Origin of the sequence: Vibrio sp. T13N (genome assembly GCF_032970445.1) — a bacterium.
GTDB classification, from domain to species: domain Bacteria; phylum Pseudomonadota; class Gammaproteobacteria; order Enterobacterales; family Vibrionaceae; genus Vibrio; species Vibrio diabolicus.
On record NZ_JAWJYE010000014.1, the window covers coordinates 1 to 57671 of the forward strand.

At 45.4% G+C, this 57671-nt stretch carries 55 protein-coding genes and 1 tRNA gene (1 of these 56 running past the window's edge); 28 read left to right on the forward strand and 28 right to left on the reverse strand.

The annotated features are described in order from the left end of the window. Window positions 1-447: 447 nt before the first annotated feature. From R2S67_RS18955 to R2S67_RS18985, 7 genes are all read right to left on the reverse strand, one after another. Window positions 448-1701 (reverse strand): HD-GYP domain-containing protein, encoded by a 1254-nt coding sequence (locus R2S67_RS18955; protein ID WP_012841389.1) that lies wholly within the window; start codon window positions 1699-1701, stop codon window positions 448-450. A 128-nt stretch (window positions 1702-1829) separates the two neighbouring features. Next, window positions 1830-2828 (reverse strand): LacI family DNA-binding transcriptional regulator, encoded by a 999-nt coding sequence (locus R2S67_RS18960; protein ID WP_046873620.1) that lies wholly within the window; start codon window positions 2826-2828, stop codon window positions 1830-1832. A 105-nt stretch (window positions 2829-2933) separates the two neighbouring features. Further along, the gene (chbG, locus tag R2S67_RS18965; protein WP_134648085.1) at window positions 2934-3689 is read right to left on the reverse strand and encodes a chitin disaccharide deacetylase; all 756 of its coding nucleotides are present in this window, start codon (window positions 3687-3689) and stop codon (window positions 2934-2936) included. Window positions 3690-3707: 18 nt separating this feature from the next. Then, on the reverse strand, window positions 3708-5030 hold the full coding sequence (locus tag R2S67_RS18970) for a 6-phospho-beta-glucosidase (RefSeq protein ID WP_005397437.1): 1323 nt from the start codon (window positions 5028-5030) through the stop codon (window positions 3708-3710). Window positions 5031-5040: 10 nt separating this feature from the next. Then, window positions 5041-5352 carry a PTS lactose/cellobiose transporter subunit IIA gene (locus R2S67_RS18975; RefSeq protein WP_031780628.1) on the reverse strand — a complete coding sequence of 104 codons (312 nt, stop codon included), beginning with the start codon at window positions 5350-5352 and terminating at the stop codon, window positions 5041-5043. Window positions 5353-5403: 51 nt separating this feature from the next. Continuing rightward, complete coding sequence (locus R2S67_RS18980) at window positions 5404-6738, reverse strand: PTS sugar transporter subunit IIC (RefSeq protein ID WP_005397441.1); 1335 nt, start codon at window positions 6736-6738, stop codon at window positions 5404-5406. A gap of 89 nt (window positions 6739-6827) precedes the next feature. Beyond that, complete coding sequence (locus R2S67_RS18985) at window positions 6828-7133, reverse strand: PTS sugar transporter subunit IIB (RefSeq protein WP_025767645.1); 306 nt, start codon at window positions 7131-7133, stop codon at window positions 6828-6830. A 247-nt stretch (window positions 7134-7380) separates the two neighbouring features. Between R2S67_RS18985 and R2S67_RS18990 the strand changes: the two genes are divergently transcribed. Continuing rightward, window positions 7381-8664 carry a carbohydrate-binding protein gene (locus tag R2S67_RS18990; protein WP_317346660.1) on the forward strand — a complete coding sequence of 428 codons (1284 nt, stop codon included), beginning with the start codon at window positions 7381-7383 and terminating at the stop codon, window positions 8662-8664. Window positions 8665-8863: 199 nt separating this feature from the next. Here the strand turns inward: R2S67_RS18990 and R2S67_RS18995 are convergent. Together R2S67_RS18995 and R2S67_RS19000 are read right to left on the reverse strand one after the other, a co-directional pair. Then, a tRNA-Leu gene (locus tag R2S67_RS18995) sits at window positions 8864-8948 on the reverse strand. Between the two features lie 190 nt (window positions 8949-9138). After that, a complete protein-coding gene (locus R2S67_RS19000) occupies window positions 9139-9804 on the reverse strand; it encodes an SDR family NAD(P)-dependent oxidoreductase (protein WP_301661318.1) in 666 nt (221 codons plus the stop codon). A gap of 226 nt (window positions 9805-10030) precedes the next feature. On the opposite strand from R2S67_RS19000, the gene R2S67_RS19005 reads away from it, so the two are divergent. Both R2S67_RS19005 and R2S67_RS19010 read left to right on the forward strand, forming a co-directional pair. Beyond that, window positions 10031-11299 carry a DUF2254 domain-containing protein gene (locus R2S67_RS19005; RefSeq protein WP_317346661.1) on the forward strand — a complete coding sequence of 423 codons (1269 nt, stop codon included), beginning with the start codon at window positions 10031-10033 and terminating at the stop codon, window positions 11297-11299. A 184-nt stretch (window positions 11300-11483) separates the two neighbouring features. Next, window positions 11484-11963, forward strand: a complete 480-nt coding sequence (locus tag R2S67_RS19010) for an RDD family protein (RefSeq protein WP_005397453.1) — start codon at window positions 11484-11486, stop codon at window positions 11961-11963. Window positions 11964-12050: 87 nt separating this feature from the next. Here the strand turns inward: R2S67_RS19010 and lptG are convergent, their stop codons facing one another. Then, on the reverse strand, window positions 12051-13121 hold the full coding sequence (lptG, locus tag R2S67_RS19015; RefSeq protein WP_046873614.1) for an LPS export ABC transporter permease LptG: 1071 nt from the start codon (window positions 13119-13121) through the stop codon (window positions 12051-12053). A 3-nt stretch (window positions 13122-13124) separates the two neighbouring features. Continuing rightward, entirely contained in the window at window positions 13125-14225 is a 1101-nt protein-coding gene (lptF, locus tag R2S67_RS19020; RefSeq protein WP_006742363.1) for an LPS export ABC transporter permease LptF, read from the reverse strand. Window positions 14226-14425: 200 nt separating this feature from the next. Between lptF and pepA the strand changes: the two genes are divergently transcribed. The 5 genes from pepA (at window position 14426) to R2S67_RS19045 (ending at window position 21082) form a co-directional block, all read left to right on the forward strand. Then, window positions 14426-15934 (forward strand): leucyl aminopeptidase, encoded by a 1509-nt coding sequence (gene pepA / locus R2S67_RS19025; RefSeq protein ID WP_005397459.1) that lies wholly within the window; start codon window positions 14426-14428, stop codon window positions 15932-15934. Window positions 15935-16049: 115 nt separating this feature from the next. After that, on the forward strand, window positions 16050-16499 hold the full coding sequence (locus tag R2S67_RS19030; RefSeq protein ID WP_046873623.1) for a DNA polymerase III subunit chi: 450 nt from the start codon (window positions 16050-16052) through the stop codon (window positions 16497-16499). A gap of 96 nt (window positions 16500-16595) precedes the next feature. Beyond that, entirely contained in the window at window positions 16596-19454 is a 2859-nt protein-coding gene (locus R2S67_RS19035) for a valine--tRNA ligase (protein ID WP_317346662.1), read from the forward strand. A gap of 202 nt (window positions 19455-19656) precedes the next feature. Next, the gene (locus tag R2S67_RS19040; protein WP_005397464.1) at window positions 19657-20061 is read left to right on the forward strand and encodes a DUF2061 domain-containing protein; all 405 of its coding nucleotides are present in this window, start codon (window positions 19657-19659) and stop codon (window positions 20059-20061) included. Window positions 20062-20176: 115 nt separating this feature from the next. Further along, window positions 20177-21082, forward strand: a complete 906-nt coding sequence (locus R2S67_RS19045) for a bifunctional helix-turn-helix transcriptional regulator/GNAT family N-acetyltransferase (RefSeq protein ID WP_080936680.1) — start codon at window positions 20177-20179, stop codon at window positions 21080-21082. Window positions 21083-21101: 19 nt separating this feature from the next. Here the strand turns inward: R2S67_RS19045 and R2S67_RS19050 are convergent, their stop codons facing one another. Both R2S67_RS19050 and rraB read right to left on the reverse strand, forming a co-directional pair. Next, a complete protein-coding gene (locus tag R2S67_RS19050) occupies window positions 21102-21902 on the reverse strand; it encodes a glycosyl hydrolase 2 galactose-binding domain-containing protein (protein WP_006742360.1) in 801 nt (266 codons plus the stop codon). A 166-nt stretch (window positions 21903-22068) separates the two neighbouring features. Beyond that, window positions 22069-22482 carry a ribonuclease E inhibitor RraB gene (gene rraB, locus R2S67_RS19055; RefSeq protein WP_213912444.1) on the reverse strand — a complete coding sequence of 138 codons (414 nt, stop codon included), beginning with the start codon at window positions 22480-22482 and terminating at the stop codon, window positions 22069-22071. A 583-nt stretch (window positions 22483-23065) separates the two neighbouring features. Here rraB and arcA point away from each other — a divergent pair. The 6 genes from arcA (at window position 23066) to R2S67_RS19085 (ending at window position 27656) form a co-directional block, all read left to right on the forward strand. Next, entirely contained in the window at window positions 23066-24286 is a 1221-nt protein-coding gene (gene arcA / locus R2S67_RS19060) for an arginine deiminase (RefSeq protein ID WP_301568554.1), read from the forward strand. Window positions 24287-24442: 156 nt separating this feature from the next. Then, the gene (locus tag R2S67_RS19065) at window positions 24443-25447 is read left to right on the forward strand and encodes an ornithine carbamoyltransferase (RefSeq protein ID WP_012841385.1); all 1005 of its coding nucleotides are present in this window, start codon (window positions 24443-24445) and stop codon (window positions 25445-25447) included. Window positions 25448-25546: 99 nt separating this feature from the next. Beyond that, window positions 25547-25642 carry a hypothetical protein gene (locus R2S67_RS19070; protein ID WP_031780631.1) on the forward strand — a complete coding sequence of 32 codons (96 nt, stop codon included), beginning with the start codon at window positions 25547-25549 and terminating at the stop codon, window positions 25640-25642. Between the two features lie 87 nt (window positions 25643-25729). Continuing rightward, the gene (gene pyrB, locus R2S67_RS19075) at window positions 25730-26659 is read left to right on the forward strand and encodes an aspartate carbamoyltransferase (RefSeq protein WP_317346686.1); all 930 of its coding nucleotides are present in this window, start codon (window positions 25730-25732) and stop codon (window positions 26657-26659) included. 15 nt (window positions 26660-26674) lie between these two features. Then, window positions 26675-27136: an aspartate carbamoyltransferase regulatory subunit gene (gene pyrI, locus R2S67_RS19080; RefSeq protein ID WP_005381086.1), complete on the forward strand. Its 462-nt coding sequence runs from the start codon at window positions 26675-26677 to the stop codon at window positions 27134-27136. A 130-nt stretch (window positions 27137-27266) separates the two neighbouring features. Beyond that, the gene (locus tag R2S67_RS19085; RefSeq protein ID WP_005381087.1) at window positions 27267-27656 is read left to right on the forward strand and encodes a RidA family protein; all 390 of its coding nucleotides are present in this window, start codon (window positions 27267-27269) and stop codon (window positions 27654-27656) included. An 85-nt stretch (window positions 27657-27741) separates the two neighbouring features. On the opposite strand, the gene R2S67_RS19090 is transcribed toward R2S67_RS19085, so the two are convergent. From R2S67_RS19090 to mlaF, 8 genes are all read right to left on the reverse strand, one after another. Beyond that, on the reverse strand, window positions 27742-28467 hold the full coding sequence (locus R2S67_RS19090) for a 1-acylglycerol-3-phosphate O-acyltransferase (RefSeq protein WP_005381088.1): 726 nt from the start codon (window positions 28465-28467) through the stop codon (window positions 27742-27744). A gap of 146 nt (window positions 28468-28613) precedes the next feature. Beyond that, window positions 28614-29879: a UDP-N-acetylglucosamine 1-carboxyvinyltransferase gene (murA, locus tag R2S67_RS19095; RefSeq protein ID WP_046873610.1), complete on the reverse strand. Its 1266-nt coding sequence runs from the start codon at window positions 29877-29879 to the stop codon at window positions 28614-28616. Between the two features lie 9 nt (window positions 29880-29888). After that, on the reverse strand, window positions 29889-30143 hold the full coding sequence (gene ibaG / locus R2S67_RS19100) for a BolA family iron metabolism protein IbaG (RefSeq protein WP_005396230.1): 255 nt from the start codon (window positions 30141-30143) through the stop codon (window positions 29889-29891). A gap of 3 nt (window positions 30144-30146) precedes the next feature. After that, window positions 30147-30467 (reverse strand): lipid asymmetry maintenance protein MlaB, encoded by a 321-nt coding sequence (locus tag R2S67_RS19105; RefSeq protein ID WP_005396231.1) that lies wholly within the window; start codon window positions 30465-30467, stop codon window positions 30147-30149. Further along, entirely contained in the window at window positions 30467-31105 is a 639-nt protein-coding gene (mlaC, locus tag R2S67_RS19110; protein WP_046873609.1) for a phospholipid-binding protein MlaC, read from the reverse strand. Before mlaC ends, R2S67_RS19105 begins: the two co-directional genes overlap by 1 nt. Window positions 31106-31107: 2 nt before the next feature. Beyond that, window positions 31108-31596 carry an outer membrane lipid asymmetry maintenance protein MlaD gene (gene mlaD, locus R2S67_RS19115; RefSeq protein WP_012841383.1) on the reverse strand — a complete coding sequence of 163 codons (489 nt, stop codon included), beginning with the start codon at window positions 31594-31596 and terminating at the stop codon, window positions 31108-31110. A gap of 2 nt (window positions 31597-31598) precedes the next feature. Further along, entirely contained in the window at window positions 31599-32390 is a 792-nt protein-coding gene (gene mlaE, locus R2S67_RS19120) for a lipid asymmetry maintenance ABC transporter permease subunit MlaE (protein WP_005396234.1), read from the reverse strand. Then, a complete protein-coding gene (mlaF, locus tag R2S67_RS19125) occupies window positions 32380-33183 on the reverse strand; it encodes a phospholipid ABC transporter ATP-binding protein MlaF (protein ID WP_005396235.1) in 804 nt (267 codons plus the stop codon). Before mlaF ends, mlaE begins: the two co-directional genes overlap by 11 nt. A gap of 374 nt (window positions 33184-33557) precedes the next feature. Between mlaF and R2S67_RS19130 the strand changes: the two genes are divergently transcribed. The 11 genes from R2S67_RS19130 (at window position 33558) to mgtE (ending at window position 42320) form a co-directional block, all read left to right on the forward strand. Then, complete coding sequence (locus R2S67_RS19130; RefSeq protein WP_005396236.1) at window positions 33558-34523, forward strand: calcium/sodium antiporter; 966 nt, start codon at window positions 33558-33560, stop codon at window positions 34521-34523. Between the two features lie 29 nt (window positions 34524-34552). Then, a complete protein-coding gene (gene kdsD / locus R2S67_RS19135) occupies window positions 34553-35524 on the forward strand; it encodes an arabinose-5-phosphate isomerase KdsD (RefSeq protein ID WP_047009142.1) in 972 nt (323 codons plus the stop codon). 86 nt (window positions 35525-35610) lie between these two features. Then, window positions 35611-36174, forward strand: coding sequence for an LPS export ABC transporter periplasmic protein LptC (lptC, locus tag R2S67_RS19140; protein WP_005396238.1), 564 nt, complete (start codon window positions 35611-35613; stop codon window positions 36172-36174). Next, complete coding sequence (gene lptA / locus R2S67_RS19145; protein ID WP_005396239.1) at window positions 36155-36649, forward strand: lipopolysaccharide transport periplasmic protein LptA; 495 nt, start codon at window positions 36155-36157, stop codon at window positions 36647-36649. The genes lptC and lptA overlap by 20 nt, the downstream gene beginning before the upstream one ends. Before the next feature lies 1 nt (window position 36650). Then, on the forward strand, window positions 36651-37376 hold the full coding sequence (lptB, locus tag R2S67_RS19150; protein WP_005396240.1) for an LPS export ABC transporter ATP-binding protein: 726 nt from the start codon (window positions 36651-36653) through the stop codon (window positions 37374-37376). A gap of 50 nt (window positions 37377-37426) precedes the next feature. Next, window positions 37427-38896, forward strand: a complete 1470-nt coding sequence (locus R2S67_RS19155) for an RNA polymerase factor sigma-54 (RefSeq protein ID WP_005396241.1) — start codon at window positions 37427-37429, stop codon at window positions 38894-38896. 24 nt (window positions 38897-38920) lie between these two features. Continuing rightward, a complete protein-coding gene (gene hpf / locus R2S67_RS19160) occupies window positions 38921-39208 on the forward strand; it encodes a ribosome hibernation promoting factor (protein WP_005381114.1) in 288 nt (95 codons plus the stop codon). Window positions 39209-39210: 2 nt separating this feature from the next. After that, window positions 39211-39657, forward strand: a complete 447-nt coding sequence (gene ptsN, locus R2S67_RS19165) for a PTS IIA-like nitrogen regulatory protein PtsN (RefSeq protein WP_237312666.1) — start codon at window positions 39211-39213, stop codon at window positions 39655-39657. Window positions 39658-39671: 14 nt separating this feature from the next. Next, window positions 39672-40535, forward strand: a complete 864-nt coding sequence (gene rapZ, locus R2S67_RS19170; RefSeq protein WP_109170274.1) for an RNase adapter RapZ — start codon at window positions 39672-39674, stop codon at window positions 40533-40535. A gap of 2 nt (window positions 40536-40537) precedes the next feature. Further along, entirely contained in the window at window positions 40538-40813 is a 276-nt protein-coding gene (locus R2S67_RS19175) for an HPr family phosphocarrier protein (RefSeq protein WP_005396244.1), read from the forward strand. A gap of 148 nt (window positions 40814-40961) precedes the next feature. After that, a complete protein-coding gene (gene mgtE, locus R2S67_RS19180; protein ID WP_005396251.1) occupies window positions 40962-42320 on the forward strand; it encodes a magnesium transporter in 1359 nt (452 codons plus the stop codon). A 61-nt stretch (window positions 42321-42381) separates the two neighbouring features. On the opposite strand, the gene pmbA is transcribed toward mgtE, so the two are convergent. Continuing rightward, the gene (gene pmbA / locus R2S67_RS19185; RefSeq protein ID WP_005396252.1) at window positions 42382-43725 is read right to left on the reverse strand and encodes a metalloprotease PmbA; all 1344 of its coding nucleotides are present in this window, start codon (window positions 43723-43725) and stop codon (window positions 42382-42384) included. 110 nt (window positions 43726-43835) lie between these two features. Between pmbA and yjgA the strand changes: the two genes are divergently transcribed. Further along, a complete protein-coding gene (gene yjgA / locus R2S67_RS19190; RefSeq protein ID WP_005396253.1) occupies window positions 43836-44363 on the forward strand; it encodes a ribosome biogenesis factor YjgA in 528 nt (175 codons plus the stop codon). A gap of 87 nt (window positions 44364-44450) precedes the next feature. Here the strand turns inward: yjgA and R2S67_RS19195 are convergent, their stop codons facing one another. Further along, entirely contained in the window at window positions 44451-45413 is a 963-nt protein-coding gene (locus R2S67_RS19195) for a D-2-hydroxyacid dehydrogenase (protein WP_317346663.1), read from the reverse strand. 103 nt (window positions 45414-45516) lie between these two features. Continuing rightward, window positions 45517-46269, reverse strand: a complete 753-nt coding sequence (locus tag R2S67_RS19200) for a pseudouridine synthase (RefSeq protein WP_317346664.1) — start codon at window positions 46267-46269, stop codon at window positions 45517-45519. Window positions 46270-46611: 342 nt separating this feature from the next. On the opposite strand from R2S67_RS19200, the gene R2S67_RS19205 reads away from it, so the two are divergent. Further along, entirely contained in the window at window positions 46612-47877 is a 1266-nt protein-coding gene (locus R2S67_RS19205) for a divalent metal cation transporter (protein ID WP_317346665.1), read from the forward strand. Between the two features lie 108 nt (window positions 47878-47985). Here the strand turns inward: R2S67_RS19205 and rapA are convergent, their stop codons facing one another. Further along, complete coding sequence (gene rapA, locus R2S67_RS19210; RefSeq protein WP_317346666.1) at window positions 47986-50895, reverse strand: RNA polymerase-associated protein RapA; 2910 nt, start codon at window positions 50893-50895, stop codon at window positions 47986-47988. 560 nt (window positions 50896-51455) lie between these two features. On the opposite strand from rapA, the gene R2S67_RS19215 reads away from it, so the two are divergent. Next, window positions 51456-52832, forward strand: coding sequence for a PhoH family protein (locus tag R2S67_RS19215; protein ID WP_006742346.1), 1377 nt, complete (start codon window positions 51456-51458; stop codon window positions 52830-52832). A 68-nt stretch (window positions 52833-52900) separates the two neighbouring features. Here R2S67_RS19215 and tldD read toward each other — a convergent pair whose 3' ends face one another. The 3 genes in view from tldD to R2S67_RS19230 are tightly spaced (at most 33 nt apart) and all read right to left on the reverse strand, a layout consistent with a single transcriptional unit that may run on beyond the window. Then, window positions 52901-54346 (reverse strand): metalloprotease TldD, encoded by a 1446-nt coding sequence (gene tldD / locus R2S67_RS19220; protein ID WP_047009150.1) that lies wholly within the window; start codon window positions 54344-54346, stop codon window positions 52901-52903. A gap of 11 nt (window positions 54347-54357) precedes the next feature. Next, window positions 54358-55179 carry a carbon-nitrogen hydrolase family protein gene (locus R2S67_RS19225; protein ID WP_167426223.1) on the reverse strand — a complete coding sequence of 274 codons (822 nt, stop codon included), beginning with the start codon at window positions 55177-55179 and terminating at the stop codon, window positions 54358-54360. Window positions 55180-55212: 33 nt separating this feature from the next. Continuing rightward, window positions 55213-57671: the 3' portion of a YhdP family protein gene (locus R2S67_RS19230; RefSeq protein WP_317346667.1), read on the reverse strand. 1423 nt of this gene lie beyond the right edge of the window; 2459 of the gene's 3882 nt are visible here — the last part of the coding sequence; the start codon falls outside the window, past its right edge; the stop codon is at window positions 55213-55215.

Genomic DNA, 57671 nt, shown 5'->3' on the forward strand with positions numbered 1-57671 from the left:
AGTAATGTTTGAATTGACTGTGCTGAATCCGAAGATTCAATGGTCACTTCGTTTCATTGAAACCTAATTTGAAACCGAAGTTTCTAATTGGATTATCATCAACGAGTGCCCACACAGATTGATAGGTCTATATTGTTAAAGAGCTTGCTTTACGAGAAGTTTTTCTCTCAAAGCGGAGGTGCATTCTAGCGATTTGGTTGTTAGTGTCAAACACTTTTTTCAACTAATTTTTCGTAGAACCTTTTTACCTCTTCGACATTGCTGAAGCCTTGTGGCGTCTGCCGTGTCGATGGATGCGCATTATAGGGAGAAGATTTTTTTTGGCAATACTAAAAGTACATTTTTTCTAAAAAAACATGCCAAGCGGATACTTTCCATCCAACCTAAAAATTACCCCGAAACAACACTCAAGATTTCTACAGCTTACCCACAAAAATCTGTGGATAACTACTCATCACTATCGAAGAAGTAAGAAATGCGTGAACGCGGATTAAGATACTCTTTGATTTTCTCCGGCAATTTAGACGGATGAATCGCGTTAACTATCTTTATATCCTTTGATGCAAGATCAATGATTGGCGCCTGCGTCCTTGGCACTGATGGGTCGTAAACCAATACATTTGGGAATAATAGATGCGATGCATTCACTGAGATAACCAAGCCCACCATATTATTGGAAAGCTGAACCACAGTGCCTGGAGGAAACACGCCCATAAACTTAATCAGGATATTCAGGTTTTCTTCTTTATATAGGTGTTTACAGTTCTTATATAAATGAGAGAGTGCGGTATAAGGAATTTTTTGCTCTGAGACTATAGGTGTATGACACAAGTTATCAAATGCGTTAGCTACAGCAATAATTTGAGCAAACTCGTTGATCTCATCTCCTTTCAGACCTTTGGGATAGCCAGACCCATCTCTTAGTTCATGGTGCTGTGCAATCACAACTCTTGCAACTTCGGGAAAACCTTCTATTTGGCTCGCAAGGTCTACTCCATATTTGGTGTGCAACTTTAAGTAGTTAGTTTCTGGTTCCGTCAGCGGTGCTTGCTTTCTTAATATTGCGGTAGGAATTTTTATTTTCCCGATATCGTGGAATAGCGCTGAGAATGAAAGCTCTTTCAACTGCGCAGCTGAGTACCCCTTAGCACGGCCAATCATCATGGCGATAACAGCAACGTTCAACGAATGGAAATAAATATCTTCAAACTCATTTTTACCGTTCATCAGGTGTAGAGTGACATTATCATCACACATTAACTTCTCGACGATATCTTCAATAAGAAGCTTCGCTTCATCAACGGCAGCTGTTGGACGATTACGAATTTTCGTCATGACCGAGCGCATACGCGCAAGAGAGCGCTCAAACTCTTTTTCGCACTGGATAACGCGTCGACGATACGCACTTAACTTTTCTATGCGGTTTTGTTTTTCTTGCCAAAGTTTTTGAGTTTCATGATCTAGCGACGCTTCATTCGTTACTCTATCAGCTTGTATCTGGTCGACTGGAAGTGGTGCGGCATCACTTTGCTCTGGATTAAAGTAAACGAACTTTACACCGAGGTGACGGATCATCTCGACTTGTTCTTGATCTTTAATCTTAAAACTATTTAGTAGAAAAGGGTGATCGTTCCACTTTAGCGGAAGACGGATATGTAATCCGGGTTGAATACGATCGACCGTAAGTTTAATGGCTGCCACTTATTCACTACTGATTTACGTTGCCTAAGAGAGTTAGAATACTAGTAAATTTTGTGAATAAATTCATCAGTAAGTATCAAAACATCAGATGGTCATTTCTAATGACTCATTTAATGAGCAAAAGCAAGCTACTTTAAGGTTCGATCTGCTTTGCGTATTTTAAGCTGAGCCTCGAACGTTGGCTTATCTATTATTTCTTGATCTTTGACTAATCCCATTAATGTTTGTACCGCTACACGGGCCATATCACTGATAGGAAAGTGCACTGCCGACACTGTAGGATAAAGGCTTTCACAAAGGTCGACACTGTCAAAGCTAGTTAAAGAGATTTGCTCCGGTACTGAAATATTGTGCTCGTGTAAGTACTGCATTGCACCGACCGTCATTTCCTCACTGCAAGAAAAGACTGCAGTAACTTCAGGGTGTCGTTGTAAAATTGCAGCCATTGCATCATAACCACTTTGCCGACCATAATTCCCTTCTTCACACCAGCTTTCGTCAATATCGATACCTGCGTCCTTCATCGCATCAACGTACCCAAGCTTTCTTAATAAACTATTATGACGTTGGGATGGACCGGTAATACAGGCGATTTTTCTATGACCACCAGCTAAAAGATGCTCGACGGCAATACGGCTTGCATGATGATGATTAAAAGTAACGCAACGCTCTTCTATTCCTTCAACATAGCGATCCAGAAGAACGAAAGGCGTTGGCTGTTTTGCTAATTCACGTAAATCATCATCTGACAAATAACGACTATGGAGGACATAGCCATCACAACGCAGATCATTAAAACGCTGAATGGCTTCCTTTTCACCTTCTGCAGAATGATGTCCTTGAGCGGTAATCAGAAACTTTTTATGAATATCCAGCTCAGTCTGAACCTGCTCCATCATCTCGCCAAAGAAGCCCCCCGTATAGTAAGTCACCAATAAGCCAACCATATTACTGGATGAGGTTGCGAGTGAACGAGCAATCGCACTCGGGCGATAATTCAGTTGCGCCATAGCTTGCTCTACTTTTTTTCGAGTTTCTTCGCGAAACTTCCCCTCCCCATTAATGATTCGAGAAACGGTAGAGCGATTTACACCGGCGAGTTCGGCGACATCTTTAATCCTTGCCATAATGCTATTGGGTCCAACTGCAATTGTTATTAAATATCCGTTTGTGTAGAACGGCTGCCAGCAATTCGTAAGGTGCTCATAGGGGGCGAAGCTGGCAGCCTTTAATCATACACCGACCATTTGATTGGTAGAAACGAGCTCAGAGTAATCCGTGACAGCTATACCATGTTGAGCTAACTGTTCTTTTAAAATGGGAGAGGTAAGAACTTGTAACTCTAGCTCTCGCTGAAGCGCATAACCACTCTTTAAAATCAGCGCTTGATCGGCCTCTGCCGGGTGGCACATCACCTCAACCAAATCATAGTCTGTCTTTAGACTCAATAAATGCGCCATCAAACCATCTAAACTTACTTTTTGATCGTAAAACTCGTCAGTAAAGACATACCTTGTTGTCATCGATTCTTGACACAAGCCAGTGCCCCGCAGTGGCACTCGGTATTCACTCGCTACCTCTTTAATAACGGGCAAAATTTGAGGGTGAGTATGCGCGTGATGATGGCTATCTAAGTGGCTTAGCTCTAACCCAAGCGATAAAAAATGTTCCACCTGAGCTTTTGCTTCGTCATAAATGACCTGAGTTTCGAAGTCCTGCTTACCCCACAGTTCGTCGTATTTGATAAAATGCGCTCGACCGTTGGTCAAATTAGGGTGCCCAGTTAGAGGCACTCCCGCTGTAAACCTAAGATGAACGCCAATTCTCAAGTCTGGATTATGGCGAGCCAACTCTAAAGCATGTTTCTCAGCATCCATACCGACCATCATGGTGGTTGAATGAACAACACCTTGCTGATGAGCTTTTACGATGCCGTTATTTACACCTCTCGTTAAACCAAAATCATCAGCATTAAAAATGACTTTCATTGGCGCCCTTCCTTAGTACTACAACGTCGTTAGTTTAAATTGAGGTAAATACGGAGCGTTCACCGCTAAGATATCATCCAGAATTGACTTGGCACGACCAATGTCTGGCACCAATGGGTTGTTGGTTAATGCCATGAGCGCTTTGTCATAATTACCTTCAACAGCAGCGTCTATTGTCAACTGTTCATATGCTTTGACTTGATAGAGTAATCCTTTGATATTGTTTGACAGCTCACCAACCGCAAGAGGTTTCGCGCCCCAACTACCAATCACCGCGCTACACTCAATCACAGCATCGTCGGGGAGGCCGTTAATCGCTCCGTTATTTAAGACGTTAACAACATGAATACTATTACGATTGTTATAAATTGAATCAACCAAGTTTAGTGATGCATCTGAATAATAAGCCCCACCCCGTTCTTCTAACTCTTTCGGCTTATGATCGAGATTAGGATCTTGATAGAGCTTGAATAGCGCATTTTCTGTTTCCATTACCTGCTCAGCACGAGTGCCCTTTTCACCCGCGCTTTGTTTCTCTTCAGCGAGCATAGCATCGGTTTGATAGAAATAACGATGGTAAGGACATGGTATCGCCCCCAGCGCTTTTAAAAATGCTGGATCCCACGGTTCTTCCCAGATGTTCTTCATGCTGAAGTTAGCACCATCACCGACTTTCTCTAATACCGTTTGAGTAATATCTTCTCCATTGAGCCATGCTTTGTGCACCCAAACGAGATGGTTTAATCCGGCAAACTCCAGTTGTAGCTCTTTTGGCTCGCACTCCATCATTTCTGCGATCATCATTTCCATCGAAACCGGCACATTACATAAACCAATACTCTTTACTTTGGTGTACTTACTGACAGCTTCAGAGACCAAACCCGCAGGGTTGGTGAAATTGAGCATCCATGCATTAGGTGCCAACTCTTCAATATCTTTACATATATCAAGAATAACCGGGATGGTTCGCAGTGCTTTAGCAAAACCACCAGGGCCTGTTGTTTCTTGGCCAATGACGTCGTATTTAATTGGAATTCGCTCGTCATTAGCACGAGCAGCAAGGCCACCCACACGGAACTGCGTCATCACAAAGTCCGCATCTTTTATCGCAGCACGACGATCAAAGTCTGCTTTTATCTCAATCTTTGCACCTGCTTTGTCAACCATTCGCTGCGCTAGACCTTTGATAATCTCAAGCTTCTCAGCTCCTGACTCAATGTCCACAAAATGAATCTTCTTAACGGGTAAATATTCTAAGCGCTTAATAACCCCTTCAACCAGTTCAGGGGTATAGCTACTACCACCGCCAATAATGGCAAGTTTGATCGCCTCTCTAGACATTTTTCTCCCCTTATTTGTTCGAGATTTTTTTGTTCAGTGCAACGATTTCTACAGCCATTTCTTGAGCCAAAATCGTGGTCATTAAGTGATCTTGAGCATGTACCATCACTAACGTCATCGGGACTTTCCCTTCCCCCTGATCTTCCTCAATCAACTGAGTCTGAATTAAGTGGGCTTTGTTAATGCACTCTCTTGCTTGAGAGAGCTTCTCCTCAGCCGCATCAAAATCTTGTTCTCTAGATAAACGTAACGCCTCGTAGCTCAAACTTCTGGCTTCGCCAGCATTACAGATGATCTCCATCACAACCAATTCTTGTTCCATCATTTTCTCTCCGAAAATCGGGCCGCGGTAATTGCGGCCCATTAAGCACCGTTAAGCAGTAACACCTTCACCTGAAGGTTGCGCCTCATCCTTAGTTTCTTTCGTCGTTGGTAGTTCTTGCTCCAACATTTGCTTCTCAAACATTTTGAAGAATGGGAAGTAGATAATTAGATCAAGAATCAATAAACCAATGACGAGCAATACTGGAGCAAAGGTCCAACCGCTACCCCACGAAGCACCTATCAGTGCTGGTGTTGTCCAAGGCGTTGTAGCGACCCCCATACCCACAAAGCCGACATGCACTGCAAAGTACGCTATCGTAGCGTTGATGACTGGAGCGAAGACGAACGGGATAAACAAGGTCGGGTTCATCACAACTGGGCTACCGAAGATCACAGGCTCATTGATTTGGAAGAAGCCAGGCACCGCACTCATTCGACCAATACTCTTAAGGTGAACAGAACGGCTAAATGACATCAGCATAACAAGAGCAAGTGTTGCACCAGAGCCACCGATAAAGATGTAAAAATCCCAGAAAGGCTGAGTAAATACGTTTGGAATCGGTTCACCTGCAACAAAGGCTTCGATGTTGGCACCAATGTTGGTCAAGAAAATTGGAGAAAGCAGCCCCACAACAATTGCAGCACCATGTATACCCGCAAACCAAAGTAGTTGGCAAAGCAATAGAGCGCCAATAATGGCAGGCAATGAGTTAGACGCACTAATTAAAGGCTTAAAGACTGCCATGACCGCATCTGGAATCAGCATGTCGTACTGGGTTTGCACGAAAAGGCTAAGTGGGTATAAGGTAATGAATATCGCTAAGACTGGTAACAGCACTTCAAATGATCGTGCAATCGCCGGTGGAACTTGCTCTGGCATGCGAATCGTAATGTTGTGCTTTTTCATAAAACGGTAGAGCTCTACCGAGAAGAATGCACACATCACTGCGGTGAAGATCCCGGTTCCTCCCATGTGTGACATAGACAGCGCGCCATCTTTAGCTGGGGCCGCGATGAGTAAAAAAGACATCAGCGACAATACAGCACTCGTGATCCCATCCATCTTGTAAGCCTTAGCTAAGCTATAAGCAACGCCGAGCGAAACAAAAATGGTCATGATCCCCATCGACATGTTGTAGGGCATCATTATGGTATCAAAATGTGTGGTGGCGAAATCGAGCCAAATTCGACCAAAAGTAAAGGTCGTGTCTTCGGCAAATGGTGGGAATGCAAAAATCAAAATGAAACTACCGACAATAATAAACGGCATTGCAACTATAAAACCGTCTCTCATTGCTCGAACATGGGGCTGATTCCCCACTTTTGCTGCTATAGGGGCTATATGCTTTTCGACTGCGCCTATAATTGCGTCATAAAGCTTCATAGAATCCATCCTTATTTTAGGCAAAAGAATCCCGCATCAAATATTTATATTTGATGTACAGTTATCTTTTTTTAATTTAAAACTATGGTTTAGTTAATTAATTCTAATGCTTGCTCTAGTACTTCTTCTCCCTTCATCATTCCATAATGCTGAGGAGAAATCGCATCAATGTTTTTACCATGCTCTTGCGCCGTTTTTCTTAGCTCTTCTAGCTGAAAACGTACTTGAGGCCCGAGAAGACAAACATCGTACTCTTTAATTGCATCTTCAAATGCATTCACTGACATCGCATCAATTTTGCACTCAATTCCTTTATTTTCAGCAGCTTGCTCCATTTTTTTAACAAGCATACTGGTTGACATCCCTGCGCTACAGCATAAAAGGATCTTTTTCATAGCCTTACTCCCGTTGTGTAAATTTCAACCTGCAAAAACTGTAGCAAAAATAACCAAGACAAAAAAGCGCAACCGGTTGCATTATTCGTGAACACAATCCCAATTTAGAAAATACGACCTGTTTTTTAGTAATTATTTAGGTCTAGGATAAAAGTCAGGAAATAAATTAAGACACCACATTAGGTTTCAAATTATCAATATATTACTACTGACAACGTCGTTATTAATTTCTAAAAAGGAATAGAGAATGAAATTTAATAAATTGGCTATTGCAACGCTTGTAAGTGCTGCACTATCACAATACTCATTTGCTCAAACCGACTCTAAAGGCACCATTTATCTAACGTTTGATGATGGACCAATCAATGCTTCTATTGACGTTATTCAAGTACTTAACCAAGAAGATATCAAAGCGACGTTTTACTTTAATGCTTGGCACTTAGACGGAATTGGTGATGAGAATGAAGACCGTTCGCTAGAAGCCTTAAAGTTCGCATTAGACACTGGTCATATTGTCGCGAACCATAGTTACGATCATATGGTTCATAACTGCGTTGATGAGTTTGGACCTAATAGCGCAGCAGAATGTAATGCTACCGGCGACCACCAGCTTAACTCGTACCAAGATCCTGTTTACGATGCCTCAATGTTTACAGAAAACTTATCTGTTTTAGAAAAGTATCTGCCTAACATTACAAGCTACCCAAATTATAAGGCGACAGAGTTTGCAAGACTGCCCTACACCAACGGCTGGCGCGTGACTAAAGACTTCAAAGCCGATGGGTTGTGTGCAACGTCTGATGACTTTAAACCTTGGGAACCAGGCTACGTTTGTAATATCAACGACCCATCAAACAGTGTGAAAGCCTCAATTGCGGTACAAAACATTCTGGCTAATAAAGGCTATCAAACACATGGTTGGGATGTGGATTGGGCACCTGAAAACTGGGGGATAGCAATGCCAGCCAACAGTCTAACAGAGGCAGAACCTTTCCTAGGTTACGTAGATGCAGCATTGAACAACTGTGCTCCTACCACCATCAACCCTATCAATTCAAAAGCACAAGAGTTTCCATGTGGTACACCACTCCACGCAGACAAGGTCATTATTCTAACGCATGAGTTTTTGTTTGAAGACGGTAAGCGAGGAATGGGCGCAACCAAGAATTTACCTAAATTAGCGGAATTTATCCGACTAGCAAAACAAGCTGGCTATGTATTCGATACGATGGATAACTACACACCAAACTGGCAAGTTGGTCATAGCTACAACGCTGGCGACTACGTCCTACATTTAGGCACCGTTTACCAAGCAGTGACCAGCCATAACGCACAGCAGGACTGGGCACCTTCCCCAACCTCTAGCCTTTGGACCAATGCTGATCCGGCAACAAATTGGGAAGTGAATGTTTCATATAAAGAGGGAGATGTTGTGACGTACTCTGGCAAACGTTATCTCGTCAACGTGCCACACGTATCTCAAGCCGATTGGACACCTTACTCACAGAACACCTTGTTCACAGCTCTATAAGCTGTTCCCTACTATTATCATGTAGTAGCTTGCGCGAGGTAATCCCTCGCGCTTTTTTATTTTTAGAAAAGTAAAAATGGAAAGCAGTAAAGAGTGGACTGACTGGGCCTGGCATTCCTGACGCCACGCTGGATTTGAATTCACAAACCCTATGTACAACAAAGCCCCGACTTACGTCGAGGCTTTATCATATGAATTATGGTACCGGTGGGCGGACTTGAACCGCCACGCCCGAGGGCAACGGATTTTGAATCCGTCGTGTATACCAATTTCACCACACCGGCATCTTTGGGCTATTGCCCTTTGATGGTTGGCATTATACGGAAGCTTTTGACCTGCGCAAGCAGAAATACCTTAAATAACTATCGTTTGCTGATAATTTCGCCACAAAGTGTGACAAAGCTGTACTGATAAGAAACGTACGCTCCATTTCCTACTACTGATCCAGATGAAAATGAGTATACGTAACTCTTATTAAACTCTATTCACTGTAATATCAGAAACATAACCATTCCCAATGCTCGACAAAGCCGTATGGACCATCTCGGCAGCATCTTCCGCTTGCATGAAGTGACTCGTGTCCATCGTGTTGCCGCTTGTCTTCCAGAATTCCGTATCCATACCACCAGGATAAACCGCGATAATTTTCATCGGCTTTCCTTTTAACTCCAAACGAACCGACTCGATGAATCCTTTGACAGCCCACTTCACAGCACAATACGTAGACTCTTGCGCTTTTGGTTGTTGAGCGGCTGTGGACATGATCATGACCACTTTTATCGGTTGATCTTTGTAACGCTTTACTAACTCTCTTAACACATGAATCGCAGAATTCAGGTTATTATCAATCAGTTTTTGAATCTCTTCCGGCTCCTGCTCTTCCAGTTCGCCAAAATAACCACTTCCTGCACTATGAATGACCATTTCAGGCGGCTGTTTCATCCCATCAAATAGGTGTTTCACATCTTGATGCAGTGAGAGGTTGCAAGCTTGATATCCGACGTTATGAGAGAGTTGTTTAGCTAATGCGGATAGTTTTTCTGTGTTTCTTCCTATGATATACGTCTCTTTGTCTTCCGCATCATAACGCTTTGCCAACTCTGCCCCTAAACCGCTACTTGCACCTGTAATTACAATCATGGCTACCTCTTATCAATCACATACTTTAATGCATCTATCAATTAAGGTAACAGAATCTTGGTAATTCACACCTCAAGAACACCATTCTTTGAAGCAAGCGGCTTTCTTACTCTCATGATGCATGAAATTCCAAGTAGAACGAGGAAGATTTAACCTATGCTTAAGCAAGAATAACTTTCTGAATTTTCTATCGACTTTCGAGTAAGAACCTAATAGGAGCATGCGAATGACTGGGTCAAAATGGCAATGGTTACTGAAGCAAATGACGCGCAAATTGTGGGTTCGCACGTCACTTTATGCCTTACTTGCTGTCGCCACCGCCCTAATATCCATTGTTTTAAACCAGTTCATTACTCTGCCTCCTGCAATCAACGTCAGTAAGGATTTGCTTAACAACATATTAAATATCCTCGCGACTTCCATGCTTGCGGTGACCACATTCTCGCTCAATATAATGGTCTCAGCGTACAGTGCCGCTAGTGCAGGGGTAACGCCGCGAGCGACAAAACTGTTGATGGAAGACAGCACAACACAAAATGCCTTAGCAACCTTTCTTGGCTCTTTTCTATTTAGTTTGGTAGGCATTATCGCGCTAGGTATTGGGGCCTATCATCAACAAGCACAAATTTATCTGTTCATCGTGACTATCGCCGTAATCGTGATGATCATACTCACTCTGCTACGTTGGATTCAGCACCTTTCCGTACTAGGAAGGGTCAGTGAAACCACTTCATACGTAGAGCAAGCCTTGTTAGATGCGATAAGAAAACGGGGCAAAGAGCGTTGGCTAGGAGCTCACCCATGGAGCCATCCAGAACATAAACCCAGAGGAAGCAAGCCTATTTTCAGCCAAGAAATTGGCTACTTACAGCATGTTGATATGCATCATCTAGATAGTATTGCTGAAGCAAACCAATGCACCATCTATCTTGAACGACAACCAGGAAGTTTTGTGTATGTGAGTCAACCATTGGCTTGGGTTTGTGGAGCGTTGCCAGACGAAAACGAAATAACGGCAGCCTTCACGATTCGAACGGAGCGTTCCTATGATCAAGATCCTCGTTTTGGATTAGTCGTCATGGCGGAGATTGCCTCACGAGCTCTCTCCCCCGCCGTGAATGATAACGGTACCGCGATTGATGTTCTTGGGCGTTCTGTACGAGCCCTTTCATTATGGGGAGAGTTACTCAGCGAGCCGCCTACCAAGACTCGATACCCTAGGTTATTTGTGCCCGCATTAAGCTGCCAAGATTTATTTGATGATGTCTTTTTGCCAATCGCGCACGATGGTGCAGCGCAACTCCAAATACAGATTCGCCTACAAAAAGCCTTTCTGGCTCTTTCTAGTATGCACCCCAAGTTGTTTTTATCACCTGCAACCAAGCTATCAGAAAAAGCTTTAGAGCTCGCCTTGAGCCAGCATTATACCGAAGATGAGAAACACCAACTCTCTCATCTGTCTAATCTAGTTACAGACCAAAAAGCTAATGGTTAGGCAAGTAAAATTCAGTTGAAATAGGTTACCGAAAGGCCTTGTACATCATGGTATATATTCATAACACACAGCAGAAAAGTCACTTCGTTTAAGCATAATTAAAGACTCTGTGCGTTAGGTCTCTTTTCTCTTGGTGAGGGAATCTATATTCTGACGCACAATTTTTAAGGTAAGTGATGGAATAATGACGACGTCTACAACTCTTCCACCTGCTGGTCTCTTTCGTCGACTTGCAGCGTTGATTTACGACACATTGATTATTATCGCAATTGAAATGATGGCCGCAGGTATTGTTATGGCCGTTGTATTTGCACTAAATGCAGCAGGGCTGTTGAGCTATGGCGAGTACGCAGATGCCGCTGATATGCTCGGAAAGCACCCTGTATTAAGCCCTCTATTTACACTGTATCTTGCGGTTGTGTGGATATACTTCTTTGTCTTCTTCTGGACGCGAGCAGGGCAAACACTTGGGATGCGCGCTTGGAAACTTCGAGTTCGCAATGCCAAAGACGGCGCGCCGATTACAGTCACTCAAGCCCTGATTCGTATTGCAACATCTGGCTTTGGTTTGGCAAACCTGACTGTACCGATTGATCCCAAGAAACGTGGGTTCCACGACATTTGGGCAAAAACAGAGGTTGTTGTGTTGCCTAAGGCAAACTAACTTATCCGGGACTACAAAAAAGGAAGGCATAATGCCTTCCTTTTACATTTAGTCCGATGAAACATGGTTTATTCGGTGATACTTCAGCTACAGCTTTCTTCTCAGCAGCGCAATCGCAATGGCTAAGAACACCAGGCTCGGGGCCAATGCACCAAACACAGGGGATATGCCATACACCAAGCTTAATGGGCCAAAGAACTCACTGGATATATAAAAAGTAAACCCGGCAACCACGCCCGACAATACCCTTGCCCCCATGGTCACACTTCTGAGTGGACCGAAAACAAACGATAGCGCCATCAACATCATCACGGCAATTGAAAGCGGCTGTGTCAACTTACGCCAAAACGCCAATTCATAGCGAGACGCATCTTGCTCAGATGCTTTCAGATAGGTCACGTAATCATACAAACCGCTCAGTGACAGTTCTTCAGGCTTTACCGTCACCACAGCTAGCTTATCTGGAGCCAATGACGTATGCCATTCCATCTGTTCAATGTCTTGCTTCGAAATCACGTTTTCATTTTTCATATCCGTGATTTGTACGTCGCGCATCAACCAGTTGTTATCTTGTTGATAGTCGACTTCTTCGGCGAAAATAACTTTTTGTAGATTCTTATCATCATCAAAACGCCACATATTTAAAGCATAAAGCTTGTCGTCTTCGACTTTACCTATAAAGATAAAGTCGTTTGCGTCACGAGCCCAAACTCCAGAACGAACTGAGACAATACTACCTCCCGATATCGCAAACGCACGTAAGTCACGCGCCATTTTTTGTGCTTCTGGAGCGCCCCATTGCCCTAACGTCATAACGATAAGCATAAGTGGCACTGCCGTTTTGAGCACGGATAACCCGATATCCAACTTTGAGAAACCAGCAGCTTGCATCACCACCAGCTCAGAGCTTGACGCCAACATACCCAAACCAATCAGGGCACCGAGTAATGCCGCCATTGGGAAGAACATTTCGATATCACGCGGCACACTGAGCAACACAAAGTACAACGCATGAGTGAGGTCATACACGCCTCGCCCTACTTTACGTAACTGTTCTACGTATTTGATGATGCCCGATAAGCCAACAAACGTCGCTAAAACCAAGGCAGTGGTAGAGATGATGGTTCTACCGATGTAAAGGTCTAAGATTTTGAACACAGCTTACGCGAGCCTCTTCTTACGGAATTTGTCTTTTATTCGTCGAGCAGCAACGCTGTCCATCATATTGGCCATGATTGCGACAATCAGTAACATCGCATTAATAGGCCACATGCCGATTGCCGCCGGAATGTCACCATCTTCTAATGCAGATTTGGTTGCACTAATCGCCAGGAAATACGCTAGATAAATAAGAATCGCGGGCCCCATTTTGGCAAATCGTCCCTGACGCGGATTCACCGCTGACAAAGGAATAACCAACATCGTTAAGAGTGGAATACACACAAATAACGAAATTCGCCATTGCAGCTCCGCTTGCGCTTCTGGGTCTGGGTGTCCAATCAAATCAACCGTTGGGTACGCTTCCCAATCTCGCCCTTTCTTTTTGACCTCACGCTGGCCGATAACGCCTTCGTATTCATCGAATTTTGTGATCATATATTCAACGCGAGTAGGCACACCTTCATAACGCGTGCCTTCTTTCATGGTGATGACCTGACGGCCGTCCGACAGTTCTTTTACTTCACCAGAGGACGAGAACATCACACTCGGCAATACTGAATCTCTCGGGCGCATCTGCGCGACAAAAACGTTGCTCAATGTATTGTCTTTAATGTCATCGATGAAGACAACCGATGAACCATCTGGCGTGCCTTGGAATTGCCCTTTCTTTAGCAAGTCAACGCTGTTTTCTGCTGCCACTTGTTCATAAAGTTGCTCAACACGGTCTTGAGACCACGGCGATAACCACAATGCATTGAAAGCCGCCACAGCAGAAGTAATCAGTGCTAAGTACAAGGCCGCTTGTACCAGGAATTTGTTACCAATACCTGTCGCGTTCATAACGACAATTTCGCTCTCTGCATACAGGCGACCAAAGGTGATCAGTATGCCGATATACAGACTCAAAGGCAGCATTAACAACCCCATTGCTGGCATATTCAAACCAACAATCGAGAAAATCAATCCAGCAGGAATATCCCCATCAGAAGCATCAGCAAGAACACTTATGAATTTCTGGCTTACAAACACCAAAAAAAGTACGAAAAAAATCGCAAATTGGCTCTTGAGTGTTTCGCGGATCAAATATCTAACAATAATCACGCTGAAATTACCTATACAAAACTTGTTTTTTTGGTCGAATCACTATAGTTTCCCGTTGAACCATTTATTTTTTTAAAAATTATAAACTAGATGTTAGTCGCTTAATCAGCTCTGCATGTAAGCCTGGAGCTAAAATTCAACAAGTAAGCGATCATTATCTAACATTTAGAGCAATTTGTCTTCAGGATGTAGGAGTACGCATGGAGTTCAGTGTAAAAAGTGGCAGTCCAGAGAAACAACGTAGCGCATGTATCGTTGTTGGTGTGTTTGAACCACGTCGCCTTTCTCCAGTAGCCGAACAACTTGATAAAATCAGTGACGGTTACATCAGTTCACTACTTCGCCGTGGTGATCTAGAGGGTAAACCTGGTCAGATGCTGCTACTGCATCAAGTACCAGGTGTTTTGTCAGAGCGCGTTTTACTTGTCGGTTGCGGCAAAGAGCGTGAACTTGGCGAGCGCCAGTACAAGGAAATCATTCAAAAGACGATCAGCACACTTAACGAGACAGGCTCAATGGAAGCGGTATGTTTCCTAACTGAACTGCATGTTAAGGGTCGCGATACATACTGGAAAGTACGCCAGGCTGTAGAAGCGACTAAAGATGGTCTATACACATTTAATCAATTCAAGAGCGTTAAACCTGAAACTCGCCGCCCACTGCGCAAGCTTGTTTTCAACGTACCAACGCGTCGTGAATTAAACTTGGGTGAAAAAGCAATCACTCATGGTCTCGCTATCGCATCAGGTGTCAAAGCTTCAAAAGACCTTGGCAACATGCCGCCAAACGTAGCTAATCCAGCTTACCTTGCTTCTCAAGCTCGTCGTCTAGCGGACGATTACGAAACCGTAACCACCAAAATCATTGGTGAGCAAGAGATGGAAAAACTGGGTATGACCTCTTACCTAGCAGTAGGCCGTGGTTCTAAAAACGAATCTATGATGTCTATCATCGAGTACAAAGGTAACCCTGACTCAGATGCAAAACCGATTGTGCTAGTAGGTAAAGGTCTAACCTTCGATTCAGGCGGTATCTCTCTAAAACCGGGCGAAGGTATGGATGAGATGAAGTACGACATGTGTGGTGCGGCATCGGTATTCGGTACAATGAAAGCGCTAGCGAAGCTAAACCTACCAATTAACGTTATTGGTGTTCTAGCTGGCTGTGAAAACATGCCTGGCAGCAACGCGTACCGTCCAGGTGACATCCTAACGACAATGTCTGGTCAAACTGTAGAAGTTCTGAACACGGATGCGGAAGGTCGTCTTGTTCTTTGTGACGCACTGACTTACGTAGAGCGTTTCGAACCAGACTGTGTTGTTGACGTTGCAACGCTAACCGGCGCTTGTGTTATCGCACTAGGTCACCACATCAGTGGCGTTATCTCTAACCATAACCCACTGTCTCACGAACTAGTGAATGCTTCTGAGCAAGCAAGTGACCGTGCATGGCGTCTACCAATGGCAGATGAGTACCACGAGCAGTTGAAGAGCCCGTTTGCGGATATGGCAAACATTGGTGGCCGTCCTGCTGGTACTATCACTGCGGGTTGCTTCTTGTCTAAGTTCGCGAAGAAGTACAACTGGGCTCACGTCGATATCGCAGGTACTGCGTGGAAATCAGGCGCAGCGAAAGGCTCAACGGGCCGTCCTGTCTCAATGCTTGTCCAATTCCTTTTGAACCGCAGCGGCCAAGAGACAGAAGAGTAATTTCTGAACAACATCTAAAAGGGCCGCAAGGCCCTTTTTTATTATCCTAATTTTCTAAAATGAAAGTGGGACTTAAGATGGTCTTAGGAAGAGACCCAAGGCAAGTGAGAGAATGATGCAAACTGCAACCTTCTACATCATTAACGAAGAGAGCCCGCAAGCAACGGTGGCTGGCTTTGAAGAGTACATTGTGTTTTTGGCGCAGCACTTTGCCCGCCAAGGCGCTAAAGTGTATTTAAACTGCCAAGACAAACCACACGCCGAGCAGCTCGCTGAAGCCTTTTGGCAAGTTGATGCAGACAAGTTCATGGCACATAACCTCGTAGGCGAGGGACCGAAATACGCCACCAATATTGAGATCGGCCATAACGGTGTAAAGCCGTCTTGGAATCGTCAATTGGTAATTAATTTGGCGGAAAATGAGACAACCTTTGCGAACAAGTTTGCTCAAGTGGTAGACTTCGTGCCCTGCGAAGAAAAAGCTAAACAACTCGCAAGAGAAAGATATAAAATTTACCGTCAAGCAGGTTACCAGCTGCAAACGATCGAAATTCAATATCCTTAACGGTCAATCCTTATAGTTAAGGCGATCTTGTTAAGATCCCTCACTTATAAAGATTGACTAAGATTCAACCATCAACGTATCCATTAAAAGAGCGCTATGGAAAAGACATACAACCCAACTTCAATCGAACAAGCTCTGTATCAGACTTGGGAAGAGAAAGGCTACTTTAAGCCACACGGTGACACTACTAAAGAATCATACAGCATCATGATCCCGCCACCGAACGTCACTGGTAGCCTACACATGGGCCACGCGTTCCAAGATACGATCATGGATACGCTTATCCGTTGTGAACGTATGAAGGGTAAAAACACCCTTTGGCAAGTAGGTACTGACCACGCTGGTATCGCAACTCAGATGGTTGTTGAGCGTAAGATCGCTGCAGAAGAAGGCAAAACAAAACACGATTACGGTCGTGAAGCTTTCATCGACAAAATCTGGGAATGGAAAGGCGAATCTGGTGGCACTATCACTAAACAGCTTCGTCGTCTTGGCGCATCAGTAGACTGGGACCGTGAGCGCTTTACGATGGACGATGGTCTATCTAACTCCGTTCAAGAAGTGTTCGTACGTCTATACGAAGACGATCTAATCTACCGCGGTAAGCGTCTAGTTAACTGGGATCCAAAGCTACACACAGCGATTTCAGATCTAGAAGTAGAGAACAAAGATACTAAAGGCAGCATGTGGCACTTCCGCTACCCATTAGCAGATGGCGCTAAAACAGCGGATGGCAAAGACTACATCGTTGTTGCAACGACTCGTCCAGAGACCATGCTAGGCGATACGGGTGTTGCAGTTAACCCAGAAGATCCACGTTACAAAGATCTTATCGGTAAAGAAATCATCCTTCCTATCGTTGATCGTCGCATCCCAATCGTGGGCGATGAGCACGCAGATATGGAAAAAGGTACTGGCTGTGTGAAAATCACACCTGCGCACGACTTCAACGACTACGAAGTTGGTAAGCGCCACCAGCTACCAATGATCAACATTCTGACTTTCGACGCGAACATCCGCGACGCAGCAGAAGTATTCAACACTAACGGCGAAGCAAGCGACGCTTACAGCACTGAGCTACCAGCTAAATACCACGGTATGGAGCGTTTTGCCGCTCGTAAAGCTATCGTTGCTGAATTCGACGAGCTAGGTCTACTTGAAGAAGTGAAAGATCACGATCTACAAGTTCCTTACGGCGACCGTGGTGGCGTGGTTATCGAACCAATGCTAACTGACCAATGGTACGTACGTACTGCGCCTCTAGCGAAAACCGCAGTTGAAGCAGTAGAAAACGGCGACATCCAATTCGTTCCTAAGCAATACGAAAACATGTACTTCTCTTGGATGCGTGACGTTCAAGACTGGTGTATCTCTCGTCAGCTATGGTGGGGTCACCGCATCCCAGCTTGGTACGACAACCAAGGTAATGTTTACGTAGGTCGCACTGAAGAAGAAGTTCGCAAGAACAACAACCTAGAGTCAGTCATTGAACTGCACCAAGACGAAGACGTACTGGATACATGGTTCTCTTCTGCGCTATGGACGTTCGGTACTCAAGGTTGGCCAGAGCAAACTGACGATCTGAAAGTATTCCACCCTTCAGACGTTCTAGTAACTGGTTTCGACATCATCTTCTTCTGGGTTGCGCGCATGATCATGATGACCATGCACTTCGTGAAAGACGAAAATGGCAAACCACAAGTACCATTTAAGACAGTTTACGTTACCGGCCTAATCCGTGACGAAAACGGCGACAAGATGTCTAAGTCGAAAGGTAACGTACTTGACCCAATCGACATGATCGATGGTATCGACCTAGAGTCTCTAGTAGAGAAGCGTTGTGGCAACATGATGCAGCCTCAGCTAGCGAAGAAGATCGAGAAGAACACGCGTAAGACGTTTGAAAACGGTATCGAAGCATACGGTACAGACGCACTGCGTTTCACCCTTGCAGCAATGGCATCAACAGGTCGCGATATCAACTGGGATATGAAGCGTCTTGAAGGTTACCGTAACTTCTGTAACAAACTATGGAACGCAAGCCGTTACGTAATGATGAACACAGAAGAGCAAGATTGTGGTTTTGGTGAAGGTGAGATCGAGTACTCATTAGCAGACAAGTGGATCGAGTCTCAGTTTGAGCTCGCAGCGAAAGCGTTCAACAACCATATCGACAACTTCCGTCTAGATATGGCTGCGAACACGCTATACGAATTCATCTGGAACCAATTCTGTGACTGGTACCTAGAGCTAACTAAACCCGTTCTATGGAAAGGTACTGAAGCGCAACAGCGTGGTACTCGCCGTACACTAATCACGGTACTTGAGAAAACGCTACGTCTAGCTCACCCTGTGATTCCTTACATCACAGAAACTATCTGGCAAAGCATCAAGCCACTAGTTGACGGTGTTGAGGGCGAGACAATCATGCTACAAACTCTGCCTCAGTTTGACGAAGCGAACTTCCACCAAGAAGCGCTAGACGACATCGAATGGGTGAAAGCGTTCATCACTAGCATCCGCAACCTACGTGCTGAGTACGACATCAACCCTGGCAAGCCTCTAGACGTTATGCTGAAAGCAGCGAATGAGAAAGACGCCTCTCGTCTAGAAGCAAGCAAACAAGTATTGATGTCTCTAGCGAAGCTAGAAGCAGTACGCGTGCTTGAAGCTGGCGAAGAAACCCCAGCGTGTGCAACGGCACTGGTTGGCAAGTCTGAGCTGATGATCCCAATGGCGGGTTTGATCGACAAAGATGCAGAGCTTACTCGTCTAGATGGCGAAATCAAGAAGACGCACGGCGAAATCAAGCGTATCGAAGGCAAACTGGGCAACGAAGGCTTTGTAGCGAAAGCACCTGAAGCTGTTGTTGCTAAAGAGCGTGAGAAGCTTGAAGGCTACAAAGAGACACTAGCTAAGCTAGAAGAGCAGAAGACAACGATCGCTGCACTTTAAGCCTCAGTGAAAGAGAAGAACTAACACTTCTCACTTTGAATCCAAAGGTTGGCCATCATGGTCAACCTTTTTTGTATATCTTTCACCAAAAACTATCATCAATAGCTTTCCCCTATCGCAACAATACTCATCATCCACTAGCATTAATGAGAATTATTATCGATAATGAACTCATCGAAACAAACACGATTGAGTAATTATCATGAAAAAGACACTAACTTTCGCAGCACTGCATTTTACTATCGCATTTAGTGTCGCTTACGTACTCACAGGCGACATTTTAATTGGTAGTTTAATTGCCATGATTGAGCCTTCAGTGAACACCGTAGCCTTCTACTTTCATGAAAAGGCATGGGCAAAAGTCCCAGCACTTAAAGCTCGTCAGTGGATGACCAAATTAAAAACCGCAAGCTTTGCGACCGTGCACTTCAGCGTCGCTTTTACCGTGGTTTACTTACTAACAGGTGATGCATTTGTCGGCGGCGTAATGGCGATGCTAGAGCCGAGTTTGAATACGGTGGCTTACTACTTCCACGAGAAAGTATGGATGCGTAAATCATCAGCAAAAACTCCAGCACCGCAGTTTTGTTTACATCACCACGCTTAAACATGGAGGCTCACTACGTCTCCTAACGAGCCAAATGACATTTATCATTGACAAAGTTGCGCACCGCAATTAAWTTAATTGCGGTGCGCAACTTTATTTTTAGAGGTAAGTGATAATGAACGCTCGTCAACTCCGACACTACTCCCGTCAAGCCGTCCGATTGCTTGGTATGCTCGATAAACAATGCGGCGATGTCGCTCTTACCCCGGTACAAGCGCACGCATTAGGTGAAATCCAATTGCAACCATTGACCATCAACCAACTGGCGCAGCAGCTTAGTGTCGACAAGTCCAATGCAAGCCGCACCATTACTGGTTTGATTAAATTAGGTTTGGTTGAGAGCATCGAAAACCCGAAAGATAAACGAAGCCAACTCGTAGTGCTCACAATTCAAGGACAGCAGGCGTTATCGCAACTAGACCAACAGCAAAACAGCTTTTTTGAGCAGTTGCTTACACAACTTGATGACTGTGAGCAAGAACAACTCAAACTTGGTCTAGAGACTTACCTAAAAGGGCTAACAAAAGTGTGTCAGGCAGAGGAATACACCCTTCGACCTCTTACCAAAGCAGACAATCCGCAAGTGGCAGACGTAATTCGTAAAGTCTCTGCTGAATACGGCTTAACCGCAGACAGAGGTTATGGTGTGGCCGATCCAACGCTTGATGATATGTATTCGGTGTATAATCAAAACGGGGCCGCCTATTGGGTCATTGAACATCGCGGAGAGATCGTTGGTGGCGGTGGCTTTGCCCCTTTAGCTGGTGAGCCAAATGTGTGTGAGCTGCAAAAGATGTACTTCTTACCTCAAACACGAGGACACGGTTTAGCCAAACGCATCGTCGCATTGAGCTTACAACTGGCGAAACAGCTTGGGTATCAGCAGTGCTATTTAGAGACAACAGAATGTCTAAGAGAGGCGGTAGGCTTGTATGAAAAGCTAGGCTTTGAGCATCTCGATGCCCCGCTTGGGCAAACAGGGCATGATGCATGTGAAGTCGTAATGCTTAAGGTACTGTAATAAAAAATATTATCAGACGTTAAAGCACAACATGGGTAACGCAAAGCTCCTGGCTCAATGCAACAGTGAAGTTTTGGCGTTGTCCATCCAATTCAACAGACAACTGATAGAGATCATTTGGATCAGGGTCATTAAGATCAGCATACTTTGGCGCTTCAATCTGAAAGAGTGCGCTGGCGTGATCTGCACGAACGTCAATTGGGATATGGTAAGTCATGCCATTAAACTTTACCGCTGCTGACACTAGCCCTGGTGCAAATGTCTGGTAATACAAATCGACCTTAAATTCACACCCGCCACCATGGTGCCAAATCTGCTCGGTTGCCACGCGATCTAAACGCACGTTGCGAATAAACTGCAAGTACGGTTCTTGCCACACGCCCAGTCGCTCATCACTTTTCTTATATTGATGTTCAGAAAGCGGGCACAGCTCTGGCTTATCCTCATCGAATAAAAGATCTTCTTCTTCCTCTAGGAACAATATCTCAAAGCGATTACGCCCCATTTGCATGTATGGGCGAATGTCTTTCTTATACACACTTTGCGAGCCATCACAATCAAACACAGCCACGCCGTTCAAACGTACCTCCGCATGGTAATCAACACCACCCATTACCATTTCCACTGCAGGAAATGCCATCATTGCCTCATCCACTTCAATGTCATGCATCAGGTGCCATTCTTGTTGACGGATCGCTTCCTCCGTCAATTCATCAGGCAGGACCAGACTTAAAGGGGCGGGAAAAGTGATGTCATCCTGTGGAATCGAGAGGTCCGTCAGTGGAGAGACTTGCCATAAACCGGCGAGTGAGAGTTGCATATACACCTTGCGCTAGATCAATTTTCACGCATTATAGGGAGAAATCCCCTATAAACTCAATGTGAATTATTTATCACCTCCACATTCATCTGTTGTTGGATGCCATTTTCAAGGTATAAAAAAACCAGCGTTAAACGCTGGTTTTTCTAAAAAAGGTGAGCTTTGATTACTCTTCGTCTTCATCTTCTTCAGGGTAAAGCGCATCTTCGCCTTCGTAGTACGTACCCCAACCGTCATAGATGATGTCGTATTTTTCTGCCAAGTGAATCAATTTTTCAACTTGCGCATCAATCGCTTCTGCGTCTAGTGCGGACTCCATAGTCGCATCACAGCAAAGCAACTTGTTACCATCTTCATCTTCAGTTTCTTCTGCTTCAAGAACTTCAAAGCCCATCTTGAATGCTTCAACTACCGCTTTTTCTAGCGTGTCAAAATCTTCTGCAAACAGGTGGTGCTCAATTTCGTATAGCGAATCTGGATCGCTGCCATCTTCTAGCAATGCTGCAATGATATCGCGAGTCTCTTCCTTTTGAATCTCAATTAATTCTTCTACTGATAGATATTCATCTTCGTGAGACATGTTTTGGCTCCAGATTAGTTACTTGATGGAAACACAATACCCGATACTGAGTATGCTGATCCGGTGAAATATGGCATGGATTGCGATGAAAAGCCACAAACAAACATCATACCACTGCGATTCTTATCGGTTATTTGAATCTAAATATTAAACCGACCACACAAAGAAACAAAAAATTAACAAAGAATGGCATTTTTTAATATTCAGAACATCCTAATTGACACTTAATGTGGTTATTTTCTCTTTCTATGCGTGTTTATGATGCTTTCTTGAATACACTCACGTGTAAAACGAAGAAGCATAACGAATAAATTCACTTTAATAATGCATAATTTAGAATAAAAATGCACGTTTTATGCACTGTGCGTGTATTCTTTCTCAACGGGAAAATTAGAATAAAAACGCACGCACTCTAATTTTAATAAAATAGCATTTATATCTAATAATAAATTTCATAAGAATCAAAATAAAAATAAAAAACTCACAAAACCAGAAACACCAGAATATAAACAAAGCTTGATAACTTGCATCTTTCTAGGAAGCTTGTCATAACTAATGGCTGGAAAATTTGTAAGGATACAAAATGAGCAAGCTGTACGTTGGATCAGAAGTTGGTCAACTTCGACGAGTTCTATTAAATCGCCCTGAACGCGCCCTAACCCACTTAACTCCGTCAAACTGTCATGAGTTGCTATTTGACGACGTTCTTGCTGTAGAAGCGGCAGGTGAAGAGCACGATGCATTCGCACGTACGCTGCGCGAGCAAGACGTTGAAGTGCTTCTCCTCCACGATTTACTGGTCGAAACCCTCGCCGTTCCAGAAGCAAAACAGTGGCTGCTAAATACTCAGATTTCTGACTTTCGTTACGGGCCAACCTTTGCGCGAGACCTACGCCAATATTTTTCAGAAATGGATGATGAACACCTTGCCAGCATCTTTTTAGGTGGCTTAGCTTACTCAGAGCTGCCGATCACCTCATCTTCTATGCTGCCAAAAATGAAGCGTCCGCTGGATTTTGTTATTGAGCCACTACCTAACCACCTATTTACGCGTGATACCTCATGCTGGGTTTATGGTGGTGTATCGCTCAACCCAATGATGATGCCTGCACGCCAACGTGAAACAAACCACTTACGTGCGATTTATCGTTGGCACCCAATTTTTGCTGGCCAAGACTTTATCAAATACTTCGGTGATGATGATCTGCATTATGATAATGCGAATGTCGAAGGCGGTGATGTGTTGGTTATTGGTAAAGGTGCAGTTCTGATCGGTATGTCTGAGCGCACGACCGCGCAAGGTGTAGAAAACCTTGCAGCGAGCCTGTTTAAGGCAGGACAAGCAACCGAAGTGATTGCGATTGATCTGCCTAAACACCGTTCATGCATGCATTTAGACACCGTTATGACCCATATGGATGTGGACACGTTCTCTGTTTACCCAGAGATCATGCGCAAAGATCTCGACACATGGCGCTTAACACCAAAAGGCAATGGTGAAATGCATGTTGAAGCATCTCATAACTACCTACATGCGATTGAATCTGCTCTTGGCTTAGATCAGCTGAAAATCATCACCACGGGTGGTGACAGTTATGAAGCTGAGCGCGAACAATGGAATGACGCCAATAACGTTCTTACCGTAAAACCGGGCGTTGTGATTGGTTACGAACGCAATGTATACACCAACGAAAAATACGACAAAGCTGGTATCAAAGTACTGACAGTCCCAGGTAACGAGCTTGGCCGTGGCCGTGGTGGCGCCCGCTGCATGAGTTGTCCGATAGAACGAGACGATATATAACCAATTCGTCCTTTTACATTAAATGAATAAAAACTAAGGTTGATGTGAATGCATCAACCTTTTTTAGTTTTACGTAAAAATAATTATTCACAAATAAAGCATTTATATGTTTTAATGCATTCTATTAATTCAATCACACGTACTAAGGGACGAGCTATGGCTTTCAATTTACGTAACCGCAACTTTTTGAAGCTATTGGATTTCTCAACCAAAGAAATCCAGTTCTTGCTCGAACTGTCTGCAGAGCTAAAAAAAGCAAAATATGCAGGAACAGAGCAGAAGACACTTCAAGGTAAAAACATTGCACTCATCTTTGAGAAATCTTCGACTCGTACCCGATGTGCGTTTGAAGTCGCAGCTTTTGATCAAGGCGCTCAAGTCTCTTACATCGGCCCTTCTGGTTCTCAGATTGGCCATAAAGAATCAATGAAAGACACCGCGCGCGTACTTGGCCGCATGTATGATGGCATCGAATACCGCGGTTTTGGCCAATCCATTGTTGAAGAGCTTGGCACTTATGCTGGTGTTCCAGTGTGGAATGGTTTGACTGATGAGTTCCACCCAACCCAAATCCTTGCTGACTTCCTGACCATGCAAGAGCACGGACGCGGTAAGCAGCTGCATGAAATGACCTTCGCTTACCTAGGCGATGCACGCAACAATATGGGCAACTCGCTCATGGTGGGTGCCGCTAAAATGGGCATGGATATTCGCCTTGTCGCGCCAAAAGCGTTCTGGCCTGAAGAAGATCTGGTGGCAACTTGCCAAACTATCGCGCAGCAAACTGGTGCAAAAATCACATTAACTGAAAGCGTGGAGGAAGGCGTGAAGGGTTGTGACTTCCTTTACACCGATGTTTGGGTATCTATGGGTGAATCCGCTGAGGCATGGGATGAACGTGTGGCTTTAATGACACCATATCAAATCAATATGGACGTGATTAAACAAACGGGTAATCCACATGTGAAATTTATGCACTGTCTTCCGGCTTTCCACAATGATGAGACCACCGTTGGCAAAGAAGTCGCTGAAAAATACGGCATGAAAGGCCTTGAAGTAACAGAAGAGGTATTTGAGTCAGAATACTCCATCGTATTCGACGAAGCTGAAAACCGTATGCACACCATCAAAGCCGTGATGGTAGCGACATTAGGAAGCTAAACTAGCAAGCCAAAACAGCCGCTAAAAACCATGATGTAATCGCTTGCGCTCACGAAAGTTAAGCGTATAATGCTCGGCAATTTGTCTGAGGATTAAGAAATGACCAAGCTAATTGCCGACATGAAAACGCGATTTGCTCTAGCTAAGCGACTACGCTTACGTGGTGTTATTTTCGTTAATTCTATTGAATTTTAAAACCTCCCCATTTGGGGAGGTTTTTTTATGTCCAAAATTCCTTTCGGCAATTTGGATGTAGTCATCAATGTTATAGGGAAGAAGATCATGGCGAACTCGCTTTACCAGAAGCACATCATCTCTATTCCAGAGCTTTCACGTGAAGAGCTGGAACTTATCGTAGAAACAGCAGGCAGCCTTAAAAAAGCACCTCGACCAGAACTGATTAAAAACAAAGTCGTTGCCAGTTGTTTCTTTGAACCATCAACGCGTACTCGCTTGTCGTTTGAAACAGCGATTCAACGCATTGGTGGTGACGTGATTGGCTTTGATAATGATGGTAATACCTCTCTGGCGAAAAAAGGCGAAACACTCGCAGATTCAGTACAGGTCATCTCTTCTTACGTCGATGCCTTTGTGATGCGCCATCCACAAGAAGGCGCCGCTCGCTTGGCCTCTGAATTCTCAAATGGCGTGCCAGTGATCAACGCTGGTGACGGTGCAAACCAACACCCAACTCAAACGCTACTCGACCTATACACCATCGCGGAAACACAAGGTCGTCTAGACAACTTGAACGTCGCGTTCGTCGGTGACCTAAAATATGGCCGCACGGTGCACTCTCTGACTCAAGCCTTAGCGAAGTTTAAGAACATCCGCTTCTTCTTTGTTGCACCAGAAGCATTGGCAATGCCAGATTACATCTGCGAAGAGCTAGACGAAGTTGGCATTCAATATAGCCTACACACGGACATGGAGAGTGTGATTCCTGAACTGGATATTCTGTACATGACGCGCGTACAGAAAGAACGTTTTGACGAATCGGAGTACGCGCACATTAAATCGGCGTATATTTTGACAGCAGCATTACTCGAAGGGGCGCGCGAGAATCTAAAAGTACTCCACCCCCTCCCTCGCGTGGATGAAATCACAACCGATGTTGATAAAACGCCTCATGCTTACTTCTTCCAGCAAGCTCAAAATGGCGTATACGCTCGCCAAGCACTGTTGGCGCTTGTTCTAAACGAAACACTGTAATCGAGGAGAAAACCCATGGCTAAAGAAACTCAATTGCAGGTAGAAGCAATCAAAAATGGCACGGTCATCGACCACATCCCTGCGCAAATCGGCATCAAAGTACTAAGACTGTTCGATATGCACAATTCATCACAGCGCGTTACGATTGGTCTGAACTTGCCATCATCGGCACTCGGTCATAAAGATCTACTGAAAATAGAAAATGTGTTTATTAATGAAGAGCAAGCGAGCAAGTTGGCGCTGTATGCTCCGCACGCGACCGTGAACCAAATCGAAAACTATGAAGTGGTGAAAAAGCTCGCGTTAGAGCTTCCTGAGCGCATCAATGATGTCTTCGAATGCCCAAATTCAAACTGTATTTCTCACAATGAACCAGTAGAAAGCAGCTTTAGCGTATTCGAAAAGAAACAAGAAATCCGCCTAAAGTGTAAGTACTGTGAGAAAGTGTTCTCACGCGAGATCGTAACCGAACGATAAACACGCCGCACGACTAGGCTGTGATACGTTTAAAATACCCTGCAATGTCGGGGTATTTTGCTCTTTACCTACCGAGGGTTTAGAGGCAAACTGAGAATCTTTATTCCCTACAACTGATGGAAAAAATCAAATGACGAAAGTACTTCACACTGAATCTGCACCAGCAGCAATCGGTCCTTACGTTCAAGGCGTAGATCTAGGTAACATGGTTCTTACTTCAGGCCAAATCCCAGTAAACCCAGCGACAGGTGAAGTGTCTGCTGATATCGCAGAGCAAGCTCGTCAGTCTCTAGAAAACGTAAAGGCTGTGGTTGAATCTTCAGGCCTTAAAGTGTCAGATATCGTGAAGCTAACGGTTTTTGTTAAAGACCTAAACGACTTTGGCACGGTGAACGAAGTTTACGGCAAGTTCTTTGATGAGCACGGCGTAGCAAACTACCCTGCACGTTCTTGTGTAGAAGTCGCTCGCCTACCGAAAGATGTTGGTATCGAGATTGAAGCAATTGCAGTTCGCAAATAATTGCACTTGCTGACAAACATAAAAAAACGGGTAGCTCAGGCTACCCGTTTTTTATTATCTTTTCGTGATGATATCGCAGTAAAACTTAAGCAGCATTACGCTGTTTGACTTCTTCATCTAACGATTCAAGCTTCTCTTTCATCTGTTCACGACAGATATTCGCTAGCTCGCGAATGCCCTCTTTACCATAGCCTTCTGTACTGATTGGAGGTAACATTTCAACAATCACATGACCATTGTTCCAACGGTTCAGCTTAATTTTATTCGTCGAGCTACATACGATAGGAATGATGGGCACGCCTGCTCCAATTGCTGCATGAAAAGCACCTGTTTTGAATGGCAGCAGACCACGCCCACGAGAACGCGTGCCTTCTGGGAACATCCACACCGAAACATCACTTTCTTTCATGCTGCTCACGACCTGATCGATAGTACCTTTTGCTTTAGAGCGATTCGCTCGGTCAATCAGAATGTTACCCGTAAGCCAGTAAAGCTGACCAAACAGTGGCATCCAAGCCAAGCTCTTTTTACCTACTGTCACAACTTTCGGAGTCACAGCAGCAGAAACAGTAAACATGTCCCAGTTGTTCTGGTGGTTAGCAATGTAAACATGTTGGCCGCGTGAATACGCATCTTCAGGAATACGCAGCTCTAACTTAATCCCAAATACACGAGACATCTTGGCAAACAAGCGGCCAAAAGTGAAAACGTGCTTAGGGTTTCGGGGGCTTAATAGGCAGTAACCACAACCACCAATAAACATAACAATCGCAAAGATAGCGACAGCAAATACACGTAACAGTGCAATCATTCTTGTTCTCCAGGAACCGGCTTTTGCCAGATACAGCTATTAATTTCTCTCTTTCCATAAAGGATAACTATGGTCATGAGAGTGATATAAAAAAGCCGAAACTCAAGTTTCGGCTCTCTTGATATCCAAGTTACCTGCGGTGCAGTTTAACTTGCCTCGCTCACTCGCTCAATATTTGCGCCAAGTGCAGCCAGTTTATTTTCGATTTTGTCGTAACCACGGTCGATATGGTAAATACGATCAACGATGGTTTCGCCTTTAGCAATACAGCCCGCAATTACCAAACTAGCCGAAGCTCGTAGGTCGGTTGCCATGACTTGCGCACCACTTAATGACTCAACATCACCACAGATAACGGTGTTACCTTCAATCTCGGCTTTCGCGCCCATACGCATGAGTTCTGGTACGTGCATAAAGCGGTTTTCAAAGATAGTCTCAGTGATCACGCCGCCGCCTTTCGCCATCATGTTTAGTAGCGTAAATTGCGCTTGCATATCGGTCGGGAAGCCTGGATGCGGCGCTGTACGTACACTCACTGCTTTCAGCTCGCGATCAGTCATATCAACTGAAATCCAATCTTCACCCGTTTCGACAAGCGCGCCAGCTTCTTCTAGCTTGGCTAAAACCGCTTCAAGCAAATGAGCGTTAGTGTTACGACATACTACTTTACCACCAGATACCGCGGCAGCGACAAGGAATGTTCCTGTCTCAATACGGTCGGCAACTACGTTGTGTTTACAACCACCTAGGCGCTCAACACCTTCAATCGTGATCGTATCTGTACCTGCACCAGAAATTTTTGCACCAAGCTTATTTAGGAAATCCGCTGTGTCTACAATTTCAGGTTCACGCGCCGCGTTGTCTAACGTTGTAGTGCCTTCAGCAAGTGCTGCAGCACACATGATGGTGATCGTCGCGCCTACGCTGACTTTATCCATCACGATGTGCGCACCTTTTAGACGACCATCAACCTCAGCTTTAACGTAACCATCTTCAAGCGTAATCGTTGCGCCAAGCTGCTCTAGGCCAGAAATATGCAGATCAACAGGACGAGCACCGATAGCACAACCGCCAGGTAGAGAAACCTGACCTTGACCAAATCGCGCTACGAGCGGGCCCAAAGCCCAAATAGAAGCACGCATGGTTTTCACCAAATCATACGGTGCGCAGTATTCAGTAATGCTACTTGGATCGACGTGAACAGAACCATTACGGCTTACTTTCGCGCCTAAACGCTTAAGCAGTTCCATGGTTGTATCAATATCACGAAGGTGTGGCACGTTTGCCACTTCTACAGGCTCTTCCGCCAGGATAGACGCAAATAAAATCGGCAGTGCTGCGTTTTTTGCACCGGAAATGGTCACTTCACCAACGAGTGGTTTATCTGACCCAATAACTCGAAACTTTTCCATCAATAAACCTTAAAGCGACATCAGTTTCTTATCACGAGCCCACTCTTCTGGTGTGAACGCTTTAATTGATAATGCGTGAATGTCGTTACGCTGGATGTATTCCATCAGAGGACCATAAATTAACTGCTGCTTCTTAACGCGGCTCATTCCATCGAAACAAGCATCAACAGCAACCACCTCATAGTGGCTACCTTCACCTTTTACATGCACTTCTTGAAGGTTTAGTGCTTCTTCTAATAACTGTTGTACTTTTGCGCTATCCACAATTTACCCCTGATAATTCTGTATGTGTTTGGCCACTAAAGATTCAACATTGCTCAGTTGAAACAAAGTGCGCAGTTGCGCCGGCACGAAACTGAGCATTATATGACAGTTTTGCTTTTTTGCATGCTCTAATAAGTGGATTAACATCACCATTCCTGCAGAGTCGACGCGCTCTATCTCTTTTAACGAGCATTCCAGCTCAGCTTGAGCTGGTTGCCATTGCTGAGCATACGCCCACAATGAGGGTACTGTATCTCTATCAAGTGCCCCTGTTAGCTTAAGAATGTTTTGATCTAATTGCCACTGAGCGGGAGTCTGGGCCATTATTTCTTCGCCTCAAAGCGAATCGGTTCCGCAGCTAATTTCTCTAGATCTTTCGCGACAGATAGAATGCCTTCTTGACGAATTTTGCTATTCCATTCTGACTGTTTGCTAGAGAGTAAACTGATGCCTTCCGCAATCATATCGAACGCTTCCCACTCACCAGATTTGTTGTCTTTACGCAATTTGAACTCTAGCTTGATGTTTGGACGCGGCGTATCGATGATATCAACTTTAATGCTGGTGATACGCTTAGAGTCATCAATGCTAGGCTCAGGACCAAATTCAATTTGTTGGTCACTGTATTGCGTTAGCACCTGGGCATATGAAGCAATTAAGTACGCGCGAAATGCATCGATAAACTCAAGTACGTCTTCACGTTTCGCTCCTTTTAGGTTTGGACCTAGGAGCTTTAACCCAGCATAGCGGTAGTTGACGTAAGGCATTAGCTCTTCTTCGACAATCACCTTGAGTAAATCTGGGTCTTGTTTGATTTTCGGCTGCTCGGCTTTTAATCTTTCGAACGTGACTTCAGCCACTTGCTTCATCATCTTATAAGGTTCAGTTTTATCCACTTCTGCTGCACTTGTACCAAACGCGCTAAACACAGCACAAACTGAAAGTAATAATCTCGCTAACATAGTTATTCCTTACTTGAATCGTCTGAACCACCTACGCTGTAAAGCACTTGACCAATTAAGTCTTCAAGCACGAGCGCTGATTTGGTGTCTTCGATGGTATCGCCATCGACCAGCATGACTTCATCGTCAAAAACAAAGCCTGGTACTAAACCAATGTATTGCTCACCAATCAAGCCAGACGTCAAAATTTGTACGCTCGACGTTTCTGGGAATTGATTGTATTTGCTATTGATCGATAGAGTTACAACAGGTAATAAGTTATCTGGGTTAAGCGAAATATTGCTTACCCGGCCAATCACAACCCCACCCACTTTTACTGGCGAGCGAACTTTTAAACTACCAATATTATCGAACTCAGCTTTGAGGGTGTAAGTATCACCAGAGCCAATGCTTTTTACGTCAGCAACTTGAAAAATCATCACAAGAATCGCGCAAATTCCCGCTAATACAAAGCTGCCAACCCATAATTCAGTTTTACGTGTTTGTTGCATGATTAATTCCCAAACATCAATGCGGTCAGTACAAAGTCTAGTCCTAGTACTGCTAAAGAAGAATGCACAACAGTGCGCGTAGTTGCTCGGCTGATCCCTTCCGAAGTTGGAATAGCATCATAACCATTAAATAGAGCGACCCAAGTAACCGTAATTGCAAACGCAAAGCACTTGATCATACTGTTACCAATATCCTGTCCTAGTTCAACTGAGGACTGCATCGCTGACCAAAAACTGCCATGGTCAACACCTTTCCAGTCAACACCAACAAGCTGAGCGCCCCAAATACCCACTGCCATGAAAATCATAGCCAGTAATGGCATTGAAATAGCACCAGCCCAAAAACGTGGCGCGATCACTCTTTTCAAAGGATCTACCGCCATCATTTCAAGGCTAGAGAGTTGCTCCGTCGCTTTCATCAAACCTATCTCTGCAGTTAACGCAGAGCCTGCACGACCAGCAAACAGAAGTGCAGTGACAACGGGCCCTAATTCACGTAGCAATGAGAGCGCCACCATTTGCCCCAAACTGCCCTCTGCGCCGTAATCCACCAGCACAACATAGCCTTGTAGGCTCAAGACCATACCAATGAACAACCCAGATACGACGATAATAGCCAGAGACTGGACGCCTACGGAATAAAGTTGTTTAACGAGCAGAGGAAAGCTTTTGAGCGGTTGTGGCTTAGTAAACAGTGCCCCAATCAGCATGAAAGTCGCACGACCAAATGCTCCGCAGATGGAGAGCGTTCGTCTACCTAGTGAGGCGACAAAATGCATAAAGTTATCGACCATCAAATAAGTCCTTTTCGATACTTTGAGAAGGGAAGCGAAACGGTACAGGACCATCTGCATCACCTTGTAAGAACTGCTGAACGCGAGGGTCAGGATTCTGATTAAGCTCTTCTGGTGTGCCAAAAGCGATAATTTTGCCATCGGCCATCAGATAAACCCAATCGGCAATACTCATCACTTCAGGCACGTCGTGAGAAACGACTATAGAAGTTAAACCTAACGCTTGATTTAGATTACTAATAAGCTCAACCAAGACACCCATGGTGATTGGGTCTTGTCCGACAAATGGTTCATCGTACATGATTAAATCTGGGTCTAGGGCGATCGCACGCGCCAACGCAGCGCGTCTTGCCATGCCACCCGATAGCTCGCTCGGCATCAGTTGTGCCGCGCCGCGTAGACCGACGGCTTCAAGCTTAAGCAATACCATGGTACGAATCAGCTCTTCAGATAAATTCGTATGCTCTCGCAATGGGAAGGCGACGTTATCAAAGACATTCAAATCAGTGAATAAAGCTCCTGATTGAAACAACATGCTCATTTTCTTTCGAGCATGGTAGAGTTTTTTACGCGAGAGAGAGGGAATATTGTCGCCATCAAACCAGATCTCTCCTTGCTCGGGATACAACTGACCACCAATTAAACGCAGCAGTGTTGTTTTACCAATTCCCGATGGTCCCATAATGGCCGTCACTTTGCCCTCAGGAACATGCAGATCAATACCATCAAAGATCTTGCGCTCTCCCCGTGAAAAAGTGAGGTTGTTCACGGTGACTAAATCGTTGTTCGACATATCATCTCTTCTACTGTCGGAGCGTTGCAACTCACGGCATCATCAACCTGACACACAACGGAGTTGAATTTCACGTTTAATAAAGTAACGTCGGTACATTTATTAGGCTGCAATCATAAGCACATTGGCTTTGAATTTAAAGCACTGTTCAATTAAATAAAGTCGAGTATATACCTGCAATTTTTTATGGATTACGATCAAATCAGCGCAAAGTGTTTAAATCCTAGACAAGAATTGCTGATTTAAATGAACGACATTTGCATACATTTTCGTTACTAACCTTTAATTTATTCGTCGTTTATCTTCCATTTTAGGCCGCAAAAGGTCAAAATTAGCGGTTATTCATTTTACTTATTTAATACTTAGGAATTCTCATGCTCGAAGCCGTAGCGTTGCTTATAGTCGGTCTTGTTTTGCTCGTATGGAGTGCAGATAAACTTGTTTTTGGTTCTGCAGCGATAGCCCGCAACGTCGGTATTTCACCTCTTGTCATCGGCATGACAATCCTTGCGATGGGCTCTTCTGCGCCAGAGATGATGGTTTCTGCAACCGCAGCCTGGGACGGAAAAACCGATACTGCCGTGGGTAACGTTTTAGGCTCAAACATCGCGAACATCGCGTTAATCCTAGGTATTACAGCACTCATCAAACCTCTGTCGATTAGCTCCGCGGTCATCCGCCGGGAACTGCCATTAATGATTGCAGTAACAGTACTCGCCGGTATTCTGCTTTGGAATAGCCATCTCGGTTTTTATGAAGGTGTCTTATTGTTTGTACTCTTTGGGGCATTTTTATTTGCTATGTTGCAGATCAGCCGCAAAGAACAAAAATCAGGTGATGTTTTTCTTGATGACCAAGAGTCAGAGATCCCAGAGGGCGTCAGCAACCCTAAAGCGATCATGTGGGTGGTTATTGGCCTGATACTGCTTCCTTTGGCAGCAAGCATGCTAGTGGATAACGCGGTGATTATTGCAAAGTATTTTGGCATGAGCGATCTTGTCATCGGTCTGACTATCATTGCCATCGGTACTAGTCTACCTGAGCTCGCAGCATCGCTTGCTGGTGTTTTAAAAGGTGAAGACGACATGGCCGTCGGTAACATTATTGGCTCGAATGTGTTTAATATTCTGGCCGTAATGGGCATTCCTGGCATCATTAATCCATCGGTGCTGAGTGAGTACGCGATGGGACGTGACTTCTGGGTCATGTTAGGCGTTTCACTGTTACTTGTCGCGATGTGTTTGGGTAAATCACGCAGTATTAACCGTATTGAAGGTGCAATCTTGTTTGCATGCTTTCTAGGTTATCAAGTGTACTTATTCGCAAACATGGCCGCTTAATTACCACGATAAATAAGTAGAGAACTGATATGTCCAATCAATTTGATTTTCGCGCTGCTGCTAAACAAGTTCTTGATATCGAAGTTGCTGCTCTGCAAGAGCTGGATACCTACTTTGATGATCAATTTGAGAAAGCGTGCGAACTGATCCTTTCCAACAGCGGCAAAGTAGCCGTTATGGGTATTGGCAAGTCAGGCCACATTGGTAACAAGATTGCTGCGACTCTGGCAAGCACGGGGACTTCTGCGTTTTTCGTTCACCCTGGCGAAGCAGCACATGGTGACTTGGGCATGATCAGCCCTGGAGATATTGTGCTCGCAATTTCTAACTCTGGTGAGTCAAACGAAATTCTGTCTCTATTTCCGGTATTAAAACGCCTGAACATCAAGATAATTAGCATGACAGGCAAGCCAGAATCCAATATGGCAAAACTGTCTGACTTGCATCTGCAAATCACGGTACCTCAAGAAGCTTGCCCACTAGGGTTGGCACCGACCAGCAGTACCACGGCCACATTAGTAATGGGAGACGCATTAGCCGTAGCCCTACTTCAAGCGCGTGGTTTTTCTGCCGAAGATTTTGCCCTATCTCATCCAGGTGGCGCGTTAGGGAGAAAACTGCTGCTTAAGTTGTCTGATATTATGCACTTTGGAGAAGCGTTACCTAAAGTTTCTCCAAACGCATTGATTCGTGATGCCCTGCTTGAAATTTCAGAAAAAGGGCTAGGCATGACCGCTATCGTCGATGAACACGATGCTATGCTTGGTATATTCACCGATGGTGATTTACGTCGCACCTTAGACAAACGCATTGATATTCATACGACCGCGATTGGCGAAGTCATGACGACAAATCCAACCACAGCGCACCCTGATATGCTAGCGGTCGAAGGTTTGAACTTGATGCAGAATAAAAATATTAACGCTCTGATTTTATGTAAAGACGAAAAAATTGTGGGTGCACTGAACATGCACGATTTACTAAAAGCTGGCGTGATGTAATATCAGCACAAACATTTAAATCATTTATTACACAAATAAAGGCAATGGTCAGGGAAGTACTGAGCTAAACGATAGGCCTTCATTATATGAGTTTTACTCGCCTTATTTATTTGCTCTTGATCTTCGTTGTCGCATGGTGCGGTTATTACCTACTGACCCCAAAAGGCAACGACGCAATTCAAGTAGCACCAGATTCTGAACTGCCCATGTTCAGTGGTACTGGACTGGAAAACATCACCTATGGTGAAGATGGTGTCCGCAGTTACATCATCCGCTCTACGAACTTAGACCATTATGCTAAGAGTGGAGATACCATTTTTAATAACCCGACTTTGATGGTTTACCGTGAAGGTAGCGTCATTGAATGGAAGGTGACGGCCACAAGAGCCGTGTTAGATGAAGACCAAGTCTTAACGTTATATGACAAGGTCTTAATGCAAAATCTTCTGCCAGGTGCGAGTTTTGATACCATGGCAACAGACAAGTTAGTCATTAATCTAACCAATCGTGATTTTAAAGCTGATCAACAGGTCATGTTGGTTGGGCCACAATTTGAAACTACTGGAGGCGCAATGCAAGGCAACTTAAAGCAGCATACCGCAACTCTGACAGACGAAGTTCAAGGTCGATATGAAACCGTTACACCTTAGCCTACTGGCACTGGTATTGGCGGCGCCTCAAGCGCTGGCACTTAAGTCGGATACTCAACAACCGGTTTACATTAACTCTGACACCCAACAAGTGGATATGAAGAGTAACCAGGTTATTTTTAAAGGCGATGTATCTCTTAAGCAAGGTAGCATCAATATCGATGCTGATAGAATCGTGGTAACGCGCGATCCTAAAACCGAAGCAATCAAACAGATTCAAGCATTTGGTAAACCTGCCAAGTTTTCTCAGCTGATGGACGATGGTAAAACACTGAGTGGTCAAGCTGTGGAGCTGGATTACCGTATTTCTACAGACGAACTGACCATGAAAGGTCAAGCGCAACTGGCACAAGACAACAACACCATTAAAGGTTCTTCGATTCGTTACCAAATTGGTAAACAAAAGCTAGTCGCTGATAGCTCTAAGGAAGAGCGCGTTACGACCATTTTACAACCCAATCAGATAGAGAACTAATATGGCAGTACTGAGTGCGAAAAACTTGGCGAAAAGCTACAAAAAGCGCAAAGTCGTAACCGATGTTAGCTTGGAAGTTGAATCTGGTCAGATTGTTGGGCTGCTAGGCCCAAACGGCGCAGGTAAAACCACCTCGTTTTATATGATTGTCGGCTTGGTGCCACGAGATGAAGGCACCATTACCATTGATGATAAAGACATCAGTATTCTGCCGATGCACAGTCGTTCGCGTCTCGGGATTGGCTACCTTCCGCAAGAAGCGTCGATTTTCCGTAAGCTGTCGGTGGAAGATAACATCATGGCTGTACTCGAAACTCGTCAAGAAATGACACGTGAAGAGCGCCAAGATAAGCTGGAAGATTTGTTAGAAGAATTCCACATTCAGCACATCAGAACCAGTGCGGGTATGGCACTATCAGGGGGTGAGCGACGCAGAGTGGAAATCGCTCGCGCTTTAGCAGCCAACCCTCAATTCATTTTGTTGGATGAACCTTTCGCAGGTGTTGACCCAATCTCGGTTAATGACATCAAGAAAATCATCGAGCATCTACGCGATCGCGGCCTCGGAGTGTTAATCACTGACCATAACGTGCGTGAAACACTGGACGTATGCGAAAAAGCCTATATCGTAAGCCAAGGGCACCTAATTGCATCGGGAACTCCGGCAGAAGTTCTCAATAATGAACAGGTGAAACAAGTTTATCTCGGCGAACAATTCCGTCTATGATTATATTAGGAACGGTAAGATTCTGAGCATTACAAGGTAAGTAACACTGAATGAAACCTTCATTACAACTCAAGCTAGGTCAACAGTTAGCCATGACGCCACAGTTGCAACAAGCGATTCGCTTACTGCAACTGTCGACACTCGATCTTCAACAGGAAATCCAAGAAGCCTTGGATTCAAACCCATTATTGGAAGTTGAAGAAGGCCAAGATGAGCCTCTAGCAAACGGTGAAGATAAATCAGCGGTCGAGGCTGCTGATAGCAACAGTGCTAACGAACCAGCAGACATTGACGTTCCAGACAGTTCAGACGTAATTGAGAAGTCAGAGATCAGCTCTGAACTTGAAATCGATACCACTTGGGATGACGTCTACAGCGCGAATACCGGTAGCACTGGCTTAGCTCTTGACGATGATATGCCCGTCTACCAAGGCGAAACCACGGAATCATTGCATGACTACCTAATGTGGCAGCTTGACCTGACACCATTCAGTGAAACCGATCGTACGATTGCATTAGCGATTATTGACGCTGTTGACGACTACGGTTACCTAACCCTATCTCCTGAAGAAATTCATGAGAGCTTCGATAACGAAGAGATTGAGTTAGACGAAGTAGAAGCCGTTCGTAAACGTATTCAGCAGTTCGATCCGCTCGGTGTGGCATCACGCAACTTACAAGAGTGCCTACTGCTACAGCTAGCGACTTTCCCAGAAGACACACCGTGGCTTGCTGAAGCCAAAATGATTCTTGCGGATCATATTGATCACCTAGGGAACCGTGATTACAAGCTCGTCATCAAAGAGACTAAGCTGAAAGAAGCCGATCTCCGTGAAGTCCTCAAACTTATCCAGCAGTTAGATCCTCGTCCCGGTAGCCGTATCACACCGGATGATACCGAGTACGTAATTCCAGATGTGTCCGTTTTTAAAGACAACGGCAAATGGACCGTTTCTATCAACCCAGATAGCGTTCCAAAATTAAAAGTAAATCAACAATATGCTCAATTAGGCAAAGGCAATAGCGCGGATAGCCAGTACATCCGCAGCAATTTGCAAGAGGCAAAATGGTTAATTAAGAGCTTAGAGAGTAGAAACGAGACGCTACTCAAAGTTGCAAGATGTATTGTTGAACATCAACAAGATTTCTTCGAGTATGGTGAGGAAGCCATGAAGCCAATGGTACTAAATGATGTAGCCTTGGCAGTGGACATGCATGAATCCACGATTTCTCGTGTAACAACACAAAAATTTATGCATACACCACGTGGCATTTTTGAATTGAAGTACTTCTTCTCTAGCCATGTTAGTACTGACAACGGCGGAGAATGTTCGTCAACAGCAATTCGCGCACTCATTAAAAAACTGGTCGCAGCAGAGAATACTGCTAAGCCATTGAGTGATAGCAAGATTGCTGCTCTTCTGGCTGACCAAGGGATTCAGGTCGCAAGACGTACGATAGCCAAATATCGAGAATCCTTGGGAATTGCCCCTTCAAGTCAGCGTAAACGCCTATTATAAGGCACTAACTGAAAAGGAAAGTCTATGCAAATCAATATTCAAGGCCATCACGTTGATCTTACCGATTCAATGCAAGACTATGTAAATTCTAAGTTTCAGAAGCTCGAAAGGTTCTTCGACCATATCAATCAAGTACATGTTGTACTAAAAGTTGAAAAAATCACTCAAATCGCGGAAGCTACGCTTCATATAAATCAAGGCGAAATCCACGCATCAGCTGATGACGAAAATATGTATGCCGCGATCGATTCGCTGGTAGATAAATTGGTTCGCCAACTCAATAAGCACAAAGAAAAACTAAACAGTCATTAATCATGCAACTGAGCGAAATACTGTCATTGGACTGCACCAAGAGTGCGGTCCACTGCACGAGTAAAAAACGCGCCCTTGAAATGATCAGCCGCATCGTGGCTGATCACACGGGCCAAGATTCTACCGAACTGTTCGAGTGCATGCTCAACAGAGAGAAAATGGGCAGTACTGGTATCGGAAACGGTATTGCGATCCCACACGCTAGAATGCAATCGAGCGACAAGGCTATTGCTGTCTTGCTGCAATGTGATGAAGCCATTGAATTCGATGCGATTGATAATCGACCTGTCGACCTTCTTTTTGCGCTCCTTGTACCAGAAGAACAGTGCAAAGAGCACCTCAAGACTCTATCCTCTATGGCAGAACGTCTGAGCGATAAGCAAGTATTGAAACTACTGCGCAATGCTCAGAGTGATGAAGAACTTTACGACATCATGATTCACCAATAAGCAGGACGGACATCATGCGACTAATCGTGGTTAGCGGGCACTCAGGTGCCGGTAAGAGTATTGCGCTGCGCGTACTGGAAGACTTAGGTTATTACTGTGTTGATAACCTCCCAGTGAATTTGCTGGACGCATTTGTTCACTCTGTTGCTGACAGCAAGCAGAATGTTGCGGTAAGCATTGATATTCGCAATATCCCTAAAAAGCTAAAAGAACTGACTGGTACACTGGAGCAGTTGAAAACAGAGCTTGATGTGACCGTGCTTTTCTTGGACGCCAATAAGGAAACGCTACTCAAACGCTACAGCGAAACACGCCGAATCCACCCTTTATCTTTAGGTGGCACCTCTCTCTCCCTTGACCAAGCCATCGAGCGTGAGAAAGAAATTTTAACGCCACTTAAAGCGCATGCCGATCTTGTACTGAACAGCAGTGGACAATCTTTGCATGAGTTGAGTGAAACCGTGCGTATGCGTGTTGAAGGCAGAGATCGCAAAGGGCTTGTTATGGTATTTGAGTCTTTTGGCTTCAAATATGGCCTGCCTTCCGATGCCGATTACGTATTCGACGTTCGCTTCTTGCCCAACCCACATTGGGAACCAGCGTTGCGCCCACTTACGGGTTTGGATGCCTCTATCGCCGCATTTTTGGAGCAGCACCAATCGGTGTTAAGTTTGAAATACCAAATTGAAAACTTTATAGAGAATTGGTTACCTCTGCTCGAGAAAAACAACCGCAGCTATTTGACCGTTGCAATAGGTTGTACCGGTGGTAAACACCGTTCGGTGTACTTAACTCAGCAAATCGGTGAGTACTTCGCCAATAAAGGACACCAAGTGCAAATTCGCCATACCTCACTAGAGAAAAACACTAAGGAGTAGCTGTGGAGTTAAGTCGTAAAGTATTGATTCAAAATCGCCTTGGCTTACATGCTCGCGCAGCCGTCAAACTGGTCGAACTGGCCCAGAGCTTTGAAGCGGTCATCACTATCGACAATGAAGAAGACAAAACCGCCACAGCAGACAGCGTAATGGGTTTATTAATGCTTGAGTCTGCTCAAGGACAGTACGTCACAATCCACGCTGCGGGTGAGCAAGCAGAAGAAGCACTGGATGCCGTTTGCCACTTAATCGAAGATAAATTTGATGAAGGCGAGTAATTTACTCGCTTTTTTATTACCTCTCACTCTCCTTCCCCTCACTGCTCCAAGAAATAAATTTGCTTAGTATCATAAGTTGTTATTAAAAGGCGCCTAGAATTAAGTTATTATTCAACGCATTGTAAATATCAGGAATTGGGAGGAATGAATGGCAGAGCAAATTGAATTCGACCAAGCTCACCAAGCCCTCCAAGAAGTCACAGAAGCGCTAGAAAATGGCCGCTTCGTCCATGTTCGTCGTCAGTTACAGGACATGGAACCTGAGGATATCGCTCACCTTTTAGAAGCCTCTCCACGAAAAAGCCGTGAAGTTCTCTGGCAACTCACCGACCCTGAAGACTACGGTGAAATCCTCGACGAACTGAACGAAGACGTCAAAGATAGTCTCGTATCCAAAATGGCACCAGAAGCGCTTGCAGAAGCGACAGAAGGCATGGATACCGATGACGTGGCTTATGTACTGCGTAGCTTGCCAGACAACCTGTCACGCGAAGTCCTGTCGCAAATGGACTCCTCTGACCGTCTGCGTGTCGAAACCGCCCTGTCCTACCCAGAAGACACTGCAGGTGGACTGATGAACACCGACGTTATCACGATTCGTGGTGACGTAGATGTGGACGTGGTTTTACGTTATCTGCGTATGAAAGGTGAACTACCAGAAGCAACGGATGCACTTTATGTCATTGATGAAGAAAGCAAACTGATTGGTGAACTACCCATTACTCTGCTGATCACGACCCAGCCTGATGTCAAAATTATCGACATCATGGAAGATGCTGACGAAGCGATCACTGTCGATACCAGTGATTCAGATGTTGCTAGTCTGTTCGAACGTCGTAACTGGGTCTCTGCTCCTGTCGTAGACGAGAACCAGCATCTCGTTGGCCGTATCACTATCGATGACGTAGTTGACGTTATCCGTGAAGATGCCGAACACTCGATGATGAGTATGGCAGGTATGGATGATGATGAAGATACCTTCGCACCCGTTGTAAAATCAGCTCGCAAACGCAGTATCTGGCTCGGGGCTAACGTGTTGGCCGCACTCGCCGCCGCTTCTGTTTCTAACATGTTTGAAGCCACGCTAGACCAGATGGCTGCCATTGCCGTATTGATGACGATTGTTCCTTCCATGGGTGGTGTCGCTGGTAACCAAACCGTCGCACTAGTGATTCGTGGTCTTGCTCTTGGTCATATCGGTGACTCGAACAAACGAGAACTGTTGATGAAAGAAGCCTCGATCGGTTTACTCAACGGCATCATGTGGGCGCTGATTATTGGCGGCATTGTTGTCGCTTGGAAAGGTAACTGGATGCTAGGGGGAATCATTTCCGCAGCGATGCTGACCAACTTATTGGTCGCTGGGGTTGCCGGAGTAACGATTCCAATCCTCTTAAAGAAAATGAACATCGACCCAGCTTTAGCTGGTGGTATGGCGTTAACGACCGTAACGGATGTAATTGGTTTATCAGTATTCTTAGGGCTTGCCACAATACTGATTACCTAACTGCAAAAACTAAAAAGCCTGATGAACACATCAGGCTTTTTTAATTCTGAATTAGGAAAGCTTACTCACCCGCAACTTTCATCGCATCCAGTAAGATTGAACCCGTTTGAATTTGCGAGCGCGTTTCAACGTCGCTACCTACGGCAACAATCTTATTGAACATGTCCTTCAGATTACCAGCGATGGTAATTTCCGATACTGGGTATTGGATTTCACCGTTCTCAACCCAGAAGCCTGCAGCACCGCGAGAGTAATCACCTGTTACCACGTTCACGCCTTGCCCCATCACTTCTGTCACTAACAAACCAGTGCCGAGCTCTTTGAGCATTTGTTCGAAGTTTTGACCAGTCGATTTCACGTACCAGTTATGGATGCCACCAGCGTGACCTGTCGGCGCCATCTTCATTTTACGTGCGGCATAACTGGTTAACAGATAAGTTGCTAGCACACCGTCAGTAATGATCTCACGGTCTTGAGTATATACGCCTTCGCTATCGAATGGGCTTGACGCCAAACCACGCAATACATGCGGACGTTCTGAGATATTGAACCATTCAGGAAGCACTTGTTTGCCTAGATGGTCAAGTAAGAAAGAAGATTTTCGGTACAGGTTACCACCGCTGATCGCCATAACGAGATGGCCAATCAAGCCAGTTGCAACATCAGCGGCAAACATGATTGGGTATTTACCGGTCTTTAAGCGCTGCGCATCTAAGCGGTTAATCGTATTCTCTGCCGCCTTACGACCCACTGTTTCTGGTGTCCATAAGTCATCGCGATGACGTGCCACTGTGTAGCTGTAATCACGCTCCATTTCGCCATTTTGACCAACGCCAATCACACAACAGCTGGTACTGTGGCGGCTAGACGCATAGCTTGCTAATAAGCCATGGCTGTTACCATACACTTTTACACCGTAGTGGCTATCATAACTCGCGCCATCACTTTGTTTGATTGCACTGTCATAACTTAACGCTTCTTTCTCAGCGGCGATCGCCACATCGGCAGCATAATCGGGATCAGGGGCGTCTGGGTGGAAAAGATCAAGCTCAGGGATCTCTTGCACCATGTATTCTTTGGCTGCGGGCCCTGCAAATGGATCTTCAGATGTGTAATGCGCAATATCCAGCGCCGCAATAACGGTTTGCTCGATAGCAGCCTCACTTAAATCAGACGTGGAAGCACTGCCTTTACGTTGACCTCGGTAAACGGTAATGCCCAGCGCACCATCGCTGTTGAACTCGACATTTTCTACCTCGCCCATGCGAGTAGATACACTTAAACCAGTGCTTTTGGTAATTGCGACCTCGGCGGCGTCAGATTTTGCCGATGCAAGCTTTAAGGCTCTTGCGACGGCTTGCTCTAGCTCGGTACGTTGCTCAGCAACCTGCTGTTTAATATCCATTGTCTTTCACATCTTGTCTTTGATGAACAATAGGATAACAAGAATTTCGCTTTCTCCCCACGATTCTTGTTAAAATAGTCATAATATTAATCAAAACACAGGCAACTGAAATGGCACGTAAGAATCAAAAAGCGCCATGGGAACCAGAAGAAGAGATCATCTGGGTAAGCAAATCCGAGATGAAGCGAGACATGGAAGAACTGCAAAAGCTAGGTGAGGAGCTTGTCGGCCTCAAACCTGCAGTTCTAGAAAAGTTTCCATTGAGCGAAGACCTGCGAGAAGCAATTGCAGACGCACAACGCTTTAAAAACGAAGCACGTCGTCGCCAATTACAACGTATTGGTAAGTTGATGCGTTATGAAGATCCAGAGCCAATCCAAGCGGCGTTGGATAAGATTCGTAACAAGCACTCTCAATTAACGGCGGTATTCCACAAGCTTGAAGCTCTGCGTGATCGCGTGGTGGAAGAAGGCGACAAAGCCATTGATGACGTAATGGAAATGTATCCAGAAGCGGATCGTCAGCGTCTACGCCAATTGGCTCGCCAAGCAGCGAAAGAGAAAAAGGCTGGGAAACCAGCAAAAGCGTACCGCGAAATCTTCCAGATCCTAAAAGGTCTGAACGAAGAAGAGTTTTAATTAGACGGTTCGATGCCAACGAGCATTCAATTAACGAAAAAAGCAGACATGATGTCTGCTTTTTTATCTTTTACTTAAATGTCAGCGTTACACCAAGCGATTAATACGCTCTCCGCGCTCGAAAGCGTTAATGTTCTCAATCAAGATTTCCACTAAACGTTGAATCGATGAGTCGCTGCCCCATGCAACATGCGGTGTAAGTAGCAAATTGGGTAAATTCATATTGGCAATCAGCGGATTGCTTTCATCAGCTGGTTCTTGTGTAAAAACATCAAAACCAGCCGCAGCGATTTCTCCCTGTTTTAGGGCATCCACCAACGCTTCCTCATCCACCAAGCCTCCACGCCCCGTATTAATTAGAATGGCGTTGGGCTTCATTTGCTGCAATTCTGCTTTGCCAATCAAATTCTGAGTATGATCGTTGAGCGGGCAATGCAAAGTCAGCGCATCGGAGCGTTTTAACACTTCCTCAAACGGTACATAACCAGGTCGACATTCTGCCGCCCCTTTACGCTCAGAAAACAACACGGTCATTCCTAACGCTTGAGCTAGATTCGCCGTCGCTTGCCCCAGCGCCCCACTACCAACAACACCTAACGTGCTACCACCTATATCCCCGATTGGGTGCGTAAAAAAGCAGAACTGCTTATTACGCTGCCATTCGCCAGCGGCAATATCTTGATGGTAACCAAATAAATTTCGGCGTAAAGCAAACAGCATCGCAATCACGTGCTCAGGCACCGAACGCGTCGCGTAACCACGTACATTGGCAACCGCAATATCATGCTTAACACAGTAGTCCACATCGACGTTATTAAAACCAGTCGCGGCAACCGCGATCATCCGCAATTGTGGTAGTTGCTCTAATATATTTTGGTCAAGCAGGACTTTATTGCTAATCACGATATCTGCATCTGCTAACCTTTCTATTACCTGCTCTGGCGCGGTTAAGTCGTACTCACGCCAGTGGTGCTGAAAGCTAGGTCGTGGGACCTCAATGTGTTCTGGGATGGTCGCTTGGTCCAAAAATACGATGCTTGGCAAAGACATAACAACTCCTTGTTCACGGCAGAAAGACAGGATACATCAACCACAGTAACGAAATAGCCAAAAATAGCGAACTAGAAAGAACCGCTGTTGAGTGCAATTGGCATTAAGGGTGTGGCAACGTTTTATAATCAGGCAATGTACGCTCTGGCAAAAAATAGTTAAAGATCATCGCCTCGGCTTCAGGATAAAAGTCACAGGGTACAAAAATACTTCTCAACTGCTCCGTAGCTGGGTGATAAAAACTTAGCTCCGCAGCGTGCAACTCTAAACGCTCTGAAAACTGATACGCCTCTTCAGTTGCATAAAACTCATCACCAATAATCGCATGACCAATCGCCATCAAATGCACGCGTAACTGATGCGATCGACCAGTAATGGGCAGTAGTCGCACAACGGTCGTATGGGTGCCATCAGGGTGCACTTCACGCTTCACCACTTGGAATAAAGTTTGAGATGGCTTGCCGTCGTCGAAACATACTTTTTGTCGTGGACGGTTTGGCCAATCACAAATTAATGGAAGATCAATATTCCCTTCTTGCGGCTCAACATGTCCCCAAACACGTGCGTAATACACCTTGTGAGTGAGGCGATATTGGAACTGCTTTTTTAATGCTCGCTCCGAAGGTTTGTTTTTCGCCAGCAGCATCAACCCTGATGTCGACATATCCAAGCGATGCACAACTTGAATTTCTGGATGCAACTCTTTGAGGCGGCTCCACATGCTGTCGTAATGCTCTGCAAGGCGACCAGGGACAGACAGCAGCCCTGATGGCTTATTCACTGCCAGAATGTCGTCATCCTCAAAAACGATATCAACCCAAGGGTCGGTGGGAGGGGTATATTCAAGCATTGCCATGGGAGATCTCTACAAAATAAAAACGCCGCGATTATATACCCAAATAGCACCCAGATGCAGGGTTCTGAAGAAAAGTTCAAACCAATAAAACAAAGTCAATCCTTTAGCATAAAAACTAAAAATAGCACGTTGTAAATTTAGTTTGACAACAAGACGCATAACTGAATAGAGTGCTAGATGCACACAGCATGATATTCGCAAAGAATACTTAAAATAAATACATCAAAACACAGCATTTAAAAGATATTACCGTTGCGCAGTATAGGGCGAGCGCTCAGCTTGTCATGTACTGCGGTATGTATCTCTTTAGAAAGATACATAAGATAAAAAGGACAATAAGCAATGGACTCCGCCGTTATAGATAAACCCCAATCCAAACTTTCCTTATTTTTTCGTTCGCTAGGCCCCGGCATATTAATGGCATCTGCTGCGGTCGGTGGCTCTCACCTCGTCGCATCAACCAAAGCTGGTGCGATTTATGGCTGGCAATTGGCTGCACTGATTCTGCTCGTAAACCTGTTTAAATACCCTTTTTTCCGAGCGGGCGTACAGTACACCATGGGGACAGGGCTCACCTTGGTTGAGGGCTACGCGAAATTAGGTCGGCCTTATCTATGGCTATTTCTATTTCTGAGCGTGGTCTCAGCCGTAATCAATACCGCCGCTTTGTTGATGTTTAGTGCTAGCTTGCTGGGCTACTTCATTCCGTTTTCACTATCAATGGCATCACTCAGTGTCATTGTGATTGTCACCTGCCTGATCATATTATTTGCTGGCCATTACAAAGCGCTCGATACGCTATCTAAGGTGATCATGTCGGTGTTAACCATCGCGACTTTACTTGCCGTTTCTATCGCCTTTGGTAACCCTGTTGAGCAAGTGGCCAACTTCGAGCCACCGTCACCTTGGTCGATTGCGGCAATTGGCTTTATCGTCGTAACAATGGGCTGGATGCCAGCACCGATAGAGATCTCCTGCTTGACCTCTGCGTGGTTAAAACGCCAATCAAGCCAGCAAGAAGTAACGTATCGCTCTGCTCTATTTGACTTTAATGTCGGTTACATTGGCACGGCTTTTCTTGCCATTATCTTTGTATCGTTAGGTTCTTTGATGCTCTATGGCTCTGGCGTTGCGCTTGAAAGCTCAGGCGTTGGCTTCTCCCACCAATTGGTTGGCTTATATGCGGCGACGATTGGCGAATGGTCTCGTTATTTGATCGCGGTAATTGCGTTTTTCTGTATCTTTGGCAGCACGATTACCGTTATTGATGGCTACTCACGCGTTATTTCTGACTCTCAACGTCTACTGCGCTCGCAACCAGACACTAACCCTAAAGCCACGTCAGCGATCATGCTGGTGGTCGCCTTACTTGCATTAGGTATTGTGGTTTTCTGGGCTTCTGCGTTATTGCCTATGCTGAACTTTGCGATGATCCTCGCCTTTATGACCACGCCATTCTTTGCTCTGCTAAATTACACATTAGTGAGCAAAACCGAGTTACCTGAACCTTTGGCTGTTGGACCTAAATTGAAGTGGTTGTCGATTGCAGGCCTGATTTACTTGTTTGGCTTCTTGGCTGTATTTATCTGGTGGAAATGGTTGATGTAAATGAGTTAGCGATGAGTGAGTAATGCATTCTGCATAAAGAAACTAAACCGCAAATAAAGAAAAAGGTCTTCAACTGAAGACCTTTTTTAATGAACAATAAATGCTTACTTAGTTGTGGCTCACCACAATCAAACGTAGCGAATCGAGCTGCACTTGAGCTTGGTTGATGTAACCAGTGAGCTCCTTAATTTGTGCATCAATGGCTTCAATTTCTTCATCACGAATATTTGGGTTTACCGCTTTCAGTGCTTGCAAACGCTCAAGTTCTGCATTCAAGCTATGCTGCATATCTTGATGAGCTTGCTTGCGTACTTCCTCAACCTTCGCTTCGATAAGACTATCCCCCGCTTCAATTAAGCGGTGTACGTCTTTCTGTACCGACGTGACCAACTTGCTACCTAAGTGACGGTTTACAGGGCTGAGCTGGCGGTTAAAGCTTTCAAATTCCACTTGAGCAGACAAATCATTACCACGCGAGTCCATCATCAAACGGATTGGCGTTTTCGGTAAGAAGCGCGCGATGCCACTGCGTTTTGGCGCTTGCGCATCTACCGCGTAAATCAACTCAAGAAGAATAGTCCCGACTGGTAACGCTTTGTTTTTCAGTAGAGATACCGCAGACGTCCCCACCCCTTCACTCATCAGAAGATCGATACCACCCTGGATCATTGGGTGCTCCCAACTGATAAAGTGCATGTCTTCACGAGACAAAGCCGTATCACGATCAAACGTGATCGTCGCTCCTTCGTATGGCAGACCTGGGTAGCTTGGTACCATCATGTGCTCAGATGGGGTCACAATCAGTGCGTTTTCACCTTTATCGTCTTGGTTCAAACCAATCGTATCGAAAAGAGAAAGTGCGAAGGTGACCAAATTGGTATCACCGTCGGTTGATTCAATTTTCTCAACGATTTGTTGTGCTTTTTCCCCGCCATTTGAATGCATTTCTAATAGGCGATCACGGCCTTGCTCCAATTGGGATTTCAGCTCTTTATTCATTTTTGCTGACGCTTCAATGATCTCATCTAGCGTGCTGGTGTCACCAGAAGCAAGGATTTCAATCAGATCATCAGAGTACTTATCGTAAACGGCACGGCCTGTTGGGCAAGTTTCTGCAAAAGCGTTTAAACCTTCATCAAACCAGCGAGCAAGAATGGCTTGCGAGGTACCTTTCAGGTAAGGAACATGAATGTCGATGTCGCGGTTCTGGCCGATACGGTCCAAACGACCGATACGCTGCTCAAGCAAGTCAGGGTTGAACGGCAAGTCAAACATGACTAATTGGTTGGCAAACTGGAAGTTACGGCCTTCAGAGCCGATTTCACTACAGATAAGAACCTGTGCACCACCTTCTTCTTGCGCAAAGTAAGCGGCTGCTTTGTCACGCTCAAGGATCGACATACCTTCATGGAAGACGGTCGCACGAATGCCTTCACGCTCACGCAGTGCTTGCTCCAATTGCAGAGCCGTACTTGCACGAGAGGCAATCACCAGAATTTTCTCGCTGCGCTTCTCCTTTACCTTTTCAAGTAACCAATTCACGCGCGAGTCAAACTGCCACCAGCTTGCGTCATCGCCTTCAAATTCTTGGAAAATTTCTTCCGGGTAAAGGTTCTTCATCGCACGTGCTTCCGAACTCATCTTACCGCCGATCATCCCAGCAACACGCATTGACGTGGTGTATTGCGGTGGAATATCCATTGGCATCAGATGCACGTTACGCTCAGGGAAGCCTTTGATAGCCGCACGTGTGTTACGGAACAGAACACGTCCCGTACCGTGACGATCCATCAAGTTGTCGATCAACTCTTGGCGCGCTGACGCTTTCGCTTCTTCGTCCGCTTCACTTTCGATAATGCGGAAAAGTGGTTCTACGTCTTGTTCAGACAGCAACTCAGTGATCTGGTTTTTCGCTTCATCAGGCAGTTTTTCACCAGAGAAGAGTGAAGTAATCGCATCCGCTACAGGCGCGTATTGTTCTTCTTCCTCGACGAACGCTTCGTAATCGTAGAAACGGTCAGGATCCAGCAAACGCAGACGAGCAAAGTGGCTCTCACGACCAAGCTGTTCTGGCGTTGCCGTCAATAGCAGTACGCCCGGAGTGCGTTCAGCTAAACCTTCTACCACTTGGTATTCACGGCTCGGTTTATCTTGGCTCCACTCAAGGTGATGCGCTTCATCGACAACTAATAGGTCCCATTCGCCTTCCAGTGCTTGTTCAAAACGCTTGCGGCTCTTGCGTAGGAAGTCTAAAGAACACAGCACGTATTGCTGGGTATCAAATGGGTTTTCTGCATCCGCAAATGCTTCGATACAACGCTCTTCGTCAAAAATAGAGAAATGCAGGTTGAAACGACGCATCATCTCAACCAGCCATTGATGCTGCAGTGTTTCAGGCACCACAATCAAAATACGTTCTGCACGGCCAGACAGCACTTGCTGGTGGATGATCATGCCCGCTTCGATGGTTTTACCCAAACCTACCTCATCCGCCAACAAGACGCGTGGCGCGTGACGACGGCCAACTTCGTGCGCGATGTAAAGCTGATGAGGGATCAAACCTGCACGCATACCACATAGGCCACGCATTGGGCTCTTATGCTGCTCAAACTGGTTGGTTAGCGCACGGTAACGCAGAACAAAGTTGTCCATGCGATCGATTTGACCGGCGTACAACTTATCTTGAGGTTTATTAAAACGAATTTGGTTACTAAGGAAAATCTCACGCAGAACAACGGCGGTTTCTTGCGTGTCTTCACGAGTACCGAAATAGGTGTATAGGCCTTCATCTTCCAGTACTTCTTCGACTTTTAGAGACCAACCTTCTTGGCAGTCGATGACATCACCAACGTTAAAGGTGACTCGGGTAACAGGTGCATCGTTACGTGCGTAAACTCGGTTTTCCTCTGACGCTGCAAACATCAATGTCACAGTACGAGCATCCATTGCTACAACGGTACCTAAACCTAAATCGCTTTCCGTATCGCTAATCCAGCGCTGCCCCAAAGCAAATGTCATGAATTGACTACCTCGTTATTAGTTCTTGATTCGTGTTTCTTGTTGGTCTACTCATGCCCGTAGGCATGGATAATAGTTTAGATCTGATTCTGGCTTCTGCTATGCCGATAGCATTCGTCATTCCAGTATGAACTGAGTATTTTTAAGCCAGCTCAACATGATAAATCGGACGTAGCCTATACGCAGAAAAAGGTCGCTAATCTTACTTGAAGCTGTGATTTAGGTCACGCCGAAACCGCATCAAGCGGAAACTTTTTTTCCCAAACTATAAATGCAATCAAATTGTAAAATACTCATGCCAATTATTAAGTTGTAGAACGTAAATATTACGTATACTTCTAGTGAGGGGCGTTTAAAACCATTGCATATGATTTAAGCGCGTTAGTACACGATTAGGATCAACACGGGTTTGCAGTAAGTTGTCTTGCTACTCGGTTGCACACTAACCGACATCAGCCCGACAACCTCTATTGCAAGCAATCAGAGTTAGGCCGCTTCACACCTATTTGAGAACGACCTAACCACTCGCATGCAGAGCCGTATTACGGCAAGGAGACGCTATGGGCGATACCGATCGGAAACTGTTTGTACTTGATACCAACATTCTTCTTCATGAACCCTTTGCCATCTTCTCTTTCCAAGAACACGATGTCGTTATCCCCATGACCGTGTTGGAAGAACTCGACCGAATCAAAGACAGCAAACGCGATGTCGCAAGAGATGCTCGCGTGGCTATTCGCGCTTTGGAAGATTTGTTTAAAGAAGCAACGCCCGATGAAATTTCTGAAGGTATTCCTGTTTCTAAAGACAGCCCCGACCAAGGCACCATTTCCATTTTGGCGGATTTTGAACTGCAGGAAACCGTCAAAGCCTTCGCCGACAAAGCCGGTGACAACCGCATACTCAATGCGGTGCTTTATCTGCAAAACAAACGAGCACCACGTGAAGTGGTACTGATCACGAAAGACATTAACATGCGTCTGCGCGCCAAAGGCGCTGGCGTACGTTTTGTTGAAGACTACCGAACCGATCAACTGATTGACGACATTCAATACCTCACCAAAGGTTTTCAACTGCGTGAGGGGGACTTCTGGAGTGATATTGAGGAAGTAGAAAGTTATGCGCTGGGCGGAAAAACCTATCACAAGCTCAGTCGTGAACCTTTTGAACCAACCTTTATTAACCAATATGTGATTGATGAAGACAGCGACTTTGCTGGCCGCGTAGAAACCATCAATGAAGACAAATTAACGCTACTCGACCTGAGCCGCGAACGCATGATGCACCGTAAGGCTTGGGACATCACACCAAAAAATATCTACCAAGGAATGGCGTTGGATGCCTTACTTGACCCGGATATTGACCTGGTGATTTTAACCGGTGCCGCTGGTAGTGGTAAAACGCTATTAGCCATGGCAGCAGCACTGGAGCAAACCATTGAAAAAGGCATGTTCGATAAAATTATCGTGACGCGTAACACGCCAGACATCGGTGAATCCATCGGCTTCTTACCCGGCTCAGAAGAGGAGAAAATGATGCCGTGGTTAGCGGCGGTGACCGATACCTTGGAAGCGCTGCATAAACACGATCACTGCACTGAAGGCTCATTGAAGTACATCTGCGATAAAGCCAATATTCAGTTTAAATCGATCAACTTTATGCGTGGCCGTTCTATTCAAAATGCGTTTGTGCTGCTTGATGAGTGTCAAAACCTCACCGCTTCACAAATCAAAACCATCATCACCCGCTGCGGCGAAGGAACCAAGATCGTCTGCTCCGGTAACTTGGCGCAGATTGACTCCCATTACCTCACCCCTGTGACCTCTGGTTTGACCTACATGGTTGAACGCTTCAAGAACTTTGAAGGCAGCGCGAATATTCACCTTAACGGCGTGGTTCGTAGCCGCTTGGCAGAGTTTGCCGAAGAAAACCTCTAGTCGACATCGACTCACAAAAACAAAAGAGCGCTCTAAATGAGCGCTCTTTTTATAACGATTCGAATGAGTTACTCAGTGCCACCCACCGTCAGTGAGTCCAATTTCAAGGTCGGCTGACCAACACCAACTGGCACACTTTGACCAGCTTTACCACATACGCCAACGCCCTTGTCGATACTTAGGTCGTTGCCGACCATAGAGACTTGCTGCATGGCTTCGATACCTGAGCCAATCAACGTCGCACCTTTAACAGGGCGCGTAATTTTGCCATTTTCAATCAAGTACGCTTCCGATGCGGAGAACACAAACTTACCCGAAGTAATGTCGACCTGACCGCCACCAAAGTTTGGCGCATACAACCCTTTTTCCACCGTCGAGATGATTTCTTCTGGCGTATGTTCACCTGGAAGCATGTAGGTGTTGGTCATACGCGGCATCGGCAAATGTGCATACGACTCACGACGACCGTTACCTGTTGGGTTCACACCCATTAACCGCGCGTTTAGCTTGTCTTGCATGTAACCTTTCAGCACACCATTTTCGATGAGCGTGTTGTACTGGCCATTCACCCCTTCATCATCCACATTGAGTGAACCACGAAGGTCTTTTAATGTACCGTCATCAACAATGGTACACAGTGAAGACGTCACTTGTTGACCCATTTTGCCAGAGAAAACCGAAGATTCCTTACGGTTAAAGTCACCTTCTAAGCCATGACCTACCGCCTCATGTAGCAATACGCCTGGCCAACCTGAGCCCAATACCACTGGCATCATGCCTGCTGGCGCGGCTTCTGCTTCAAGGTTAACCAACGCCATGCGAATCGCTTCGTCTGCATAATGGAAAGCTTGTTTCACACCATTGCTTTCCGTTAAAAAGAAATCGTAACCAAAACGGCCACCGCCACCAGCGCTACCTCGTTCACGTCGTTCACCTTTTTGAGCGAGCACGCTAATAGACAAACGTACCAAAGGACGAATATCGCCTGCATAAGTACCGTCTGTTGCCGCAACAAGCATCTGCTCATGCACACCGCTGATGCTGATCGAGACTTCTTTAATCAATGGTTCTTTAGTGCGGATGTAAGCATCTAGAGACTTAAGTAATTCTGTTTTTTGCTGCTTTTCCCATTCAGCTAGTGGATTCACAGCCGCGTAGTACGCTTGGTTCTCCGTACGTTTAAACGCATGAACTTTGCCATTTTGCCCTTGCTGAGCAATACCGCGCGCCGCCATTGCACTCTGCTTCAGGCCTTCAGGCTGGATTTGATCAGAGTAGGCAAAGCCGGTTTTTTCGCCAGTTACGGCGCGGACACCAACACCACAATCAATGTTAAAAGAGCCATCTTTGATGATGCTGTCTTCTAGAACCAGAGACTCATGCCAGCTGGACTGAAAGTAAATGTCCGCATAATCGATCTGGCGCGTCGCAATGCTGGCAAGCGTGTCAGCAATGTCTTGTTCTGTCAGACCATTTGGGGCAAGGAGTGCCTGTTCTATTTGGTTTGTGCTCATAGTTAGCTCTTTTATTTCCGTCTCAATTCATTTTGAAAGCGACTGTGTTGAGTCAGCGGCATATTCTGCCTTACTTGTTGGCTTTGTGACAAATCTATCTCTGTCACTAACAAGCCTACTTCATCCTGAAGCTGCTTATGGATACGTCCCCAAGGGTCAACGACCATCGAGTGTCCCCATGTTTTTCGTCCACATGGATGCGTTCCAGTTTGTCCGCTTGCCAAAATCCAACATTGTGTCTCAATCGCTCTAGCTCGCAATAATACTTCCCAGTGAGCTTGCCCCGTCACAGCGGTAAACGCAGCAGGCACCACAATGATATCCGCGCCTTCTTGGCGTAATACTTTATAAAGCTCAGGGAAACGAAGATCGTAACAGATGCTCAATCCAACGCTGCCGATATCGGTTTCCGCCACGACTATTTGATTACCCGCCATAAACGTGTCCGACTCACGATAACTACCATAACCATCGGCTACGTCGACATCAAACATATGCAGTTTGTCATAGTGAGCAATGCATTTACCGTGCGGCGGCAATACAAGCGTTGTGGTCGTGACACCTTTTGCGGTTTGAATGGGCATGCTTCCGGCAATCAGTGTTAACTGGTTCTTTCTTGCGATTTCAGAGAGCCGCTGTTGAATCACGCCACTCCCAAGTGGCTCTGCATGTTGATGGTACGCTTCGCGGTTGGCAAACAGCACCGTATTTTCAGGGGTAAGGACAAGCTTGGCACCTTGCTTACTCGCCAAAGCACACTGTTTTTCAATAAAGTCCAGATTCGCAGTGATATCAGGACCCGATGTCATTTGAATAATGCCAACACGTTCCATGTGTTTCCTCCCTATTCCATTTTAGTCGGTGAGTTATTTGGCCTGTTCACGCAGCTTTTCTGGCAGTTTGTATTCACCTTTACTTCGCGAAATTTCTTTCACCGTTGGTGAATCTAGTGGGCCTTTCACTTCATAATTGACTTGAGTGAAGACCTCAACCACCGGAGAAATCACTGTTGAGATGGCTAAAACATACAACGCGGTTTGTGGCGCTACTGCAAACGCGGTCAGCATTGGTAGGCCTGATGTGATGTCTGGGGTGAACTTCACTTCCGCATCGACCATTCTGCTGTTCATATTGGCGATGCCGCGGATCTGCATTTCCCCTGCTAACGCATCCATCACGATATCGTTGGTGATAAATACGCCATCTTGGATTTTGCCCGTGCCTGTGATCGAGTTAAACGCCATGCCTTTGTCGAATACGTCGGTAAAGTCGAGCTGCATCTTACGGATGATAGAATCCAAACTGAACAAGCCTAACAAGCGTGCCGCACCACTGACTTCACTGATCACGCCTTTACCAAATTCCGTTGAGACATTCCCTTGCAAGGTTTGTGTCTTCATCGACCAAGGCGCGCCGTCCCATTCCATATTGGCATTGATCTCAAATGGTGCCTGCTGAATACCCGATGTGATACCAAAGCGCTCCATAAGATCAGTGTTGTTATCACCTTTCATTTTCATGGTTAAGTTGGAATGGCTACTCTCTTTTGTCAGATCCCACCAACCGCTCATATCAATGCGGTTTTTGCCGCTGCTAAAGGTGATATTTTTCCACTCCAAACGGTTCTCGCGACGCTGCAAATCAACATTCACCTTCCCCACTTTGTAACCTTGCAACCAAAAATCATCGATGTTCAAAGTTAAGTTTGGCATCTCAGCGTGAAACTGGCGGTCAAAATTGGTAATCAAAGGCGCGTTTTGGTCTTCACTGGCAAAGAGCGAGCTGCGCTCTTTGGTCATCTCTTCAAACCCTGGAATATACAGGTGCAAGTGCTCCAAAGAGACCGATAAGTCATACGGCTTCAGATAGTTAGCCTTACCTTTAACCTCTTGACTGTCCACATCGAGTTGCCAGCTCAAATTCTTTTTGCTTGCGGAGAAGTCCACATCATGAAACTCAATCCCACCAAGCTGCAAGTTAGGCGTTTCAACATCAATCCGTGTCGGCAATGGAATACTCGGCGTCTTCATGCTTGCCAAAACAGACGATGACGGCTTGCTTTCTGAGCCCTGAACCAGCTCTGCCCACTGGTCTAAATTAAGCTCACCGACACGCACTGATGCATCGTGTCCGACAATAGGGCTGATCCTGAAACCACCTTTGCCGACCATTAAATGAGTCGCCGTCAGAACAGGTACATCGCCAGTTATATCTATCTCGGTTTGATACTTAACATTTGGTATCTGTAGTCTTGCTGAAATACTTTCTTGGTTGCCGGATGCCTGTAGTTTTGCTTGCCCGGACTCGCCAACTTGTTTCGCTAGCGGATAGGGATATTGACTCGCTAAACGACTTAGCTGCGCCAACACATCAAGTTGATAGGTGAAGCCTACATCATTAAGTTGTAAGTCAATGTCCATTTGCCACGGCGCATGCCCAGAAACAAGCTTTAGCCAACGCTCGCCAACATAAGGTTTGAGAGGCTCAACGTCCCAATCCCCTAATGTGTTAATCGTCACATTGTAGCCCTGTTCCGCACTCTCACCACGAAAATCGAGGGAGATAGGCTGGGTAAGCAACTCTGCGGACAAACCCGATGTGGTGACCACATCATTATCGAAGTGGATACGCCCTGTGGCTTTCTCCAGCGTCATTGGCGGCGCTTCAATATCGACACGGTTTTCAGTTAAATCGGCATAACCCCAAGCACGGGACTCTTTTTCAAAATCAAACGGAATGTTGAGCTGGAACTCAGAGTAAACCGGACCACTCACTTGCAGCGCCGTCAACGCTGCCCCAACCGAGTCCACCAATGGCGTCGCCATCATGTAGTCACGAACTTCATTACCCGGCGCGCTCGCTTTGGCTTCAATCTCAATGTGTCCACCTTCCGCCAACTCAGGGATTCGCCCGGTAATACGCTTGGCATGGACACCATTTAGCGTGGCAGACTTTGAATCCAAATACATGGCATCATTTTCAAACAGTAAGTCCAGCTGCAGATCCGTGATGGTTGGCCACGCCGTATCAAAGCTAAATTTCGCGTCTTTTAAACCGACCCACGCCTGAAACATGCCATTATGAGCTTTGTAAGGAAAATCCCCTAACTCGCCATACCACAGCAGCTTAGCCGTATTAACTTTACCACCTTGAATCGCAGTCGATAGGTAATCCGTTAAGTCTTGTCCGAGTGCCAGAGTCGGCAGGTAACGCCATGTTTCACCTGCGTTATAGAGATCTGCTTCAGCATAAAACGATAAAAATGGGCTTTGTTCTTTTGGAAAATCAAGACGGAATGCTCCTAGTACTTGAAGATCTGGTGTCG

What these genes read in the sequence shown, in the direction of transcription:
- R2S67_RS19045 (WP_080936680.1), top strand. Translation starts at nt 20,177, where the DNA reads ATGAACGCTCGTCAACTCCGACACTACTCCCGTCAAGCCGTCCGATTG.
- R2S67_RS19005 (WP_317346661.1), top strand. Translation starts at nt 10,031, where the DNA reads ATGACTGGGTCAAAATGGCAATGGTTACTGAAGCAAATGACGCGCAAA.
- mlaC (WP_046873609.1), bottom strand. Translation starts at nt 31,105, where the DNA reads ATGTTAGCGAGATTATTACTTTCAGTTTGTGCTGTGTTTAGCGCGTTT.
- yjgA (WP_005396253.1), top strand. Translation starts at nt 43,836, where the DNA reads ATGGCACGTAAGAATCAAAAAGCGCCATGGGAACCAGAAGAAGAGATC.
- R2S67_RS19225 (WP_167426223.1), bottom strand. Translation starts at nt 55,179, where the DNA reads ATGGAACGTGTTGGCATTATTCAAATGACATCGGGTCCTGATATCACT.
- R2S67_RS19130 (WP_005396236.1), top strand. Translation starts at nt 33,558, where the DNA reads ATGCTCGAAGCCGTAGCGTTGCTTATAGTCGGTCTTGTTTTGCTCGTA.
- R2S67_RS18975 (WP_031780628.1), bottom strand. Translation starts at nt 5,352, where the DNA reads ATGGAACAAGAATTGGTTGTGATGGAGATCATCTGTAATGCTGGCGAA.
- pyrB (WP_317346686.1), top strand. Translation starts at nt 25,730, where the DNA reads ATGGCGAACTCGCTTTACCAGAAGCACATCATCTCTATTCCAGAGCTT.
- R2S67_RS19085 (WP_005381087.1), top strand. Translation starts at nt 27,267, where the DNA reads ATGACGAAAGTACTTCACACTGAATCTGCACCAGCAGCAATCGGTCCT.
- mgtE (WP_005396251.1), top strand. Translation starts at nt 40,962, where the DNA reads ATGGCAGAGCAAATTGAATTCGACCAAGCTCACCAAGCCCTCCAAGAA.
- pmbA (WP_005396252.1), bottom strand. Translation starts at nt 43,725, where the DNA reads ATGGATATTAAACAGCAGGTTGCTGAGCAACGTACCGAGCTAGAGCAA.
- R2S67_RS18990 (WP_317346660.1), top strand. Translation starts at nt 7,381, where the DNA reads ATGAAATTTAATAAATTGGCTATTGCAACGCTTGTAAGTGCTGCACTA.
- ptsN (WP_237312666.1), top strand. Translation starts at nt 39,211, where the DNA reads ATGCAACTGAGCGAAATACTGTCATTGGACTGCACCAAGAGTGCGGTC.
- lptC (WP_005396238.1), top strand. Translation starts at nt 35,611, where the DNA reads ATGAGTTTTACTCGCCTTATTTATTTGCTCTTGATCTTCGTTGTCGCA.
- R2S67_RS19070 (WP_031780631.1), top strand. Translation starts at nt 25,547, where the DNA reads ATGACCAAGCTAATTGCCGACATGAAAACGCGATTTGCTCTAGCTAAG.
- R2S67_RS19010 (WP_005397453.1), top strand. Translation starts at nt 11,484, where the DNA reads ATGACGACGTCTACAACTCTTCCACCTGCTGGTCTCTTTCGTCGACTT.
- R2S67_RS19090 (WP_005381088.1), bottom strand. Translation starts at nt 28,467, where the DNA reads ATGATTGCACTGTTACGTGTATTTGCTGTCGCTATCTTTGCGATTGTT.
- R2S67_RS19035 (WP_317346662.1), top strand. Translation starts at nt 16,596, where the DNA reads ATGGAAAAGACATACAACCCAACTTCAATCGAACAAGCTCTGTATCAG.
- R2S67_RS19105 (WP_005396231.1), bottom strand. Translation starts at nt 30,467, where the DNA reads ATGGCCCAGACTCCCGCTCAGTGGCAATTAGATCAAAACATTCTTAAG.
- hpf (WP_005381114.1), top strand. Translation starts at nt 38,921, where the DNA reads ATGCAAATCAATATTCAAGGCCATCACGTTGATCTTACCGATTCAATG.
- R2S67_RS19030 (WP_046873623.1), top strand. Translation starts at nt 16,050, where the DNA reads ATGCAAACTGCAACCTTCTACATCATTAACGAAGAGAGCCCGCAAGCA.
- lptA (WP_005396239.1), top strand. Translation starts at nt 36,155, where the DNA reads ATGAAACCGTTACACCTTAGCCTACTGGCACTGGTATTGGCGGCGCCT.
- lptB (WP_005396240.1), top strand. Translation starts at nt 36,651, where the DNA reads ATGGCAGTACTGAGTGCGAAAAACTTGGCGAAAAGCTACAAAAAGCGC.
- pyrI (WP_005381086.1), top strand. Translation starts at nt 26,675, where the DNA reads ATGGCTAAAGAAACTCAATTGCAGGTAGAAGCAATCAAAAATGGCACG.
- R2S67_RS18970 (WP_005397437.1), bottom strand. Translation starts at nt 5,030, where the DNA reads ATGTCTAGAGAGGCGATCAAACTTGCCATTATTGGCGGTGGTAGTAGC.
- R2S67_RS19040 (WP_005397464.1), top strand. Translation starts at nt 19,657, where the DNA reads ATGAAAAAGACACTAACTTTCGCAGCACTGCATTTTACTATCGCATTT.
- R2S67_RS19155 (WP_005396241.1), top strand. Translation starts at nt 37,427, where the DNA reads ATGAAACCTTCATTACAACTCAAGCTAGGTCAACAGTTAGCCATGACG.
- arcA (WP_301568554.1), top strand. Translation starts at nt 23,066, where the DNA reads ATGAGCAAGCTGTACGTTGGATCAGAAGTTGGTCAACTTCGACGAGTT.
- R2S67_RS19205 (WP_317346665.1), top strand. Translation starts at nt 46,612, where the DNA reads ATGGACTCCGCCGTTATAGATAAACCCCAATCCAAACTTTCCTTATTT.
- rapZ (WP_109170274.1), top strand. Translation starts at nt 39,672, where the DNA reads ATGCGACTAATCGTGGTTAGCGGGCACTCAGGTGCCGGTAAGAGTATT.
- pepA (WP_005397459.1), top strand. Translation starts at nt 14,426, where the DNA reads ATGGAGTTCAGTGTAAAAAGTGGCAGTCCAGAGAAACAACGTAGCGCA.
- rraB (WP_213912444.1), bottom strand. Translation starts at nt 22,482, where the DNA reads ATGTCTCACGAAGATGAATATCTATCAGTAGAAGAATTAATTGAGATT.
- R2S67_RS18960 (WP_046873620.1), bottom strand. Translation starts at nt 2,828, where the DNA reads ATGGCAAGGATTAAAGATGTCGCCGAACTCGCCGGTGTAAATCGCTCT.
- murA (WP_046873610.1), bottom strand. Translation starts at nt 29,879, where the DNA reads ATGGAAAAGTTTCGAGTTATTGGGTCAGATAAACCACTCGTTGGTGAA.
- R2S67_RS19200 (WP_317346664.1), bottom strand. Translation starts at nt 46,269, where the DNA reads ATGGCAATGCTTGAATATACCCCTCCCACCGACCCTTGGGTTGATATC.
- R2S67_RS18980 (WP_005397441.1), bottom strand. Translation starts at nt 6,738, where the DNA reads ATGAAGCTTTATGACGCAATTATAGGCGCAGTCGAAAAGCATATAGCC.
- mlaD (WP_012841383.1), bottom strand. Translation starts at nt 31,596, where the DNA reads ATGCAACAAACACGTAAAACTGAATTATGGGTTGGCAGCTTTGTATTA.
- chbG (WP_134648085.1), bottom strand. Translation starts at nt 3,689, where the DNA reads ATGAAAGTCATTTTTAATGCTGATGATTTTGGTTTAACGAGAGGTGTA.
- R2S67_RS19050 (WP_006742360.1), bottom strand. Translation starts at nt 21,902, where the DNA reads ATGCAACTCTCACTCGCCGGTTTATGGCAAGTCTCTCCACTGACGGAC.
- R2S67_RS19000 (WP_301661318.1), bottom strand. Translation starts at nt 9,804, where the DNA reads ATGATTGTAATTACAGGTGCAAGTAGCGGTTTAGGGGCAGAGTTGGCA.
- rapA (WP_317346666.1), bottom strand. Translation starts at nt 50,895, where the DNA reads ATGACATTTGCTTTGGGGCAGCGCTGGATTAGCGATACGGAAAGCGAT.
- mlaF (WP_005396235.1), bottom strand. Translation starts at nt 33,183, where the DNA reads ATGTCGAACAACGATTTAGTCACCGTGAACAACCTCACTTTTTCACGG.
- mlaE (WP_005396234.1), bottom strand. Translation starts at nt 32,390, where the DNA reads ATGGTCGATAACTTTATGCATTTTGTCGCCTCACTAGGTAGACGAACG.
- R2S67_RS19195 (WP_317346663.1), bottom strand. Translation starts at nt 45,413, where the DNA reads ATGTCTTTGCCAAGCATCGTATTTTTGGACCAAGCGACCATCCCAGAA.
- R2S67_RS18985 (WP_025767645.1), bottom strand. Translation starts at nt 7,133, where the DNA reads ATGAAAAAGATCCTTTTATGCTGTAGCGCAGGGATGTCAACCAGTATG.
- R2S67_RS19215 (WP_006742346.1), top strand. Translation starts at nt 51,456, where the DNA reads ATGGGCGATACCGATCGGAAACTGTTTGTACTTGATACCAACATTCTT.
- kdsD (WP_047009142.1), top strand. Translation starts at nt 34,553, where the DNA reads ATGTCCAATCAATTTGATTTTCGCGCTGCTGCTAAACAAGTTCTTGAT.
- tldD (WP_047009150.1), bottom strand. Translation starts at nt 54,346, where the DNA reads ATGAGCACAAACCAAATAGAACAGGCACTCCTTGCCCCAAATGGTCTG.
- R2S67_RS19065 (WP_012841385.1), top strand. Translation starts at nt 24,443, where the DNA reads ATGGCTTTCAATTTACGTAACCGCAACTTTTTGAAGCTATTGGATTTC.